The 57,015-nt window shown below is 63.7% G+C and carries 51 protein-coding genes, 1 tRNA gene and 1 pseudogene (1 of these 53 only partly in view); 19 read left to right on the forward strand and 34 right to left on the reverse strand.

The features are described from left to right. Positions 1-91 precede the first annotated feature (91 nt). A pseudogene (locus PWM43_RS03315) lies at positions 92-1,105 on the forward strand (hypothetical protein); the annotation flags it as partial. Positions 1,106-1,129: 24 nt separating this feature from the next. On the opposite strand, the gene PWM43_RS03320 reads toward PWM43_RS03315, so the two are convergent. The 5 genes from PWM43_RS03320 to PWM43_RS03340 all read right to left on the reverse strand — a co-directional run bounded on the left by PWM43_RS03320 (position 1,130) and on the right by PWM43_RS03340 (position 5,458). Then, positions 1,130-1,870, reverse strand: coding sequence for a TlyA family RNA methyltransferase (locus PWM43_RS03320; RefSeq protein ID WP_289841168.1), 741 nt, complete (start codon positions 1,868-1,870; stop codon positions 1,130-1,132). After that, positions 1,870-3,864 (reverse strand): 1-deoxy-D-xylulose-5-phosphate synthase, encoded by a 1,995-nt coding sequence (dxs, locus tag PWM43_RS03325; protein WP_289841169.1) that lies wholly within the window; start codon positions 3,862-3,864, stop codon positions 1,870-1,872. Before dxs ends, PWM43_RS03320 begins: the two co-directional genes overlap by 1 nt. Before the next feature lie 4 nt (positions 3,865-3,868). Next, positions 3,869-4,792 (reverse strand): polyprenyl synthetase family protein, encoded by a 924-nt coding sequence (locus tag PWM43_RS03330; protein ID WP_289841170.1) that lies wholly within the window; start codon positions 4,790-4,792, stop codon positions 3,869-3,871. After that, entirely contained in the window at positions 4,789-5,052 is a 264-nt protein-coding gene (locus PWM43_RS03335) for an exodeoxyribonuclease VII small subunit (RefSeq protein ID WP_289841171.1), read from the reverse strand. The genes PWM43_RS03330 and PWM43_RS03335 overlap by 4 nt, the downstream gene beginning before the upstream one ends. A 166-nt stretch (positions 5,053-5,218) precedes the next feature. Then, positions 5,219-5,458 carry a sulfurtransferase TusA family protein gene (locus PWM43_RS03340; RefSeq protein ID WP_289841172.1) on the reverse strand — a complete coding sequence of 80 codons (240 nt, stop codon included), beginning with the start codon at positions 5,456-5,458 and terminating at the stop codon, positions 5,219-5,221. Between the two features lie 215 nt (positions 5,459-5,673). Here PWM43_RS03340 and PWM43_RS03345 point away from each other — a divergent pair, with 215 nt between their 5' ends. After that, positions 5,674-6,609, forward strand: a complete 936-nt coding sequence (locus tag PWM43_RS03345) for an ROK family protein (protein ID WP_289841173.1) — start codon at positions 5,674-5,676, stop codon at positions 6,607-6,609. Between the two features lie 66 nt (positions 6,610-6,675). Here PWM43_RS03345 and PWM43_RS03350 read toward each other — a convergent pair whose 3' ends face one another. Together PWM43_RS03350 and PWM43_RS03355 are read right to left on the reverse strand one after the other, a co-directional pair. Then, entirely contained in the window at positions 6,676-7,458 is a 783-nt protein-coding gene (locus PWM43_RS03350) for an RlmE family RNA methyltransferase (protein WP_289841174.1), read from the reverse strand. Positions 7,459-7,483: 25 nt separating this feature from the next. Further along, positions 7,484-8,629 carry a Ppx/GppA phosphatase family protein gene (locus PWM43_RS03355; protein ID WP_289841175.1) on the reverse strand — a complete coding sequence of 382 codons (1,146 nt, stop codon included), beginning with the start codon at positions 8,627-8,629 and terminating at the stop codon, positions 7,484-7,486. Positions 8,630-8,828: 199 nt separating this feature from the next. On the opposite strand from PWM43_RS03355, the gene PWM43_RS03360 reads away from it, so the two are divergent. Then, a tRNA-Gln gene (locus tag PWM43_RS03360) sits at positions 8,829-8,902 on the forward strand. A 153-nt stretch (positions 8,903-9,055) separates the two neighbouring features. Here PWM43_RS03360 and PWM43_RS03365 read toward each other — a convergent pair. From PWM43_RS03365 to PWM43_RS03375, 3 genes are read right to left on the reverse strand one after another with little or no spacing between them, the layout of a single operon-like run. Continuing rightward, on the reverse strand, positions 9,056-9,985 hold the full coding sequence (locus PWM43_RS03365; protein WP_289841176.1) for a 2-hydroxyacid dehydrogenase: 930 nt from the start codon (positions 9,983-9,985) through the stop codon (positions 9,056-9,058). A 52-nt stretch (positions 9,986-10,037) separates the two neighbouring features. Beyond that, positions 10,038-12,431: a TIM-barrel domain-containing protein gene (locus PWM43_RS03370; protein ID WP_289841177.1), complete on the reverse strand. Its 2,394-nt coding sequence runs from the start codon at positions 12,429-12,431 to the stop codon at positions 10,038-10,040. Continuing rightward, positions 12,431-13,702: an MFS transporter gene (locus tag PWM43_RS03375; RefSeq protein WP_289841178.1), complete on the reverse strand. Its 1,272-nt coding sequence runs from the start codon at positions 13,700-13,702 to the stop codon at positions 12,431-12,433. The genes PWM43_RS03370 and PWM43_RS03375 overlap by 1 nt, the downstream gene beginning before the upstream one ends. A gap of 391 nt (positions 13,703-14,093) precedes the next feature. On the opposite strand from PWM43_RS03375, the gene PWM43_RS03380 reads away from it, so the two are divergent. The 5 genes from PWM43_RS03380 (at position 14,094) to PWM43_RS03400 (ending at position 20,523) form a co-directional block, all read left to right on the forward strand. Beyond that, positions 14,094-15,575, forward strand: coding sequence for a carbohydrate porin (locus PWM43_RS03380; RefSeq protein WP_289841179.1), 1,482 nt, complete (start codon positions 14,094-14,096; stop codon positions 15,573-15,575). Between the two features lie 66 nt (positions 15,576-15,641). Beyond that, on the forward strand, positions 15,642-16,826 hold the full coding sequence (locus PWM43_RS03385) for an alpha-hydroxy acid oxidase (protein WP_289841180.1): 1,185 nt from the start codon (positions 15,642-15,644) through the stop codon (positions 16,824-16,826). A gap of 65 nt (positions 16,827-16,891) precedes the next feature. Continuing rightward, entirely contained in the window at positions 16,892-18,301 is a 1,410-nt protein-coding gene (gene uxaC, locus PWM43_RS03390) for a glucuronate isomerase (protein WP_289841181.1), read from the forward strand. Further along, positions 18,298-19,749: a mannitol dehydrogenase family protein gene (locus PWM43_RS03395; protein WP_289841182.1), complete on the forward strand. Its 1,452-nt coding sequence runs from the start codon at positions 18,298-18,300 to the stop codon at positions 19,747-19,749. The genes uxaC and PWM43_RS03395 overlap by 4 nt, the downstream gene beginning before the upstream one ends. Before the next feature lie 87 nt (positions 19,750-19,836). Beyond that, complete coding sequence (locus PWM43_RS03400; protein ID WP_289841183.1) at positions 19,837-20,523, forward strand: GntR family transcriptional regulator; 687 nt, start codon at positions 19,837-19,839, stop codon at positions 20,521-20,523. Between the two features lie 82 nt (positions 20,524-20,605). On the opposite strand, the gene PWM43_RS03405 is transcribed toward PWM43_RS03400, so the two are convergent. After that, a complete protein-coding gene (locus PWM43_RS03405) occupies positions 20,606-22,246 on the reverse strand; it encodes a dihydroxyacetone kinase subunit DhaK (RefSeq protein ID WP_289841184.1) in 1,641 nt (546 codons plus the stop codon). A gap of 189 nt (positions 22,247-22,435) precedes the next feature. Continuing rightward, positions 22,436-22,558 (reverse strand): hypothetical protein, encoded by a 123-nt coding sequence (locus PWM43_RS03410; RefSeq protein WP_289841185.1) that lies wholly within the window; start codon positions 22,556-22,558, stop codon positions 22,436-22,438. 240 nt (positions 22,559-22,798) lie between these two features. Between PWM43_RS03410 and PWM43_RS03415 the strand changes: the two genes are divergently transcribed. Both PWM43_RS03415 and PWM43_RS03420 read left to right on the forward strand, forming a co-directional pair. Then, on the forward strand, positions 22,799-23,428 hold the full coding sequence (locus PWM43_RS03415) for a hypothetical protein (protein ID WP_289841186.1): 630 nt from the start codon (positions 22,799-22,801) through the stop codon (positions 23,426-23,428). After that, positions 23,421-23,735 carry a winged helix-turn-helix domain-containing protein gene (locus PWM43_RS03420; protein ID WP_289841187.1) on the forward strand — a complete coding sequence of 105 codons (315 nt, stop codon included), beginning with the start codon at positions 23,421-23,423 and terminating at the stop codon, positions 23,733-23,735. Before PWM43_RS03415 ends, PWM43_RS03420 begins: the two co-directional genes overlap by 8 nt. A gap of 121 nt (positions 23,736-23,856) precedes the next feature. On the opposite strand, the gene PWM43_RS03425 is transcribed toward PWM43_RS03420, so the two are convergent. Further along, positions 23,857-24,579, reverse strand: a complete 723-nt coding sequence (locus PWM43_RS03425; protein WP_289841188.1) for a bactofilin family protein — start codon at positions 24,577-24,579, stop codon at positions 23,857-23,859. Positions 24,580-24,879: 300 nt separating this feature from the next. Between PWM43_RS03425 and PWM43_RS03430 the strand changes: the two genes are divergently transcribed. The 3 genes from PWM43_RS03430 to PWM43_RS03440 all read left to right on the forward strand — a co-directional run bounded on the left by PWM43_RS03430 (position 24,880) and on the right by PWM43_RS03440 (position 28,409). Continuing rightward, a complete protein-coding gene (locus PWM43_RS03430; RefSeq protein ID WP_289841189.1) occupies positions 24,880-25,851 on the forward strand; it encodes an adenosine kinase in 972 nt (323 codons plus the stop codon). Positions 25,852-25,994: 143 nt separating this feature from the next. Further along, positions 25,995-27,815, forward strand: a complete 1,821-nt coding sequence (gene typA, locus PWM43_RS03435; RefSeq protein WP_289841190.1) for a translational GTPase TypA — start codon at positions 25,995-25,997, stop codon at positions 27,813-27,815. Positions 27,816-28,082: 267 nt separating this feature from the next. Beyond that, a complete protein-coding gene (locus PWM43_RS03440; protein ID WP_289841191.1) occupies positions 28,083-28,409 on the forward strand; it encodes a hypothetical protein in 327 nt (108 codons plus the stop codon). Positions 28,410-28,544: 135 nt separating this feature from the next. On the opposite strand, the gene PWM43_RS03445 is transcribed toward PWM43_RS03440, so the two are convergent. From PWM43_RS03445 to PWM43_RS03455, 3 genes are all read right to left on the reverse strand, one after another. Beyond that, positions 28,545-29,804 (reverse strand): D-amino acid dehydrogenase, encoded by a 1,260-nt coding sequence (locus tag PWM43_RS03445; protein ID WP_289841192.1) that lies wholly within the window; start codon positions 29,802-29,804, stop codon positions 28,545-28,547. Beyond that, positions 29,801-30,916, reverse strand: coding sequence for an alanine racemase (alr, locus tag PWM43_RS03450; RefSeq protein WP_289841193.1), 1,116 nt, complete (start codon positions 30,914-30,916; stop codon positions 29,801-29,803). The genes PWM43_RS03445 and alr overlap by 4 nt, the downstream gene beginning before the upstream one ends. Before the next feature lie 78 nt (positions 30,917-30,994). Beyond that, positions 30,995-32,053 carry an NAD(P)/FAD-dependent oxidoreductase gene (locus tag PWM43_RS03455; RefSeq protein WP_289841194.1) on the reverse strand — a complete coding sequence of 353 codons (1,059 nt, stop codon included), beginning with the start codon at positions 32,051-32,053 and terminating at the stop codon, positions 30,995-30,997. A 269-nt stretch (positions 32,054-32,322) separates the two neighbouring features. On the opposite strand from PWM43_RS03455, the gene PWM43_RS03460 reads away from it, so the two are divergent. Continuing rightward, complete coding sequence (locus tag PWM43_RS03460; RefSeq protein WP_394356039.1) at positions 32,323-34,662, forward strand: TonB-dependent receptor; 2,340 nt, start codon at positions 32,323-32,325, stop codon at positions 34,660-34,662. On the opposite strand, the gene PWM43_RS03465 is transcribed toward PWM43_RS03460, so the two are convergent. From PWM43_RS03465 to PWM43_RS03480, 4 genes are all read right to left on the reverse strand, one after another. Continuing rightward, entirely contained in the window at positions 34,656-36,014 is a 1,359-nt protein-coding gene (locus PWM43_RS03465; RefSeq protein WP_289841195.1) for a sodium:solute symporter family protein, read from the reverse strand. The two genes, PWM43_RS03460 and PWM43_RS03465, sit on opposite strands and share 7 nt — an antisense overlap. Further along, positions 36,011-36,211 carry a DUF3311 domain-containing protein gene (locus PWM43_RS03470; protein WP_289841196.1) on the reverse strand — a complete coding sequence of 67 codons (201 nt, stop codon included), beginning with the start codon at positions 36,209-36,211 and terminating at the stop codon, positions 36,011-36,013. The genes PWM43_RS03465 and PWM43_RS03470 overlap by 4 nt, the downstream gene beginning before the upstream one ends. Positions 36,212-36,338: 127 nt before the next feature. Beyond that, positions 36,339-37,454 carry a P1 family peptidase gene (locus tag PWM43_RS03475; RefSeq protein WP_289841197.1) on the reverse strand — a complete coding sequence of 372 codons (1,116 nt, stop codon included), beginning with the start codon at positions 37,452-37,454 and terminating at the stop codon, positions 36,339-36,341. 1 nt (position 37,455) lies between these two features. Continuing rightward, the gene (locus tag PWM43_RS03480) at positions 37,456-38,589 is read right to left on the reverse strand and encodes a type III PLP-dependent enzyme (RefSeq protein ID WP_289841198.1); all 1,134 of its coding nucleotides are present in this window, start codon (positions 38,587-38,589) and stop codon (positions 37,456-37,458) included. 384 nt (positions 38,590-38,973) lie between these two features. Between PWM43_RS03480 and PWM43_RS03485 the strand changes: the two genes are divergently transcribed. Further along, complete coding sequence (locus PWM43_RS03485; RefSeq protein ID WP_289841199.1) at positions 38,974-40,107, forward strand: YihY/virulence factor BrkB family protein; 1,134 nt, start codon at positions 38,974-38,976, stop codon at positions 40,105-40,107. A 40-nt stretch (positions 40,108-40,147) separates the two neighbouring features. Here the strand turns inward: PWM43_RS03485 and PWM43_RS03490 are convergent, their stop codons facing one another. From PWM43_RS03490 to fzlA, 7 genes are all read right to left on the reverse strand, one after another. Then, positions 40,148-40,318 carry a hypothetical protein gene (locus PWM43_RS03490; RefSeq protein ID WP_289841200.1) on the reverse strand — a complete coding sequence of 57 codons (171 nt, stop codon included), beginning with the start codon at positions 40,316-40,318 and terminating at the stop codon, positions 40,148-40,150. Positions 40,319-40,320: 2 nt separating this feature from the next. Next, the gene (gene feoB, locus PWM43_RS03495; protein ID WP_289841201.1) at positions 40,321-42,168 is read right to left on the reverse strand and encodes a ferrous iron transporter B; all 1,848 of its coding nucleotides are present in this window, start codon (positions 42,166-42,168) and stop codon (positions 40,321-40,323) included. A 20-nt stretch (positions 42,169-42,188) separates the two neighbouring features. Beyond that, a complete protein-coding gene (locus PWM43_RS03500) occupies positions 42,189-42,428 on the reverse strand; it encodes a FeoA family protein (RefSeq protein ID WP_289841202.1) in 240 nt (79 codons plus the stop codon). Between the two features lie 123 nt (positions 42,429-42,551). Then, positions 42,552-44,081 carry a GMC family oxidoreductase gene (locus PWM43_RS03505; protein ID WP_289841203.1) on the reverse strand — a complete coding sequence of 510 codons (1,530 nt, stop codon included), beginning with the start codon at positions 44,079-44,081 and terminating at the stop codon, positions 42,552-42,554. After that, a complete protein-coding gene (locus tag PWM43_RS03510; RefSeq protein WP_289841204.1) occupies positions 44,078-44,725 on the reverse strand; it encodes a gluconate 2-dehydrogenase subunit 3 family protein in 648 nt (215 codons plus the stop codon). The genes PWM43_RS03505 and PWM43_RS03510 overlap by 4 nt, the downstream gene beginning before the upstream one ends. 81 nt (positions 44,726-44,806) lie before the next feature. Continuing rightward, on the reverse strand, positions 44,807-45,982 hold the full coding sequence (locus PWM43_RS03515) for a BaiN/RdsA family NAD(P)/FAD-dependent oxidoreductase (RefSeq protein ID WP_289841205.1): 1,176 nt from the start codon (positions 45,980-45,982) through the stop codon (positions 44,807-44,809). 2 nt (positions 45,983-45,984) lie between these two features. Then, entirely contained in the window at positions 45,985-46,653 is a 669-nt protein-coding gene (fzlA, locus tag PWM43_RS03520; protein WP_289841206.1) for an FtsZ-binding protein FzlA, read from the reverse strand. Between the two features lie 109 nt (positions 46,654-46,762). On the opposite strand from fzlA, the gene minC reads away from it, so the two are divergent. The 4 genes from minC to PWM43_RS03540 all read left to right on the forward strand — a co-directional run bounded on the left by minC (position 46,763) and on the right by PWM43_RS03540 (position 49,105). Continuing rightward, positions 46,763-47,506, forward strand: a complete 744-nt coding sequence (gene minC / locus PWM43_RS03525) for a septum site-determining protein MinC (protein ID WP_289841207.1) — start codon at positions 46,763-46,765, stop codon at positions 47,504-47,506. Positions 47,507-47,617: 111 nt separating this feature from the next. Continuing rightward, positions 47,618-48,433, forward strand: coding sequence for a septum site-determining protein MinD (minD, locus tag PWM43_RS03530; protein WP_289841208.1), 816 nt, complete (start codon positions 47,618-47,620; stop codon positions 48,431-48,433). Beyond that, the gene (gene minE / locus PWM43_RS03535) at positions 48,430-48,714 is read left to right on the forward strand and encodes a cell division topological specificity factor MinE (protein ID WP_289841209.1); all 285 of its coding nucleotides are present in this window, start codon (positions 48,430-48,432) and stop codon (positions 48,712-48,714) included. The genes minD and minE overlap by 4 nt, the downstream gene beginning before the upstream one ends. Then, on the forward strand, positions 48,626-49,105 hold the full coding sequence (locus PWM43_RS03540) for a YidB family protein (protein WP_394356024.1): 480 nt from the start codon (positions 48,626-48,628) through the stop codon (positions 49,103-49,105). The genes minE and PWM43_RS03540 overlap by 89 nt, the downstream gene beginning before the upstream one ends. Before the next feature lie 54 nt (positions 49,106-49,159). On the opposite strand, the gene murA is transcribed toward PWM43_RS03540, so the two are convergent. From murA to PWM43_RS03575, 7 genes are all read right to left on the reverse strand, one after another. Further along, entirely contained in the window at positions 49,160-50,422 is a 1,263-nt protein-coding gene (murA, locus tag PWM43_RS03545; protein ID WP_289841211.1) for a UDP-N-acetylglucosamine 1-carboxyvinyltransferase, read from the reverse strand. Between the two features lie 144 nt (positions 50,423-50,566). Beyond that, positions 50,567-51,118 (reverse strand): dCTP deaminase, encoded by a 552-nt coding sequence (dcd, locus tag PWM43_RS03550; protein ID WP_289841212.1) that lies wholly within the window; start codon positions 51,116-51,118, stop codon positions 50,567-50,569. Between the two features lie 146 nt (positions 51,119-51,264). Next, positions 51,265-51,462 carry a hypothetical protein gene (locus PWM43_RS03555; RefSeq protein WP_289841213.1) on the reverse strand — a complete coding sequence of 66 codons (198 nt, stop codon included), beginning with the start codon at positions 51,460-51,462 and terminating at the stop codon, positions 51,265-51,267. Further along, positions 51,459-52,658 carry a glycosyltransferase family 4 protein gene (locus PWM43_RS03560; protein WP_289841214.1) on the reverse strand — a complete coding sequence of 400 codons (1,200 nt, stop codon included), beginning with the start codon at positions 52,656-52,658 and terminating at the stop codon, positions 51,459-51,461. Before PWM43_RS03560 ends, PWM43_RS03555 begins: the two co-directional genes overlap by 4 nt. Positions 52,659-52,699: 41 nt before the next feature. Next, positions 52,700-54,292: a Na+/H+ antiporter gene (locus PWM43_RS03565; protein ID WP_289841215.1), complete on the reverse strand. Its 1,593-nt coding sequence runs from the start codon at positions 54,290-54,292 to the stop codon at positions 52,700-52,702. A gap of 177 nt (positions 54,293-54,469) precedes the next feature. Further along, positions 54,470-56,665, reverse strand: coding sequence for a pyrroloquinoline quinone-dependent dehydrogenase (locus PWM43_RS03570; protein ID WP_289841216.1), 2,196 nt, complete (start codon positions 56,663-56,665; stop codon positions 54,470-54,472). Continuing rightward, positions 56,665-57,015, reverse strand: the 3' portion of a protein-coding gene (locus PWM43_RS03575) for a glycerol dehydrogenase (RefSeq protein WP_289841217.1). 33 nt of this gene lie beyond the right edge of the window; 351 of the gene's 384 nt are visible here — the last part of the coding sequence; the start codon falls outside the window, past its right edge — the gene reads right to left on this strand; it ends in the stop codon at positions 56,665-56,667. The genes PWM43_RS03570 and PWM43_RS03575 overlap by 1 nt, the downstream gene beginning before the upstream one ends.

Raw genomic sequence — 57,015 nt, forward strand, 5'->3', positions numbered from 1 at the left:
CGTGGAACCAGCTCACCGACCAGCCATGGCGCATTATGTCTCTCGGATTGCGCGACTGGGCTCATGGGTCATAGCAAAAACAAATTGGTATTACGCCGCGTTCGATGACAACCGCGATCACTGGCATTTTCTGGCCGGGCAGGCGTGGAGCATGCTGACGCCGGGTCGCACGGGCATCGTGCCCCGCCAGGAAAGCCTGCCGGAGACGATCGAAGCCTCGATGCTGGCCGGACAGACCTGGGCCAGACAATGGCAGGTGCGGGCGGTCAAGGACTTCCTGAACCACCGCCTCTGGGCGGGTCTGTCTGTGGAAAATCCCCAGACGCTTTACGATACCACGGGCTTCATGAGCAGCGGCGGCAGAGTGACCCTGCCGAATGGCGGTATTGCGACGGTGGGAGAGAACGGCACGGGGCTTACGAATAATGCGCTTTTTTCCAACGAGATCGCGCCGGACGTCATCGCCAAGCTCGCCTACGATCCGCGTTGGGGTCATTACGAAGTCGAGGGGATCGTGCATTTCCCCCATGATCGCGTGACGGTCGATCATGTCGGTCACAACAACACCGCCATTGGCGGCGGCGGCGGCGGCTCCTTGATCCTGCCCGTTCTGCCACATTATCTGGAGGTCCGGCTGGCGGGTCTGGCGGGCTGGGGCGTCAATCGCTACGGCTCCGTCCTGCTGCCGGACGCCACGCTCAATGCCAAGGGCGCTCCCGCGCCGCTGTTTGGTGTCCAGGCCACGGCCGGTATTATCGCCCACCCCACGCCGCGGATCGATGTGTACGGTTATTTCGGCACCCAGCGCGTGGGAAAATCGTCGTTCAACATGAATGGCGGCTCGTACGGTTATGGAAATCCTCTCTATTCCAACGCCGGTTGCATGCAGGAACTTTCAAGCCTGACCTGCACGGCCAATACACGCGGTGTTTCCGAGGTCAGCGTCGGTGCGTGGTGGCGTTTCTTCAAAGGAAAATTCGGCACCGTCGAAGGCGGCGCCCAGTTGGCCTATTCGCATCGCGATACGTGGAGCGGGCAGGGCGAAGACCCGCACACGGATATGAGCCAGATCTTCTTCGACTTCCGCTACCTGCCGTTCCAGTAGCGGCGGGGAAACCAGAAGCGGGTTTCAGTCTCCGAGCCGGGCCGCGATCAGGAACTCGCGGTTGCCCTCGGGGCCGGTGATCGGGCTGGGCTCGATCCCCAGGACCTCCCAGCCGGGCAGGGCGCTCCACCAGTCCCGGATGTCGTCGCATACGCGCTGATGGACAGCGGGGTCGCGCACAACGCCCTTGGAGCCGATTTCCGAGCGTCCGGCCTGAAATTGCGGCTTGATCAGGGCTACCGCCCAGGCGCCGGGTTTACACATGGAGAGAGCCGCGGGCAGTACGGTTTTCAGGCCGATGAAGCTGGCATCGCAAACAACCGCATCGACGCTCTCCGGAACATGCGTGGTATCGAGCGCGCGCGCATTCGTTTTTTCGAGCACGACCACCCGCTCGTTCGAGCGCAGTTTCCACGCGAGCTGACCATGACCGACATCGATGGCGTAGACTTTCGCCGCTCCGTTCGTCAGCAGAACGTCGGTGAAGCCGCCGGTGGATGCGCCGACGTCGATACAGACGCGCCCCGCCGCATCCAGAGCGAAATGCTTGATGGCATGATCGAGTTTCAGGCCGCCCCGCGATACCCAGGGATGGTCCTGGCCCTTGAGGACAAGCGGAGCATCTTCGGCAAGAGTGTCACCGGCCTTGGCGACGCGTTTGTCGCCACTATAGGCGAGGCCGGCCAGAATCAGCGCCTGCGCGCGGGCGCGCGTCTCGACGAGACCGCGCTCGACGAGAAGCTGGTCAGCCCGCTTTTTGGCCATCAGGCCGTCTGCTGCGCCGACATCTCGACACCCAGAGCCGACGCCGCCTTTTCAACGATATGAGCGGCGTTGAGACCGGCCTGATCGTACTGCACGTTCGGCAGGTTGTGATCGATATAGGAGTCCGGCAGGGTCATCGGGCGGAACTTCACCTGATCGATCAGGCCGCTATCCGCAAGATGCTGCATGACTTGCGCGGCGAAACCGCCAACGGCGCCTTCTTCGATCGTGATGAAGACCTCGTGCTGTCGTGCAAGCTGATCGACCAGTTCCCGGTCGATCGGTTTGGCGAAACGCGCATCCGCGACGGTGACGGCGTAGCCCTGCGCGGCCAGCAGATCAGCGGCTTTCAGCGATTCGCCCAGGCGGGTGCCGAGCGAAAGGATCGCTATGCCGCTCTTGAGCGTCGGATTGGTGTTGCTCTGGCGCACGATGCGTCCCTTGCCGATCGGCAGGATCTCGCCCTTCTCGGGAAGATCCAGACCGACGCCCGACCCACGCGGGTAACGGAAAGCGATCGGGCCATCGTCATAGGCGCAGGCCGTCGCCGTCATATGCGTCAGTTCGACTTCGTCCGACGGCGCCATGATGACCATGTTCGGCAGGCAGCCGAGATAGCTCAGATCGAACGACCCGGCATGCGTCGCACCATCGGCGCCGACCAGACCGGCACGGTCGATGGCGAAGCGCACCGGCAGGTTCTGCAGCGCCACGTCATGCATGACCTGATCGTAAGCGCGTTGCAGAAACGTCGAATAGATGGCGCAGAAAGGCCGCATGCCCTCGGTGGCCATGCCCGCCGCGAAGGTTACGGCGTGCTGCTCGGCAATGCCGACATCGAAGAAGCGGTCCGGATGGGCCTTGGCGAACTTCTCCAGCCCTGTGCCGGACGGCATGGCGGCCGTGACGGCCACGATGCGATCATCGGCGTCCGCATTGCGCAGCAGTTCGCGCGCAAACACCGACGTGAAGCTCGGCGGTCCCGCGGGCGCCTTGTTCTGTTCGCCCGTGACGACGTTGAAACGCGAAACGGCATGGTATTTGTCGCCCGCGCTTTCGGCGGGCTTGTAGCCTCGGCCTTTCTCCGTGATGACGTGCAGCAGGATCGGGCCCTGATCGTCGGCATCGCGAAGGTTGCGCAGGATCGGCACGAGCTGGCTCATGTCGTGGCCGTCGACCGGGCCGACGTAATAGAAGCCGAGTTCCTCGAACAGCGTGCCGCCCGTGATCATGCCGCGCGTCAGTTCCTCGGCGCGCTTGGCGGTGCGCTCGATGCGCGGCGGCAGACGCTTGACCACCTTGCCCGCGAGGTCGCGCAGGCTGAGGAATTTCTGCGACGACATCAGACGCGTGAGGTAGTTCGACATCGCGCCGACCGGCGGCGCGATCGACATTTCGTTGTCGTTGAGAATGACGATGAGGCGCTCGGCGCTCTCGCCCAGCGCGCCCGCGTTGTTCATGGCCTCATAGGCCATGCCCGCCGAGATCGATCCGTCGCCGATCACGGCGATGACGTTGCGCTCCCTGTAGCCCGGATCTTTTTCGGCGCGCAGGTGATGGGCCACGGCCATGCCGAGGCCCGCGGAAATCGACGTCGAGGAATGGGCCGCGCCGAACGGATCGTATTCGCTTTCCGAACGACGCGTGAAGCCAGACAGGCCGCCCGGCTGACGCAGGGTGCGGATACGGTCCCGTCGACCCGTCAGGATCTTGTGGGGATAGGCCTGATGGCCGACATCCCAGATAATCCGGTCATCCGGCGTATTGAACACCGCGTGCATGGCGACCGTCAGCTCGACGACGCCCAGCGACGCGCCGAGATGGCCGCCCGTTGTGGAAACCGCGTCGACCGTTTCGGCCCGAAGTTCCTCGGCGAGCTGCTTGAGCTGGTCTGTCGAAAGATTGCGCAGATCGTCCGGCGAGCGTACGCGATCGAGGATCGGAAAGCGGCCCAGCGTCGGAATGGGAGTGTCGTTCGGGGTGTTTTTGCTCATCGTCTCAGTTCCTGCGCTCGACAACATACTGCGCCAGCGCCCTTAAGGATGCGGCGCGGGCCCCGAAGGGCGCCAGAGCGTCGATCGCACGTTCGGACAGTTTGCGCGCCTCTTCGCGGGCGCTGTCAATCCCAAGCAGGGATACGTAGGTTGATTTGCCGGAGGCCTCGTCTTTGCCGGCCGTCTTGCCGAGTTCCTCGGCGCTGGCGGTCGCATCCAGCACGTCATCGGCGACCTGGAAGGCCGTGCCGAGATCACGGCCGTAGTCGACGATCGCGTCGCGTTCCGCGCTGTTCGCATGGCCGAGAATCGCACCCGCCTCGGCGGAATAGCGGATCAGGGCGCCCGTCTTGAGCGCATGGAGGCGACGCACCTGGTTCAGCGGGAGGGCCCTGCCTTCGCCACGGATGTCGATGACCTGACCGCCGACCATGCCAGCCGCGCCCGAAGCTTGGGCCAGAGCCGCGACGAGCCGGATCCGGATGGAGGGATCGGCGTCGGTCGCCTCGTCGGCGAGGATTTCAAAGGCGCTGGTCTGGAGAGCGTCGCCTGCAAGAATGGCCATCGCTTCGTCGAACTGGCGGTGCGTGGAGGGGCGTCCGCGACGCAGATCATCGTCATCCATGGCCGGGAGATCGTCATGAACGAGACTGTAGGCGTGCAGCATCTCCACCGACGCCGCCACGCGCAGCGCGCTTTCGCGCCGGGCGCCGAACAGAGCGCCGATTTCGGTGACGAGATAGCCGCGCATCCGCTTGCCGCCGCCCAGCGTCGCGTAGCGCATGGCTTCGATCAGCACGGATTCGTCGCCCGGAACGGGCGGGAGCAGCGCGTCGATCGTCGTTTCGATGGCCTGCGCGGCCGCACCAAGAGAGCCGGCCAGTTCGGCGGGGGTGGCGATTTCGTGATCCGTCGGCGTATCGCTCATTCGGGAGCTCCCGTAGTGGTCTCTTTCAATTCAGGCAGTTCGACCGAGCCGATGCTGCCGTCATCGCGGGCGACAATGGCGCGCACGCGCATCTCGGCCTGGCCGAGCTTGTCTTCGCAGTAGCGCCGCAGGGCCGCGCCACGCTCGTAGGAGGCGATCGCGTCCTCAAGCTTCAACTGCCCGCTCTCCAGTCCACGCACGATCTTTTCGAGTTCGGCCAGGGCGTCCTCGAAGGAAAGGTTCGAGAGATCGTCGCTCATATCAGCGCGCTGTCATCATCATGTCGTTACGGTCCCCGTCATGCGGTCCAGTACTGCCATCGGCAAAGTTGTGCGGAGGGATAGCCCCAGTCGGCGCTTTCTCCAAGCCCGGCTGGCAGCAGAGAGGCATAATTCGGCATAATCATGGCCACGTGCGGACTTCGGGTCACGCCTTGCGTCGGATGACGAAGGCGAGAGTCTGGCCTTCCTCGCTGAACGCGACAAGCGCATGACCGGTCTCGCGGCAATAGGATTGAAAATCCGAGACGCTCGCACGGTCCGTCGCCAGCACCCGCAGTTTCTGTCCCGGAGCAAGATCGCGCAGGATACGATTGGCTTTCAGAACCGGAAGAGGGCAAGACAACCCGCGTACATCCAGAAGCATTTCGGTTGGATTCATGTTCATGATCCGAGTATGCGTCGCAACGTTGTGACGGCCAAGAGGCGCGCAGGCGCGTCATCTGCCTGTTCCGTGCCCTGTCTCTGGTTACGTCGCGCGCGTTAAGGTGAAGGAAAGAACTGTTTTCCGTCGGGCGCGTCTGTCGCATCATGCCGTGGTCGAAAGGCTGGTGCTGACGGACTGACGTGCAACAGCGCTCTAAATCTTGAATAGGGTAACGTATGGCTGACTACCGTTTGGGCATCGATTTCGGTGGAACGAAAATCGAAATTGCCGTTCTCGACCGTGACGGACAGCTCGTGATTCGCGAGCGGGTGCCGAATCCTCGCATCTACGAGCAGTCCATCGGCACCGTGAGGGATCTGGTGGCCAGCGTGGAAGCCCGTCTGGGTGCCGTTCCGCATCATCATGCCCAGGCCGGGCAGAAAACCACCACGCTCGGGATCGGCATTCCCGGGTCGATTTCTCCGGATACCGGCCTGATCAAGAACGCCAACTCCACATGGCTTAACAGCAAGCCGTTCGGCGTGGATCTTGATGCGGCCTTGCAGCGTGTGGTCCGCGTGGAAAACGATGCCAATTGTTTCGCGCTTTCCGAGGCGGCGGACGGTGCTGGCGCGGGTGCGCGCACGGTCTTCGGCGTTATCATCGGCACGGGAATGGGGGCGGGCATCGTTTGCGACGGCGCGCTGGTCCCGGGACGGCACCATATCGCGGGCGAGTGGGGTCATGTGCCCCTGCCGTGGGTGAAGGTCGAAGAATTTCCGATGCCGAAATGCTTCTGCGGCAATGAGGGGTGTCTGGAACGCTTTCTGTGCGGCCCCGCTCTGGGCGAAGACTGGCGCGGCAAGGGTTCGCACAGCACCGCGGGTATCGAGGAAGCAGCGCGTGGCGGAGATGTCGCGGCCCAGGCCGCGCTCGACCGTTACGTCGAACGCTTCGCACGGGCCTGTGCGCTCGCCATCAATATGCTCGATCCGGACGTGATCGTCCTGGGCGGCGGTGTTTCCAATATCGACACGATTTACGAACGCGTGCCGCCTCTTCTGGATCGCCACGTCGTGACGCCGCATTGCACGACGCCGATTGTGCGCAATCGTCACGGGGACAGTTCGGGCGTGCGTGGCGCCGCGTGGCTCTGGGACGTCGATGCCTGAGGGGACGTCGATGCCTGAGCCGACGGGCCTACGGAAGACATATTTGGAGAGGCTGGGGAGGGCCCCTCAGCCTCCCGGTTTTGCCAGTCGAAAGCCGGTGGCGACCACGTAAAGCTCGCTCGATTCCTTGCGTGAGGCCGGAGGCTTGACGTGTCGAACGCTCGTGAATGCTTTTTTCATGGAATCGAGCATCTGCTGTTCCGAGCCGCCCTGGAACACTTTCGCCACGAACCCGCCCCCCTCGGCGAGAACCTGCAACGCGAAATCCAGCGCGCCCTCGGCCAGCCCCATGATCCGCAGGTGATCCGTCGGAGCATGCCCTGTCGTGTTCGGCGCCATATCCGACAGGACGAGATCGGCCGGGCCGCCCAGAAGCAGCTTCAGCCGATCGGGCATTTCGGGATCCGTGAAATCGCCCTCGACCAGCTCGGCGCCCGCGACGGGTTCGACCGGCAGAAGATCGACGCCAGCCACATGCGTCGCACCGCGCTTCACCGCGACCTGCGACCATCCACCCGGTGCGGCGCCAAGGTCGATGATGCGCATGCCGGGCTTGATCAGATGGAACCGGTCGTCGATCTCGATCAGCTTGAAGGCCGCGCGGGAACGCCACCCAGCCTTGCGCGCCGCTGCGACATAGGGATCGTTGAGCTGGCGGTTCAGCCAGCGTTGCTGCGCGGTGGTCCGTCCCCGGGCCGTGCGCAACATGACGGTTTTCTGCCGGGTGTTGGCGACGGCAGCCGCATCCTCGACGGTATTTTCGGCGCCGGGTTTGGCGGCGCTTTTCAGGGCGCGACCGGGGATCCGGCGTTCGCCGTCGCCACTGCCGGGTTTTTTGCTCTTGCTCATGGGCGTTCGATTACAGGAGCGCGCATCAATGCGCTACGATTCGTGCCGAAGGATAGCCATCGCGTGATGGGCGGGGGCGCGACCGGCGCATGGCATCGCCGTCCCGGGCCATGCGGGCCAGAAGTCCGTCCCGCAGACCACGGTCCGCGACGATGATGTTATCGACGGGCCATAGACGATGGATGGCTTCGAAAATCGCACAGCCGGGAAGAACATAAGTGCTTCGATCGATCCCGATGCAGGGATGGGGAGGCTCTTCGGCGGCTTCCAGATCCCGAAGGATATCGATCGCTTCAAGCGCCGCCGTGTCGGTCAGCGTCACGCCGTCAACGGCCTGACGGTTGTAGCGCGGCAGCCCGAGGGCCACGCCCGCCAGCGTCGTGATCGTGCCGCTCGTGCCGAGCATCGCAACATTGCGTCGCTGAATTTCGCGCCGGATCTGATGGACGTCCTCGAAGCCGGAAAGCTGGGCGATCACATGGCGCACCATGCTCTCATAATAATGCTCATGCTCGGCGGCATCCGCTCCGGGCGCGGGCGGGCGAAAACTTTCCGCTATGGTAATGACACCGCATGGAATGCTGACCGTGCCGGACAGATCCTGCGCCCGTCGGGTCGGGTCCAGGCGCAGCCAGGCGATTTCCGTGGAGCCGCCCCCAATATCGAAAAGGAGTCCGCGGCTGCGGCGGTGGTTGTTGGCGTGGAGCAACACTCCGCAGCTTTCCATCGCCAGTTCGGCTTCCTCGCGCGGCGATATCAGATCGAGGATAATGCCGGTTTCGCGATGCACGCGGCTGAGAAATTCTTTTCCGTTGACGGCCCTTCTGCACGCTTCGGTCGCCACACCCCGGATGGCCTGGACGGGCCAGTGACGAATGCGTGCGGCACAGACATGCAGGGCGTTGATCGCCCGGACCATCGCTTCCTCGCTGAGGGCGCCGGAACTCTGAAGGCCTTCTCCCAGGCGCACGGAGCGGTTGAAGCTGTCAACGACGCGAACACCCACGGAGCCACGTTCGCCAATCATCAGACGACAGTTGTTCGTGCCCAGATCCAGTGCGGCAAAATATGCGGAGCCGTCGCCCAAGCCGCGGTTTTTTCGCGGCTGGGCGGCGTTGTGCGCGGGCGATTCCCGCGTCTTGTCCGGCATATTGTCGTAACTGTTCTTCATCTCTGTTGGCGGGGCTCCCGAATGTCCGCCAGGGACACCCTGATCCAATGTGGCGAGAGCGCAGGTCAATCGCAAGAGATTTATGACAAAACGGAAAATCCGGGGTGGCGGCTTTTTTGGGGGATGCCTCTTGCATGCCCACGGGGGCGATGATAACACGCTGCCACCGCGACGGAGCATGTCTCCGCCCAATCCCGGTTGGGGGATAGTTTAGCGGTAGAACTACCGGCTCTGACCCGGTCAGCCCTGGTTCGAATCCAGGTCCCCCAGCCAATAGCGCGCAACGCTTTAATTTCCTGCTTTCTGGCACGCCTCCTTATGGCCGCATCAGGGATCGGATGGGCACCGGAATCAGTCATCTCTTCATGTGCCGGGCAGTCTGTTGGTGGCGGCCCGACCTCCGAAAAATGTCGCCGTTTCGGGGTGTTACGTCCCCGCGAGACCGTCCAGCGCGGTGAGGACATGCGCCGCCATCGCCGCGCGGACCTCTTTCGTCGCCGAGCCGCGATGGGCCTGTAGAACGACGTTCTCCAACCCGAGCAGCGCCTCGGGCACCTGGGGTTCATGGGCGAAAACATCCAGCCCCGCGCCGGCCAGACGCCCGTTCTCCAGTGCGTCCACCAGTTCCGGCTCGTCCACCACGCTCCCACGCGCGACATTGACCAGATAGCCCTGCGGCCCGATCGCGTCGATCACCGTCCGGTTCACCAGCCCGTTCGTGGCCGCCCCGCCGGGCAGGGCGAGCACCAGCACGTCGCACCAGCGCGCGAGGGTCACGATATCGCTGTGATAGGTGTACGAACTATCCGGCTTCTCGCGACGGGTATGATAGGCGATCTGCATTCCGAAGGCCGCGCCGCGTCGCGCGATGGCCTCGCCGATCGCCCCCAGCCCCACGATGCCGAGCTTCCTGCCCGTGATGGTGTCGCCCAGCGGCGGGGCGCCCTTCAGCCATTTCCCGGCGCGCACGAAGCGGTCATTGGCCGAAATCCCGCGCATCACATCCAACATCAATCCCATGGCGAGATCGGCCACATCAGCATCCAGCAGCCCGCGCGTGGTGCTGACGGCGATGCCGCGCCGCTCGGCCTCCCTGAGATCGATCCGGTCCGTTCCCACGCCGTTGACGGCGATCAGCCGCAGGCCGGGAAGGGCCGCCATGATGGCGGGGTCGAGCCCCGTGCCGCCGCCCGTGACGACCGCGCGGATTCCTTCGGCGACGGGGTGCAGCGCCTCGATCGAGGTGAAGCGGTGCGTGACGTGGCGTCCCTCCAGTTCCGCCTGCGCCGCGGCGGGAAGCGATTCAATGACCAGAACTTCAGGACCGAGAATGTCAGGCGCGCCGTCGTGAGGCATGGGATGTGTCTTTCGTCAGATCGTGAAAAGCAGGGATGCGAGGCCGGAACCGTCAGGTGGCTGATTCGAGACGTAGGGTCAGCCAGCCATCGGCCGAAACGGTCGCCGTGGGTACGTCGTTGACGGTGACGGATCGGGTTTCGCCCGGCGGGATCGCCACCTGCGGCAGTTCCGCCCCGCCATCAATCATTTCGATCCCGATCCGCAGGGTGTTCCCATCCGCCGTGACCGTGCCCTGGCAGGCAGGCCCGTCCTCGACGGGGCGCGCACGTTCGTCATAATGCACCCAGGGGACGGTACCGTTCCCGACGGGCGGGCAGATCATGAGGCGCGTGGTTTCGGGTGTGACGCCGAAGCCCGTCTTCCCCGCCGCCAGCGCCACCACGGCACCGCTGCGCACCAGCATCACGGGCGGGTCCGCAAGGGTGCATTTCACGCGCGCGCGACCGGCAGCATAGGCCTGCCCGGTGAAAAGATGCGTCCAGGTCCCATCTCCGGGGAGATTGACCTCAACTTCCTCCTGCCCCGGTTCGGCAATGATGGCCACCAGAACATCCGGTCCGAGCATGTAGGTATCCTGCTCCTGCCATGCTTCGGGCTGGCGGGGGAACATCGTCCAGACCGGACGCAGCATCGGTTCGTAATGTTGATGCGAGGCGACGGCGAGGTCGAACAGGAACGGTTCGAGACGCTGGCGCAGGGCCATCAGGCGGGTGATCTCGGGCAGGACCTCGGGATGCATCCAGGGTTCGCTGACGGCGCCCGCCGCGTTCCAGCTATGGATGCTGAAGCGCGGCAACGTGATTCCCGCCTGCACCCAGCGCACGAGAAGCTCCGGCCCCGGCGACGGTCCATAAAAGCCGCCGATGTCGTGACCCGTGTTGGAGACGCCCGAAAGCGCCAGGCTCAGGCCCATCCTGGCGTTGTAGCGGATGGTTTTCCAGGCGGTGTAATTGTCCCCGCTCCAGGTCTGTGCGTAGCGCTGCATCCCGGCCATGCCGGAGCGTGTGACGACATAGGGTCGCTTGTCCGGCCAGCGGGCCATCTGGGCGGCGCGCGAGGCCCGCATCATCAGCAGCGGCTGGAGGGAAAGAGCATAGGCCGCAGGCCCCGGCTGGCCGAAATAATCGAACCGCGCGCGCGGATCCCACAGGCCGTATTCGTTGTTGTCGTTCCACGTCGAAAGAATGCCGTAATCGAGCAGGTTCGCCGTCAGCCCCTCCCGCCACCAGACCGCGGCCTTCGGGTTCGTGAAATCGATGAAGCTGCCCACCTCGTCCCAGAACTGGGCCTCGACGGGGTTGCCCTGCGCGTCATTGACGAAGCACCCCCCCGCGGCGACTTCGTCGTAGCGCGGATGCGAGCGCAGGAGGGCCGGCTTGATGTTGGGCACCAGTTCGATGCCCGCATCGCGGTAGGCGGTGATGAACGCGGCGGGATCGGGGAACTTGTCACGGTTCCAGTTGAACACGTAGCGCTTGTCGCCGATCGAGGTGTAGCCCGAGGAGAGATGAAACGAGCTGCATCCGATGTCGTAACGTCGCAGCTTCTCGACGAAGGTCATCATCTGGTCGTAGGCGTCCGGCGCATCGGTATAGGTCATCGTCGAGCCGGAATAGCCAAGCGACCAGGCGGGCATCAGCGCGGGCCGTCCCGTGAGCCAGGTGAAACGCTTGACGACCGCGAGCGCATCCGGCCCCGCGATCACGTACAGGTCGATGTCGCGCGCATCCTCGCTGACGAAATAGCGGTAATTGCCGTGATAATTGTCGATCTCGCAGCCGAGATCGACGCTCGCATCCGCCATCGTGTCGTAGAACATGCCAAAGCAGTGCCGCGCCTGATCGGCCGCGAGAATGAAGGGGATCGACTTGTAGAGCGCATCCGTGTGCTCGGCGTCGTACCCCATCGGGTCCATCATGCGCAGGCGGTGGCGCCGCCCCGCGAGATCCAGCGCGCCGGCGCGTTCGCCCAGGCCGTAATAGCTCTCGCCATCGGCCCGCGCGATATAATGATAGGCCCGGGCGTCCCACCAGCCGAAATTATAGGCCTGCGAGGCGCGGTCGGAGAACATTTCCACCCAGTCCTCGCCGATCTTCTGCGCCCAGCAGCATCGCAGCCCGCGCAGAGTCACCGTCAGGCGCAGCCGCGCCGTCTGGATGATGATCGTGTCCTCCGTGCGATCGAGCGCGAAAGCGGGGAGGGAAAATCCGTTGGTTGCGTGCCGGTCGCGGCCCGGCTCGGCCACGTCCTCGACGCCGGGTGCGATCGCCCAGCTCGGCGGCAGCGCGGTCGCGCCGCTCGGCATCACGAGCAGGCGCACGACATCGTCCTCAAGCACGAAGACCTTCGCAAGCGCGCCCGTATCGGAGGTCAGCGCGACCCATCCCGTGCCCTGACCGGACAGCGAGAAGACGGGCGGGGCGGAAAGGGTGGCGTTACGCATCAGCTATCCTTTGCGGAGGAGGCAATTCCGTAGTGTCGGACCATGAGAAACAGGTACACGGCACCGATGAGGTCAAAAAGCGACAGGCAGACAAAGAGCGGGCCATACCCGACCGTTTCGGCCAGTTGTCCGATGGCTAGCGAGAAGATGAGACCGCCCAGCCACCCGGCCTGTCCGACCAGGCCATTGGCCAGGCCGACCTGCTCGTCGGGGAAGAGATCGGCGGTCAGGGTGTTGATGAGCACCGAGATGATCTGATGGGCGAAGCCGCCGATCGAGAACAGGGCGATCACGGCGACGTGGCCATGGGCGAACATCACTGAACCCGGAGCGATCATGCAGATGGCCCCGAGGAAAATGCCCAGCACGCGCGACGAAACGAGACTGAGCCCGAACGCACGCATGAAGAACGGCGAGAGATAGCCGCCGAGAATCCCCCCGAGATCGGCGGCGAGGAACGGCAGCCACGCGAACAGCGCGATGGATTTGATATCGAAGCCGCGCTCGGTAGACAGATAGAGCGGGATCCAGAAACTGAACGTCTGCCAGGCCGGTTCCGCCAGAAAGCGCGGCACCGCGAGCGTCCAGAAGCGAGGCGAGCGCAGGATGACGCCAGGCCGCATCCGCGACGCCGGAGCCTCGGTCTGGCGCAGGTTGCGGTCGGCCGCGATCATGTCGCGCTCGGCCGTCGTGATCGCGGGGTGCTGCGAGGGGCTGCGATAGAGCCAGACCCAGGCCGCCGCCCAGATCAGACCGAGCCCGCCGGTGACGATGAAGGCCGCCCGCCATGAAAGATAGAGCGAGACAAACCCGACGAGCGGCGGGGCGAGCAGGGCGCCGAAGGAGGTTCCGGCGTTGAAATACCCCGTCGCGATCGAGCGTTCCCGGCGTGGGAACCACGACGCGATCGCCTTCATGCCAGCAGGGATGGCGGCCGCCTCCGTCGCGCCCAGCATGGCGCGGAACACCGCCAGCGCCATCCAGCTTGCCGCCACGGCATGCAGCATGTTGGAGACCGACCAGCCGACGGCGAACAATGCGAATCCTAACCGCAGCCCGATGTAGTCCACCAGCCCGCCGCAGACCGGCTGCATCAACGTATAGGCGCCCTGGAACGCACCGACGATGTAGCTGTATTGCTGCGTCGTGATGTGAAGCGTCGTCTTCAGCGTGGGTGCGAGCACGCCGAGGGAGTTCCGGGCGAGATAGTTGAGAATCGTCCCACAACTGATCAACGCGACGATGTACCATCGCAAACCACGCACCGTCATGCTTACCCATATCCTTCTGGCCGAAACCCGGGAGAGGGTCCTGTGCTTCCCAGGCCCGGAGTGGTGCGCCTTGCGATGGCTTCGCGAGGATGGAAGTCAATTTGGTATATTAATGTCAGGCAGCGATCCAGAGGAGGGCTTGGCGCGCTATGACAATAAATATCCCAGATAATAGTGACTTTATAAGAATCCTCACGCTCGCTCAGCGCCTGTTGGGCAGGAGATAGCATTCTTATGTGATATATCCATTCACATATATGTTATTTATCACCCAAAAGTCATCTTCTGTCTCGCAAACGATTTTTCTCTCGCTATGAATGCCTCTTCGGGCGAACGAAGCCGATATTCCGGCGAATCCAGCAGAGAAATTTCGCCCACTGGGATAACCGATATGACTTTCTCACTGAGCCTCAGAGTAAAACTGAAATACGATAAGGCGGAGTTTTCGGCTTTCAGGTATATTAAAATACCCTATTTCGCGAAGCGTTGGTCGGCCGCTGGTATCGCGCTGTCCCTGACGACCGCCTTCCCCGGCACGGTGCATGCGCAATCGACGCTGACCAGCAATATGCCGCCCACGATTACGAGGCCGGTTCTTTCCGCGACCTCCAGCCTCGTGAATCCGATGCAGATCGGCAGCGATGACGGCGCGACCACGGGCTGCCATTATTTCGACCGCTACCGCACGCGGGGCTCGGAAGTGCCAGCCATCACCACCTGTGACGACATCGCGCCGGAGTGGGGCGGCCTGCGCCAGATTCTGGTCGATCATGGCGTGCTGATCACGGGCGTGCTGGCTGGAAGCCTGACCTACGACATGCTGGGCCATGACGCGCATACGCCGCACTATGTCGGCCAGAACCTCACCTACAATTCCGCGCCGGGCTTCACGCTGACCTTTGACCTCAACCGCACGCACCTGCCTTTCTGGAAGGACGCGCAGTTCACGATGACCGGCTATCTGTGGCGCAACAACTATCCTGGCCGCGGCCCGAACGCCTTCGGCATGTCCCAGTTCTCGATCGTTCAGCCGTTTTTCACGCCGCGTATCGCCATCCAGTATGGCTATACGGAGTTCTCCAACCAGTTCTACGGCACGAATTACGGTACCAGCACGGCCGCCTCCGCACTTGGCCCGAGCAGCGTCATCCCCGTCGAGGTCGGCATGTCGAACTTCTTTGCCACGCCGAGCTTCGATGTGCGCTTCTTCTCCAAATCCATGCGCTTCTACGATCACTTCGGCGTGGCCCGGAGCGTAAGTCCGCTCGGCGCGCGTGGGGACGTGCAGGCTGGCATGGGACTGGAATGGCACGTGCCCAACACGGGTGCGCTGTTCATCGACGAGGTGGGCTATCGCATCCGCCCCTCCGTCGATCACCATATGATGTGGCTGCGTGGCGGCGCGATCTACAACAACACCAGCTACTTCAACTACAGCCAGAATAAATATACGCGCGGCAATCAGGCCTTTTACGCGGCGGCCGACTACCAGATCATGCAGTTCGACCGCAAAATTCCCTCACGCGGCATGTTCATGAACTTCAAGGCCGATGCGGCTCCCCCGGATCGCAACGTGTTCGCGCGCGATATCAGCGGCACGATCTACTTCGTCGGCCCGTTTGCGCGCCGCGCCAAGGATTCGGCTTCCCTCGGCTTCACGTTCAACAAGCTCAGCAACTTCGCCTATGCCTACCGCATCGCCCGTGGTGCCACGGCCGCGCACAGTTCCAATACGACGACCGCTTCCTACGCGTTGCATGTCATGCGCGGGCTCTATTTCACCAACTCGCTGAGCTACGTGCATAATCCCGCGCCAACTCCCAAGCTGCATGACGCGTTTCTCATCACATCCGGTCTGACCCTGTCGCTCTGAAGGCGCCGCAAGCACCTTCCTCGGGCCCGATTTCGTCCATTCACGCGAACACATTCAAGGACCACCATGACCAAGAGACGCCTGCGAAGCGCCGGGAGCATCCTCAACCTCGAAGACTTCGCCGCCCTGGCAAGGCGGCGTCTTCCCAGAGCGTTCGCGGCCTATGTATCCGGAGGGGCGGGCGACGGTCTCTCCCTTGCCGCCGCCCGCGAGGCGTTTGCGCGCTGGTGCTTCGTGCCGCGTGTCCTGCGCGGCACGCACGACCGTTCGTCCCGTGCGCGCATCCTGGGACGCGATTATGCCATGCCCATCGGGATTTCCGCCCTCGGCGCCAGCGCGGTGCTGGCCTATGACGGCGATATCGCCATGGCGCGCGCCGCCTTCGAGGCTGGCGTGCCCTATCAGTTGAGCGCCAATTCCATCACCCCGCTGGAAGAGGTGATCGCCGTCAACCCGCATGCCTGGTTCGCGGCCTATTTCCCGGCCGACCGCTCGACGATCGACGGCGTGCTCGCCCGCTTGGCGCGGGCCGGATTCGGAACCCTCGTGATCACAGCGGATGTGCCGGTGGCCGCCTTCCGCGAGCCCGAGACCCGCGCGGGCTACGCGATGCCCTTCCGCTTCGCCCCCCGCATCCTGATGGATATCGTCCTTTCGCCCCGCTGGTTCGTCGGCACCGCCCTGCGGACCTTTTTCAGGAGAGGGGTGCCGCATATCGCCAATATCGCCGCCACACGCGGCCCCCATGTCTTCACGCGCGACATCGGCCAGATCGGCGGCGCGGACCGGTTCACCTGGGAAGATATCCGCCATATCCGCGCGCAGTGGAAAGGCAGGCTCGTGCTCAAGGGCATCCTCTCGCCCGAAGATGCCCGACAGGCCGCCCAGGACGGGGTCGATGCCGTGATCGTCTCCAGCCATGGCGGCCGACTGTCGGACTGCATGATCGCGCCGCTTGACGCCCTGCCCGAAATTCGCGCCGCCTGCCCGGATCTGACGATCCTGCTCGATGGCGGCGTGCGGCGTGCGGGCGACGCGCTCAAGGCGATCGCCCTGGGGGCGGACGGTGTGTTCATCGGCCGCCCGTTCTTCTTCGCCGCGGCAGCAGGCGGGGAGGCGGGAATCGGACATGCCCTGCGTCTGCTCGCCCGGGAGATGGACCGGGAGCTCGCCTTCCTCGGCCTGCTGACACCGCTGGAAGCGCGCGACAATCGTCTCCGACGACGCGAAACCCCGGGGACGGCGCCCTAGCCGCCGAAAACTCCGAACCCGCCTCCCAACTCCCGATGAATCCCGATGAATATGGAATTCGCGCCATGCCCACCCTGACACTGCACCCCGACCGGCTCTTTCCGCCCGATGAAGCGACACGCAGCATCGCAAGGCGGCTCCATGACAGGATCGCCAGTCTGCCGATCATCAGTCCCCACGGGCATACGGACCCGGCCTGGTTCGCCGGGAACGAGGCTTTCGAAAACCCCGCCGAACTTCTGATCATCCCCGATCACTATGTGTTCCGCATGCTGATGAGCGCGGGCGTGCCGCTGGAATCGCTGGGCATCCCGCCCGCAGGCGGACGCTCCACCGCCGATCCGCGCGCGGTCTGGCAAATTTTCGCCGCGCATTATCATCTCTTCCGCGGTACTCCGAGCCGGTTGTGGCTCGACTGGGTCTTTTATCACGTCTTCGGCCTGCGCAGCCGCCTGGATGCCGCAACGGCCGACCACTATTACGACGTGATCGACAGCCGGCTGAAAACGCCGGAGTTCCGCCCGCGCGCCCTTTTCGAGCAATTCAACATCGAGGTGCTGACGACGACGGAAGGACCTCTCGATACGCTCGAACACCACGCCAGCATCCGCCGGAGCGGCTGGGGCGGTCGCATCCTTACCGCCTACCGCCCCGACAACGTCACCAACCCGGAAAGCCCCGGTTTCCAGGAGGCCATCCGCGCCTTCGGCGCCGTGACCGGCCAGGACGTCACCACGTTCGCGGGTTACATGCGCGCCCACCGCGCCCGCCGCGCCTTCTTCCGCACGATGGGCGCGACCTCGACCGACCATGGTCACCCCGATCCGTTCACGACCTCGCTGCCCGCCGAGGCGGTCGAAGCGCTCTACAGGCGCGTCACCACCGGCACCGTCACGCCGGAGGATGCCCGCCTCTTCCGTGGCCACATGCTGACGGAAATGGCCGGGCTTTCGGCCGAAGACGGCATGGTCATGCAGCTTCACACGGGTGTCTTCCGCAATCATAACCCCTCGCTCTTCGCCCGTTTCGGGGCGGACAAGGGGGCGGATATCCCGGTCGCGGTCGATTTCGTCCATGCGCTCAAGCCGCTGCTCGACCAGTGGGGCAACGACCCGCGCCTGACACTGATCCTCTTCACGCTCGACGAGACCACCTTCAGCCGCGAACTGGCCCCTCTCGCGGGTCATTATCCCGCTCTGCGCCTCGGTCCGCCCTGGTGGTTCCTCGACAGTCCCGACGGCATGTCGCGCTTTCGCGCCGCCGCCACGGAAACAGCGGGTTTCTACAACACCGTCGGCTTCAATGACGACACGCGGGCCTTCCTCTCCATTCCCGCCCGCCATGACGTCGCCCGCCGGGCGGATGCCGCCTATCTCGCCCGCCTCGTCGCCGAACATCGGATCGACGAGGATGAGGCTGAAGAGATCGCTCACGACCTGACCTACGGGCTGGTCAAGAAGGCCTACCAGCTATGACACGTCTCTCCGCCGCCACGCTCGGCACGCTGCCCGCCACCTTCGAAACCCCGCGATACGACCGCGCCCAGGTGAAGACCGGCGTCGTGCATCTCGGGCTGGGGGCGTTTCACCGCGCCCATCAGGCCACCTTCTTCGACGACGCGCTGGCGGCGGGCGATCCGCGCTGGGGCATCCTTGGCGTCTCCAACCGTTCGGCGGAGCCGGGCCGGAACCTCGCCGCGCAGGACGGGCTCTATACCGTCGTCGCGCGCGACGGGGATGCCATCGCCCCGCGCGTCATCGGCGCCAGTCGCGGCGTCATGGTGCTCGCCGATGGGGCCGCGCCGGTTATCGCTGCGATCGCCGCCCCCGAGACGCATATCGTCACCCTCACCATCACCGAGAAGGGCTATCGTCTGCGCCCCGGTGGCGGCAGCCTCGATCCCGACGATCCCGGCATCCGCCACGACATCGCCAGTCCCCAGACCCCCGAGACCATCCCCGGTCTGCTCGTAGCCGCGCTGGCCCGTCGCAAGGCGACGGTCGCAACCGGCCTCAACGTCATCTCCTGCGACAACCTGCCCGCCAACGGCGCCCGCCTGCGCGAAGCCGTCCTGACGATGGCACGGGAAGTCGATTCCGCCCTTCATGACTGGATCGCCGCACAGATCGCCTTTCCCTCGACGATGGTGGACCGCATCGTCCCCGCCACGACGCAGGATGACATCGCGACGTTCGCCGATCAGACGGGGGTGACGGATACCGCGATGGTCAAGACCGAATCCTTCCGTCAGTGGGTGATCGAATCCGTTCTGACCGCCGACGTGCCGGATTTCGCGCGCTTTGGCGTCACCCTCACGCGGGACGTGACGGCCTGGGAACTGACCAAGCTGCGGATGCTGAATGCCGCCCATTCCACCATGGCCTTCTGCGGGCTGCTCGCGGGCTTCACCTTCGTGCATGAGGTGATCGCAACCGGGCCGGGCCGCCGGATCGTCGAGGACTTGTGGGACGAAAATCAAACCACCCTCCGCGCCACCGAAGGGCTGGATGTGGCGGCCTACCGCGCGGCCACGCTCGCCCGTTTCGCCAACACGGCGCTGCATCACAAGCTGATCCAGATCGCTGCCGACGGCTCGCAGAAAGTGCCGCCGCGCATCATCGCCCCGCTGGGCGAGCGGCTCGCGGGCGGCATGGCCTCGCCCGTTCTGCTGCGCGCGCTGGCGGCCTGGCTCGTCTGCCTGACCGACGGTCCCGGGGCCGCCCGGCCGATCATCCTGCAGGACCCGCGCGCCGAGGCGCTGCGCGGCCTGATGCATGGCGAGACCCGCCAGCAGGTCGGCGCGCTGGTCAGCCGGAGCGGCCTGTTCGAGGCTCCCGTTTTCGGCGGAGATGCGTTTCAGTCCGCCCTTGCGTCAGAGATCGACCGCCTGCGCCGCGACCCTGCCGCCGCCCTGAGCCTGTGACGGAGCCTCTCCGCGCGTCTTCCTGACGTCTTCGCTCTTGCCCGCCAGCCTAAAACGAAGACAATGGGCGGGTGGAGGAGGGCTGGCATGGACGTCGTCGCGGAAGAACCGGTTTCGGAGATCAGCCGCAGGGAAGGAAGCGCCGAGCTTCTGTCCGAGCGCGTCTATGCGCGTCTCAAGCGCGAGATCGTATTCGGCCGCCTGCCGCCCAACGCCAAGATCGTCGAGCGCGAGATCTGCGAGCAGTTCGCCGTCAGCCGCACGCCTCTGCGCGAGGCCCTGCTGCGGCTGGCCGCTGATGGCCTGGTCATCGTCAAGCCGCAATCGGGAACGCTCGTGGCACCGATCACGCTGAGCCGCGTCATGGCCGCGCAGTTCATTCGCGAAAGGCTGGAATGCGGCCTCGTCCGCCGCGTGACCGACTGCTGGAATCGCGCGGGCCATGCCACGCTGCTCGAAAACATCGCCGCCCAGAAGGTGGCCGCCGAGTGCAATGATTTCGAGGGTTTCCATGACCTTGACGAGGCTTTTCACGGTCACATGTCGATCATCGCCGGTCTGCCCGATGTCTGGACGACGATCGCCGCCTCCAAGCCCCATCTCGACCGTATCCGCATCGAGAGCCTGGACCGGCGCAAACACATCCACGACCTGATCCTCGATCACTCCGACATCGTCGCCGCCCTGGCCGACCGCGACGTCTCCAGGGCCAAGCGCCGCCTGCGCGCCCATCTGAGGCAGGTCCTGCGTTCGCTCGAATACCTTAATCAGTAGGGCGGACGCGCCGACGGCGCCAGGCGGTGAATGCGCCACCTCCGGTGGGGTGACGTCACATCCGGCCAACCGTCAAGACGTCTTACGCTTCGGGTTTCATGGCTTCGAACAGGCGGGCGATCGCTTCCGCGCCGGGATCGGGGACATTCTCCAGATGATCGGCTGACACATAGGACGCACGTCCCGCGCCAGCCTTCCGCATGCCGGCCGTCCTGTCAGCACCGTCACGGGCCGCGCGCACGACCGTGTCCCATGCCTCGTCGTCATCGAGCGCTCTGACGGCTGGAATCAGGGCATCGAGCATGGTCCGGTCGCCTTCGCGCGCGCCAGCGTATGCCTGCATCGCCTCTACCCCTTCGAGCAGCGCCGCCTGCCAGCGATCCTGCTCGCTTCGGCTGGCCGCCGCGAAGAAAATGGACAACAAAACACCGCTCGATCCGCCCGCGTGACGGGAGAGAAGGCGTCCCACGGTCTGCATCAGGGCTTTCGGGTCGGAAAGGGGCAGGCGATCGATCGAATCCCGGATCACCCTGGCGGTTTCCGCGAATGTCGAGCCGGCATCGCCATCGCCGATCCTTGCATCCAGGGCGTTCAGCGCTTCCTCGTTTTCGAGCAGCGTCGCGGCCCCCCGTTCCACAACCTTTCTGAGACGTGCATTCGCCGACGGCGTCTCCGAGAAGATTTCGGGCATGGAGGGCGTCGCGATGAGCGCTGGCGCCCGCCATGCCGCGATCCCGGTCCAGGCTTTCGGATCGACAGGCGCGCGCAGCGCTTCCTCGACATGCGAATCGAGAGGAATGAGCGACAGCGAAAAACCGTACATGTCGAGCGCGGTCAGAAAGTGCGATGGACCGGCGATGAACTCGATGCGTGAGGACAGGGTGGTTTTCGAAAAGGCTTCCACCAGCACGGCCATCTCAAGGATCGAGGTCGAACCGAGATTGTTGAACAGCAGGGCATAACGGGCGTCGTCTTTCGGTAACGTGGCCTCCAGCGCGGAAGCCGCGAGTTCGACCAGTCCATCCGCCGGAGCCATCGCGATACGTTTCGCGCCAGGTTCGCCATGGATGCCCAGGCCAAGTTCGGCCTCATGATCGTCGAGGCGGGTCTCGAAACGGTCATCGTAGGTATAGCAATCGCTCAGCGAGAGACCGATCGACCGGATTTTGGCGGCGGTCTGTCTGGCGAAGGCGGCCACTTTTTCCAGAGATTGCCCTTCTTCCGCGAAGTGGCCCGCGATCTTGTGCACCAGAACCGTGCCCGCGACGCCGCGAGCCTCGCGGTGGTCGGGGAGGGAGATATCGTCGGCGACGACGACCATCTCGACCTTCAGCCCCATATCCCGCGCCTGTTCGGCTGCGAGGCCGAAGTTCAGGCGGTCGCCCGTGTAGTTCTTGACGATGAGGAGACAGCCGGCGTCGCCGGTCACGGCGATGATGCCCGCAAGGATGGCATCGATCCCCGGAGACGCGAAAAGCGATCCGCAGATCGCTCCCGTCAGCATACCCTTGCCGATAAATCCCGCATGCGCCGGCTCATGGCCGGAGCCGCCGCCCGAAAGAATGGCGACGCGACCTGAGTTCCTGTCCCAGTCGCGTCGGAGGAGGACGCGGATGTCCGGGTAGCCGTCAAGGCGGCACAGTCCAGCGCCAGCCGGAGAACGCAGGAATCCGTCGAGCGCTTCGGTGACGAGCGTTTCGCGGCTGTTGAGAAACCGTTTCATACTATGCCGTTCTCCTCCCGACTGCATCAGGGATGCGATAGCGCTCCTTCAGCGGGGAAAATGCAAGAGCGGGGCGGTCCATCGGGACGCCCGACAGACGGAACCCGTAGGGGCGCCGCGTCCTGCCTGCCGGAGTCAGGGTTTGAGGTCCGAAATAAAGCGATGTGGAAGTCCCCTTGGGGATACGAACTATCTATCCTCGCGCTTGTCCTGTTTATCCGGCGCTTCATCCTGCTGGGGGCTCTTGTCGGGATAGGGATCGAAAGGCTTGTCCTCATCCGGTGAGGCGGGATTGCGGGGCTTGTCACTCATGAGAGACTCCATGGAAGGGTTTGTATGATTCAACGCCACAGCGCCGGATGGTTCGCCGGAAGATCCAAAAACTGAGGAGACGGGACACGGACTTTCGATGAAGGGCCCTGACGGCCAGTGCCGTTCGCCTTTTTTTCGAGCCCACACACCGAGCCCGTGCGAAACCTAATTTCATTCAAACAAAATACTTTTCTTTTAAGAGTACTTTTCATATGCTGATTTTGTGTTTGGGAGATCACGATGGCTTACGATTCGATTCAGGACGATCTGGCGTTCATGCGTTCTATGGCCGAGGCTGGCCAGCGCGTACCATTATCCGCGGGGCCATATCTCGTGTTTGGCGGTATCGTTTTCGGCGGGACGAGCCTGCTGTGCTACGCGCTGTTTGCGGCCGGTATGGGTGGAAACACGCTCCTGTGGATGTGGATCGCGTCCCTGATTGTGTTTGGAGCGGGTTTCCCGCTGGTTCATCGCGCGGCGAAAACGCAGCCGCAGTCGCGCGCCAACGACACGCTCGGCATGGTCTGGACGGCCATCGGCTGGGTGATTTTCGCCTGTTTTCTGGCCGCGCTCGCATCGCAATATTTTTATGGAGCGGCTGACGCCTGGGCGCTTTTCCCGTCGCTCGTTCTCGCGCTCTATGGGGCCGGATGGGTTGTGACGGCGCGTGTGTCGCGCATCATGTGGCTGAATTCGGTCGCCGTCGGAGGTTTTGCCATGGCGGTCCTGATCGTTCCATTTGAACGTCACGCTTTTCTCTTCGTGATCTACGGACTGGCGATCCTGTTGCTTTCCGCGCTTCCAGGTTGGCAGTTGATGCGCGAAGCGCGGCGCGACGGCTCGCGAGGTCACGGAGCGCATTGTGGCTGATTTCGTGCTGGACGACATCGACGACGTCATTCATGGCAAGGTCCGCCTGGGCATCATGGCGTTTCTCTCCACGAGCGGCATCACGGACTTCACCACGTTGCGCGGTCATCTGGGGGTGACGGACGGGAATCTCTCGACCCATCTCCGGAAACTCGAAGGTGCCGGTTACGTCGAACCTTCAAAGTCGTTCCAGGAGCGGCGACCGGTCACGCATATTGCGTTGACGGAAACAGGTCGCGCGGCGTTTCTCGGATATCTGGAGACGATGGGGAAGCTGATTGGTTTTCAGCAGACGGACCAGCGGTAGGGTCTGCAACAGGGCCTGCAACAGGGATCGTCGTCAGAACAAGGGCGTGCGGCTCCGATGACAGAAACACTGTCTCCGGCCGCACACCCCCAGGCTGCGGCGCCCTCAGGCTACTGCGTCCTCAGGCCGTTGCGGCTTCGGCCGGGCTCGGGGTCGCTTCGGACTCGCTTGTCGCGGTCGAGGCGGGAATGGGCGCGCCATCAGTGATCATTTCGAGATGGCCCGTGATCTGGCCGCCATCTTCGACCTGGAGGCGGCGGCATTTCGCCTTGCCGATCAGACGGCCGCTCGCGCGGATCGTTAGATTGCCCCGCACGGTCAATGTGCCGTCGATCGTGCCGGCCAGCTCCGCGTCTTCGACTTCAATGCCACCGCGAAAGACACCGCCCGCGCTGACCGAAAGCTCGGTGGCGTGGATCATGCTCGCTTCAACCGTACCCTCGACCACCAGACGCTCGGCGTCCTGAACGGTACCCTGGACGCTGATGCCCCGACCCACGACAAGCGTGCGGCGTTCGCTGGTTTCGCGACGTGTCGTGGCGTTGGGTGTCGCGGCGGTCGGGGCCGCGGCGGCCGGGCGAAGGGGATTGTTCGACGGCGGCGGCGGAAAGGGAGAGCGGCCCATGGGGGAGTCCTTCGGTATGGAGTTGGATGGTGCGGGAGGTGTGTCGGCCAGAGGTTTGGTGGCCAGAGGTTTGTTGGCAAGAGGTGAGTCGGTTGCCGGACGTTCGGGGAAAATGGACGCGGAACCCTTGGGCAGGCTGGCTGGCGTCCCCCCGCTCGGCTCCTGAGCGCTGGAAACCGGCTTGGCCGGGATCGGTTCTGGTTTGCGTCGTTTGAACAAGATAACCCCGCTGCGCGTTCGATGGTGGCGGATCGGGTGCCTGATTCGAACAGTCCTGCGGCTGCGAAAGCGAAACGATCAGGTTAGTCCCTGACACCCGGCTTACACGCTACGACGCGAGAGCGGCAAGCCGCTCTCGGCGGCTCGCGCAAGGTTTCCCGGGAGGCATATCAAGGCCATGCACCCTCGGACGTTGGCGCTTGCCTTTGGGTTGCCTATGATCATGTTGATTTCGTGGCGGAGCACCCGGTTCCGCCAATTTTTATGTACCGCGCCCCGCGGTTTTTTTGGGATGACCCGATGACTTCTCTCGACCTCGTCTGCATTGGCAACGCTATCGTGGACGTTCTCGCCGAAGCTTCTCACGATGCACTGGCGGCGATCGGCACGTCCCCCGGCAGCATGGTTCTGATCGACGTCGGCCAGATGCAGCGGATCGAGGGCGGGATCACGCCCGCCAGAATCATGGGCGGCGGCTCGGCCGCCAACACGGCCGTCGTGGCCCGCCTGATGGGCGCGAATGTCGGCTACATGGGCAAGGTCGCCGATGACGAGGCCGGCCGTCAGTACGCGGCGGACCTGCGCGCCGAGGGGCTGGTCTATCCGTCCCGGCCCGTCGCGGGGGCGCCTGTCCCCACCGCGCGATGCATCATTCTCGTAACCCCTGACGGTCAGCGCACGATGCACACCTATCTCGGGATCTGCACGGAGTTCGGACCGGAAGATGTCGACGCCGAAACCGTTCGCGCGGCGGCCGTCACCTATCTGGAGGGCTATCTGTTCGACAAGCCTCAGGCCAAGGCGGCGTTCGTCCATGCCGCCGAGCTGGCGCACGCCGCAGGCCGCAAGGTGGCCCTGACGCTGTCCGATGCGTTCTGCGTCGACCGTCACCGCGCATCGTTCCGACAACTGGTCGCCGGTCACATCGACCTTCTCTTTGCAAACGAAGCGGAGATCTGCGCTCTGTACGAGACGGCGGAGATCGACGAGGCCCTGGCGGCGGCGGCGCGCGATGTCGGCATCGCGGCGGTGACCCGCAGCGAGAAGGGGGCTGTCGTAATGATCGATGGCGTGCGTCATGACGTACCGACCGGACCGGTTCAGGTGGTCGACACGACCGGCGCCGGCGATGCGTTCGCGGCGGGATTTCTGGCGGCCATGACTAGGGGGCTCGGATTGACCGAATGCGCCGCCCTGGGCAATCGGGCCGCCGGGCGCGTGATCGGCCAGATCGGCGCGCGGCCGGGCAAGGATTTCGACCTCAGGGCCTGATCAGCGGGACTTCTGGCCATCCTTTGATTGCAACAGCCCGGGAAACCGGGCAGAAGACGCCCAACCCGACATAACCCGGCCCCGTGTCGCCTGCGTGCGATCTCCGGGGCACGACCCGGCTCAGCCCGATCAGGACCGTTTGCATGGATATCCGTAACATCGCCATTATCGCGCACGTCGATCATGGCAAGACCACCCTCGTTGACGCGCTGCTCAAGCAGTCCGGTTCGTTCCGCGAGAACCAGCATGTCGCGGATCGCGCGATGGACAGCAACGATCTCGAGCGCGAGCGCGGTATCACCATTCTGGCCAAGTGCACCTCGGTCGTCTGGAAAGACACGCGCATCAACATCATCGACACGCCGGGCCACGCCGATTTCGGCGGTGAGGTCGAGCGTATCCTGAGCATGGTGGACGGCGCGGTCATCCTCGTCGACTCCGCCGAGGGCGCACTGCCGCAGACGAAATTCGTGCTTGGCAAGGCGCTCGCACGTGGCATCCGCCCGATCGTCGTCGTCAACAAGATCGACCGTCAGGACGCCCGTCCGGACGAAGTGCACGAGGAAATCTTCGATCTTTTCGCCGCCCTTGGTGCGGACGAGGAGCAGCTCGACTTTCCGATGCTCTATGCTTCGGGCCGTCAGGGCTGGGCCGATGAGACGCTGGACGGCCCGAAGAAGGATCTGGCGCCGCTGTTCGACCTCGTCCTGCGTCATGTTCCGGCGCCGGGCCTCGATCCCGAACTGCCGTTCGGCATGGTCGCCACAATCCTCGAGAGCGACAACTTCCTGGGCCGTATCCTCACAGGTCGCATCGAGCAGGGACGCGCGCGCGTCAATATGCCGGTGCGCGTCCTGCGTCCCGATGGCAGCGTCGTGGAAACGGGGCGTCTGACCAAGCTGCTGTCGTTCCGTGGTCTGGATCGCGTGCCTGTCGAAGAGGCTGAAGCCGGCGATATCGTCGCCGTCGCCGGTCTCTCCGACGCTACCATTCCGGACACCATCGCGTCTCCGGAAGTTGCCGATCCGCTGCCCTCGACGCCGGTTGATCCGCCGACCCTCTCGATGACCTTCCGTATCAATGATGGCCCGCTCGGTGGCCGTGAAGGCAAGAAGGTCACGTCGCGTCAGATCCGTGACCGTCTCTTCAAGGAGACCGAAGGCAACGTGGCCATCAAGGTCACCGAAAGCTACGAGAGCGAAGCTTTCGAGGTCGCAGGGCGTGGTGAGCTTCAGCTCGGCGTTCTGATCGAGCAGATGCGTCGTGAAGGTTTCGAACTGACGATCGGTCGCCCGCGCGTCCTGTTCCGCGACAATCCCGAGACCGGAGAAAGCGAAGAGCCGTACGAAGAGGTTCTGGTGGACGTGGACGAGCCCTATTCGGGCGTCGTGGTCGAGAAGATGTCCATGCGCAAGGGTGTCATGCAGGACATGCGCCCGTCTGGCGGCGGCAAGGTGCGTCTGACGTTCGCAATCCCATCGCGTGGTCTGATCGGCTATCATGGCGAGTTCCTGACCGACACGCGCGGCACCGGCATCATGAACCGCATCTTCTCGGGCTACGGTCCGAACGCGGGTAAGATCGAAGGTCGCCGCAACGGCTCGCTTATCTCGGCCGAAGACGGCAACACGACCCAGTATTCGCTGTTCTCGCTTCAGGATCGCGGCACGCTGTTCGTTGATGCGGGCGAGAAGATCTACACCGGCATGATCATCGGCGAGCACTCGCGCGAGAACGATCTCGAAGTGAACGCGATCCGCGAGAAGAAGCTGACCAACATCCGCGCCGCCGGCAAGGACGAAGCGCTCCTGCTGATCCCGCCGCGCAAGATGAGCCTTGAGCAGGCGATCGCCTATATCGAGGACGATGAACTGGTCGAGGTCACGCCCTCAGCCGTTCGTATTCGCAAGCGTTATCTCGATCCGAACGAGCGCAAGAAGATGGATAAGAAGAAGGCTCACTGAGTTCTTCTTCGGTTCGTTCGAAAAGCCCCGCCTCCACGGTGGGGCTTTTTTTATGGTGGCTATATTGAGGCCACACTGCGGCAAAGCTGCGTGGAGACCTTAAATGATTTCTGCTTCGCGAAACTTTAATGCGCGACGTTAAGGTCGTTTCGTGGTATTTCTGAAAAAGACGAAATGCCGACATTATATTGTCAGTGAATGTGTGATCATGACGATGTATTTTCGTTCGTCGACCTCATAATTCCAGAAGTTTTCGGAGTGTTCCCGATGCTGTTCCCCAATCGCCGTCTGCTCGCCGCTGCTGCGACACTGACCCTTTTCGCTGCGGCTCCCGCGTTCGCACAGACGGAGCCCGGCGTTCCGACGACGGCGAATCCCGCCGCCGCTCCGGCTCAGGCCACAACCCCGGCCCAGACGGAAGCTTCCCCGACGGCTCCGGCTCCTGGTGCTGCTCCGGAACATGCGACGTCGAGCATGTCGTCGGATGAGACAGGTCACAAGAAAAAGCACCATAAGAAGCATAAGTCGCACAAGAAGCATGAGAAAAAGGCTGACGACGCGGAAAAGACCGACCCGTCGGGCGACAGCAAGTAAAATTGCGGGCTTCTCGCATTTTGCGAGATCCGAACAGAAAACGGGGCCTCTAAGGCCCCGTTTTTTTTGTCTGGTTCCCTGACGGAATGGATTAAAGTGAAGGCTGAACTGTTCCGTCAGCCCTCCCCCCGAGAATCAGTCGTTGTAGCGGTCGAGCGAAAGATCAAGCGCGGGAATGTCGGTGCGACGGCCACTGATGCGATCGGCAAGAAGTTTTCCCGAGCCGCAGGCCATCGTCCAGCCCAGCGTGCCATGACCGGTATTGAGCCACAGATTGCCATACCGCCCTGATGGTCCGACGATGGGCGTGCCATCAGGCGTGCAGGGCCGCAGACCGGTCCAGTAGCGTGCCTTCGTGAGGTCGGCTCCGCCGAACATCTCGGAAAATGACAGTTCCAGCGTTTCTCTGCGGTCCGGGCTGAGGCGCAGACGCCAGCCGGTCAGCTCCGCCGTACCGCCAATGCGGATGCGGTCTCCGAGGCGCGTGATGGCCACCTTGTAGGTTTCATCATTGACCGTCGAAACCGGCGCGCGCTTTTCGTCGGTCAGCGGAGCCGTCAATGAATAGCCCTTCACGGGATAGATCGGCAGTTCCAGCTCGATCGGCTTGAGCATGCGCGGGGAATAGCTCCCCAGAGCCAGCACGTAGGCGTCAGCCGTCAGGCGACCTTCGCTCGTGCGCACGCCATAGATGTTTTCGGCGGCTGCCTCAACGGCCTCGATCTGTGTGCGGAAGCGGAATTTCACGCCTTTTGCCGCCGCCATCTCGGCGAGACGACAGGTGAAGAGGAAGCAGTCGCCCGCCTCATCGCCTGGAAGGCGAAGGCCGCCCGCCAGCCGTCCTCGTGCCGCTGTCAGGCCCGGCTCGTATTTCAGAATACCATCGACGTCGAGCAGTTCGTAGGGAACATCACTTTCAGCCAGGAGACGCATGTCCTCATGCGCGGCGGCAACCTGCTTTTCCGTCCGGAAAAGCTGGATCAAGCCTTTCTGACTGCCGTCATACTCGATGCCCGTCTGCGCACGCAGGGCTGTCAGGCAATCGCGGCTATACTCCGCGATGCGCAGCATGCGGCCCTTGTTGACGTCATAGGCATGCGACGAGCAGTTTTCCAGCAGCCGCGTCATGAAGCGGATCATCGGCACGCTGACATAAGCCGGGCGCACGACGAGCGGGCTGTGTTTGCTCATCAGCCACTTCATGGCCTTCAGCGGCAATCCCGGCATCGCCCAGGGGGTCGAATAGCCCGGGGAAACCTGTCCTGCGTTCGCGTAGGAAGTTTCGAGTGCCACGCCGGGCTGGCGGTCGATGACTTCGACCTCGTGGCCCTGCTCGGCCAGGTACCAAGCCGTGGTGACGCCGATGACTCCGGCGCCCAGAACAATGACTTTCATTTCACTTTCTCGATGTAATCGCGGTGATAGCGGTGACTCAGTCCGGTCAGCAGTTCGTAGCCGATCATATCCAGATCTCTGGCTACCGCATCGAGCGGACGAAGAGGGCCGATGAACTCGAAGGCGGTTCCAGGTGCAAGCGGCAGATCGCCCAGCGCGGTGATATCCAGCGCGAGGCAGTCCATCGATACGCGACCGATGACCGGAAGCAGGATGTCCGGCTTTTCGGGTAATATGGCAAAAGTCCTGCCACCGGCGGCGCGGGGCACGCCGTCCGCGTAGCCGGCCGCGAGGGTCGCGATTCGCGATGGGCGGCTGGCCACGAACCGGGCGCTGTATCCGACCGCCGCACCGGTTTCGATACTTCGTTCCTGAATCATGCGCAGCTGTAAGGTGACGACCGGCAGCATGGGAGAGGGGGCGCCGGGCGTCGGGTTCCCGCCATAAAGGGCGTAACCCGGTCGTACGAGGTCGAAATGGTAATCGGGACCCAGAAAAATTCCGCTGGAGGCGGCGAGGCTTGAAAGGGGCGCCGGAACGGCTTTTCGGCGGGCAAGGAATGTTTCCCGCTGGCTGCGGTTCTGACCGTGCTGAGGCTCATCAGCGCAGGCCAGGTGGCTCATGACCAGCTGAATATCGAGTGCTTCGAGGTCATCCCCGGCGTCCGTGAGGGCCCGATCATCCAGTCCGAAGCGATACATTCCGGAATCGATCTGAATGACGCATGGTGAGCGCGAGCCGGTTCTGCGAGACAATGCGGCCCAATGAGCGATCTGTTCCGGACTGTTGAGAACCGGCGTGATGCCAGCCGCCTTCAAGTCCGCCTCGCATCCCTGAAAAGGACCATTCAGCTGAAAGACCTGCGCATCGGCTGCGACCAGCGGCCTGAGCGCGATCGCTTCATCGACGGTGGCCACGAAGAAATGACGGCATCCCGCTTCGTAGAGAACAGGGGCGACGCGTGCGACCCCGAGACCATAGGCATCGGCCTTGACGGCCGCGCCTACGCGGGTTCGGTCGCCGACCTTTCCGCGGAGCCGTCGGTAGTTCCCATCGATCGCGCCCAGATCGATGGTCAGCCATCCTCCGGCACCGGAGTGGGTGAGATTCATGGGCGGTGTGGCGTTCGTATCATTGTCGGGGACAATAGGCTGAAGCGCGTGGCGTCTCAACCCGTTCTGCGGCTGTATTCAAGGTTGCCCCGGCGTGCCCTTGCTCGTCGAATATTCGAAATGGAGCGCGGTGTCCGGATGAACAATTGGATAGATGGCGTGCGCCGCCATCGCGCCCTCTGCGAAACCCTGAAGAATGAGCTTCAGCTTGCCGGGATACGAGGCGACATCGCCGATGGCGAATACGCCCGGAAGAGACGTCTCCAGCGATGAAGGCGTAACGGGGATCTGGCTGCGCGTCGTGTCGAGATTCCAGGCCGCGATCGGGCCGAGATCGGTCGACAGACCATAAAACGGAAGCAGCGTGTCGGCCTCGAGAACGCGGACCTGCCCGTCGAGTGTTGCGACTTCCACGCCGCGCAGGACGCCGGCTTCGCCCTGAAGGCCATGCAACTGGTAGGGCACGACCTTCTCGATGCGACCTTCGGTGACGAAGGCTTCGATGCGCGAGAGCGTCTCCGGAGCGCCTCGAAAACGATCCCGACGATGCAGGAGGAAGACCTTCTCCGCAATTTCGGCGAGAGACAGAGCCCAGTCCAGCGCCGAATCGCCGCCACCTGCGACGACGATGCGACGTCCCGCGAAATCACTTCGACGACGCACGTAATATTGTATCGCGCCGCTTTGTTCAAAAGCTTCCAGACCGTCCAGCGGGGGACGGTTCGGGCCGAAGGCACCCGCTCCGGCGGCCACGATTACGGCCTTGGCGTGGATGACGGTCCCGGTGCTGGTCGTCAGGGTGAAGTCTCCACGCCGTCCAGAAAGCTTTTCGACGCGCTGACTGAGCACACGAGGGACGTTGAACGGCGCGATCTGCGCTTCGAGGGAGTCTATGAGCGCCCCGGCTGGAATCGCGGGGTGCGCCGGGATGTCATAGATCGGCTTCTCCGGATACAGCGCGGCGCACTGTCCTCCGACAGCGTCAAGCGCATCGATCAGGACCGATGAAAGCTTGAGCATCCCGCATTCGAACGCCGCGAAAAGCCCCGTCGGACCCGCTCCGATGATAGCGACGTCCACGATTTTCGGGGAGTTGGCGGGAGCGGCGGAAGGATCGGCGAGAGAGAGCGCGGACATGGGGTTTCCTCGACACGGGGCGATGCGGCTAACGCGGACAGGTCCGGGTGCTAGCAGAAAGCGCGTGCCGAGCGAAGCTGCCAGATAATGACGCAGGTCATACCGGGCCGCTTCCTCTGTGGCGCGAAAGACACGAGATGACATCAAATCATCCATGCATGTGATAATAAGTCGCATATAAAAGGTCATCTGCATTGCGACTTCCTCGCATTTGAAGGAGAAAGAGCGCCGAAATTGTTTCAGGAGTGCCGAACGTGAAATCCCGTCTGATGACGTGTGTGAGTCCGATGTCGCTGGCTGCGGGGATGACCCTGGTATGCACGGCGGCCCATGCCCAGTCGTCGGTGCAGCCGATCGACCAGACGGGTGCGAATGCGCCGCCCTCGACGAAAAAGACGCAGGCGGGTTCCCACGCCCAAGGCACCAGCGACAGCACGTTCGATGACGAAGGCGGCGAACACGTCAAGGTCGTCGGCCATACAATGAATATTCTCAACGAGCCGATCGGTATCGGTCGCATGCCGCAGGATGTCATGCACACGCCGCAGACGGTCAACGTCGTGCCGAAACTGTTGCTCGAACAGCAGAACGTGAAGTCTCTGGACGAAGCCCTGCGCAACGTCCCGGGAATCACGGCATCCGTCGGCGAGGGGGAAGGCGGCATGGCCGGAGACCAGTTCCTGATCCGCGGTTTCCAGGCCCAGAATGATATTTACGAGGACGGATTGCGCGATTTCGGCGTCTATGCGCGCGACAGTTTCGACTATGACCGTGTTTCGGTGATCAAGGGGCCGTCATCGGAGATCTTCGGAAACGGCACGACGGGCGGTGCGATCAACATCACGACGAAGGTCGCCCATCTCGGAGACAGCTACAACGCCAATTTCTCCGGTGGCTCGGGTCAGTATTATCGGGGCACGCTCGATTTCAACAAGCAGATCGGCGACGGCATCGCCATCCGTATCGCGGGGATGGGCAACGAGAACAACGTCGTCGGTCGCAACAACATCTTCTCGCATCACTGGGGCATCGCGCCGTCCATCAGTTTCGGGCTTGGCAAAAAGACCACCTTCACGCTCGAATATTTTCACCAGACCGATAATCGCATCCCGGATTATGGCGTGCCGGTCATCACCAGGCCCGGAACGAAAATAGGGCGTCCGGCGACCGAATACGGCCTGAACCGGAACAACTGGTATGGCACGACCTACGATCAGGACGATTCCGACGTCGATATGCTGACCGGACGTCTCAAATCCGAGATCAATCAATACATCACCTTATATGACGACCTGCGGGGCGGCATGTACAGCCGGTATTTCTCGGCATCGCAGCCGGGATGCGATGCCACCTGCACGGCGAATTTCTTCAACAATCCTTCGGCGGCCATGATCAACCGTCGCGGTCATCTCGGCGGCCCCGAGCCTTATCAGCAGGATGACTGGTCCGTGCAGAACGTGTTTTCAGGTGTCGGCCGTTTCAGGACGGGCGGCATTCGACACGAGATGATCGCAGGCGTGGACGTCGAGCACGTTTATGACCGCCGGACGAACTATGCCTATAATTTCAACGGGCAGAACGGGACGAAGGCGGACATGACCAGCATGATCAACCCGTCCGCCGTCCAGCCGGGCCTGCTTCTTGGCGGATATGGTCAGTATCCCAACAATCTTGTTCGTGTGGCCGGTGTGGGAAATCCACTCCACAAAACGGGAGACGCGACCGATGTGGGGGCATTCTTTTCCGAGCAGATGTGGCTCATTCCCGAATTTTCCGTCAAGGCCGGTTTCCGCTGGGATCACTGGAACAGCCATTACAGCGCCACCGAAGGCGCGGTGGCGGCGCCGACGCGTCTGTCCGCCCAGCAGGATACGTTCAATCCGACCGTCAGCCTGATGTATACGCCCATGCGTGACACGATGGTTTATTTCAACTGGGCCGAGGCGACGACGCCCATGGGGCTGTATGTCACCAACAGCACCGAACCCCTGAGATCCTCGACGGCGGGCTTCAAGCCCGAGCGCAGCCGCCTTTACGAATTCGGCGTGAAGCAGCAGTTCTTCAACCAGCGCGTCGGCGTGACGGCGGCAGCCTTCCGGCTTGAGAAGGGTAACGCCATGATCACCGATCCGGGCACCAGCACGGTGACCTCGTCCAGCGACCAGCAGCGCAATCAGGGCGTCGAACTCAGCGCGTCCGGCGAAATCCTCAAGAACTGGACAGTGATCGCGACCTACGCGTACTACAATTCCGAGACGACCTATTCGGCCACCGTCGCCAACCGGGGCAAGCAGCTTCAATACGTGCCGAAGAACTCGGCCACCATCTGGTCCACCTACACGATCGCCCCCAAAAAGCCGTGGAACCTCATGTTCGGCGGCGGTCTGACATGGCGCGAGGGCGTCTGGCTGGATCAGGCCAACACGGCCCGCGTTCCCGCCAATGTCGATTTCAGCGCCGTGATTTCCCACAACATCACGCAGCACTGGCGCCTCGCGCTGAACGGCTACAACCTCGCGAACCGTCTGAACTACAGCAATCTGTTCTCCGATCGCGCCACGCCTGCCGTGGGGCGCACGTTCATGGGCAGCATCGCCCTCAGCTATTGATGTGCCTGACCGCGGCGTTTCACGAGAACCGCCGCGGATAACAGCAGCGCTGGCAGGGCTGGATTGATCCCGCCGATAGGCGCGTCCGTCATACGAAGCGCCAGTCCCAATGCCAGCCCGGCCACGATGCTGATGCCAGCGCGGCGGGCGCTCGTCCGATGGCCGGTGGCGATCGCGATGAGGCCCGGCAGAAGCGGCGCCATCCCCAGATAAAACAGTGTGTTGAGTTGGGTGAGCAGCGCGTCAAGCGGACGGGCGGCGAGGGACGCGGCGGCGAGATAGGCGGCCATGACCACGCGGCCCCAGCGCTTCTGCCGCGCGTCATCCAGATGTGGCGCGAGATTGCGTGCCACCAGGGCCGCGATGGCCAGGGCGATGCCGGACAGCACCACGAGCGCCGAGAGGCCCACCCCCGCGATCACCAGTCCGAACCCCCATGATGGCAACAGGTGTCCGGCTGTCGCCAGAAAAGCCGCATCCGGTCGCGCGGCCAGTGGCGGATGGGCGATGGCGAAGCCCGCGATCATCATCAGCAGGGGAAACAGCACCATGTAGAGCGGCATCAGCCATTGGGCGCGCATAAGCGCCTCGGGGCTTCGCGCGGCGAACACGCCCGCGACCGTCGGGGGCGAGAGGCAGAAGCCGACCGCCTGGACGATGACGGTGCTCAGCAGAAACGCGTCGCCACGGATCGTCGGATGCGGTGCGAGCGTCTGCGCCATCGACATTGTCGCATGAACGGGCCACGCTTTGAGCGCGGTTATGGCCAGCGACGCGATGGCGCCGAGAACGAGAATGTCTTTCAGGGCGCTGACGCGGGCCGGAGCCCGCAAGCCCGCAAATCCGGATGCGGCCAGAACGAATACGGCCGCCGCCACGCAGGCGATGTCCGCCCCTGCTGGCGTTGAGGGAAAAAGAAAGGCCGCCGCGTGCCGCAGCCCGATGAACTGCGAGGCTCCGAGCGGAATCAGGATCCATACAAGCAGGATGGCGACGCCGCGTTCAAGTTTTGCGCTCCCGAAATGATCCAGAAACAGGTCCGGGATCGTCGCGGCTCCACTGCGGGCACCCGCCTGCCAGAGGCGGGGATAGAGAACGAAACCGATCGGGAAGGCCAGGAGGATATAACCGACGAACCAGAAGGCGAGCGTCGAACCCTTGGCGACGATCCCGCCGGGAAAGCCGAGAAGCGAGCCGATGCTGTACGTTTCGCCAACGGCGAGAAGAAAATAGAGCGGCGTTGCCAGACGCCCTCCGGCTGCGAAAAAATCGCGACTGCTGTGCGTGCGTGTCCCGGCGGAGAAAGCGAGAACGAGCGCAAGCGCCGCGACCATGACGACGGTCGCGATCATGGGGACGGGCGTTCCGCATCCGCCGTGCATCCGGATCGGCGCCATGCGAATAGCAGGCAGAGGCTCGTCAGGGGGATGCATCCGAGCATCCACCATACGGCCAATGGCAGGCCCCACCACGTTATTGCCGAGCGCTCCAGAAACAGCAGCGGGATGAAATAAAGCCCGAAAGGCAGGATGATCAGGATGTTCGTCATGCGGGGAGCGGGAGCCTCCATGTATGGCAGGCGGGATTTGGCGTGGGAGTCCCGCGCGAAAGAGCGCACCCTACTTCAGGGCGCGTCCAAGTCCGACATCCCGATCCGGTGAGCGATCGGGATGATCTCAGTCCTTCAGCATGGACCAGCTTTGACCTGCCATTCCCGCAGGCATCCGCGCCTCGTACACCCCGCGCGCGATCGAGCGCGCCAGCACGTCCGCCGCGATCGCTCCGATGCGCGCGACGAGCAGCGCGCGCGGTCCCGCGGGCAGGGGGCGGCGGCCCGTCGAGAGTGCGAAAACGGTATCGCCGTCAAAAGGGGAATGGACCGGACGAATCGCGCGGGCGAGCCCATCCTGGGCCATCATCGCTACGCGGCGACACTCGTCGGGGTCGAGAGCGGCGTCCGTCGCCACACAGGCTAGCGTCGTGTTGGCGCGCGGCGAGGGATTGATCTTGGCATCGCCCCAGTCTTCCGTATCGACCGTGACGCGGGCCGCGCCGAGGCCACCAAATTCGCGATCGATCTCGAACGGCGCCGCCCAGAACCGGTTGGTGCCGGGCACTGTGACGCTCCCAAGACTGTTGCATGCGACGATCGCGCCGACAGTGATCCCGTCATGGGAGACGAAGGACGCGCTGCCGATGCCTCCCTTGAGCGTGCCGGCCGTGGCGCCATAACCCGCGCCGGCCGTTCCGAGCGCAAAGCGCGCGCGGACATCGTGCAGCGCCGCGACGCCGAGCGCGCGATAGGGCGGCATCGTGCCCCAGCGTTTGTCGCCGCCATTGGCGAGATCATAGAGAATGGCCGAGGGAACGATGGGAGAGACGGGCACCCCAGCCGCCGTGCCGAGCGCAAAACCGCGTCCCTGCGCGCCGAGAACGGCGGCAACGCCGTCCGACGCGGCCAGCCCGTAAACGGAGCCTCCCGACAGCACGATGGCGTCGACGCTGCGGACGAGATTCCAGGGTGTAAGCGCGTCGGTTTCCCGGGTGCCGGGACCGCCGCCGCGCACGTCGACGGCGCATGTGACGCGTCTGTCAGGCAGGAGGACGGTCACGCCCGTACGGACGCGTTCGTCCTGGGCCTGCCCGATCTGAAGCCCGTCCACATCGGTGATGAGATTGAGCGGGCCGGACGTCCCGTGTTTCGTCGTCGCGGCGAAAGCCGGGCCAACGCTCAGGAAGGCGGGCGCCGATAGAAAAAGTCGGCGGCGCGAGAGACCGCGCGCCGCCTTCATCTCAGATGTAATGCTCGGAGAGCGGCGCAAAGCCGTTGAATCCCGTCGAGCAATAGGTCGAGACGTAAGCGCCGGTCGTCAGCAACTCGATGCGTTCGCCGGATTTCAGCGCAAGCGGGAGTTCGACGCGACGCTTTTCGTACATGATGTCCACACCGTCGCAGCTCGGCCCGGCGACGATGGTTTCGCCCGTGGGCTCGCCATCGTGGTCGGTGCGGAACGTGTAGCGGATGGCCTCGCCTTCCGTCTCGGCCAGACCGCTGAAGCGACCGATGTCGAGATAGACCCAGCGCGGATCGGTTTCCTTGCCGCCGCGACGGCTGACGAGCACGACTTCCGTCGAAACGACACCCGCTTCCGCGACGAGGTAGCGGCCCGGCTCGACCAGCATCTGCGGCAGGTCGTTGCCGAAGTGGCGGGTCATGGCCTGACCGATAGCAAGGCCGAAATCGTCGATATCCGGCACGTCGCTGTTGTAACGGACGGGGAAGCCGCCACCGAGATTGACCATGCGCACGTCGATCCCGTCATTCTTGAGATCGGTGTGGAGCATGGCGACGCGGGCGATGGCCGCCTCATAGGCATCCGTCTGCGTCTGCTGGCTGCCGACGTGGAAGGAGAGGCCGTACGGATCGAGGCCGAGGTCGCGCGCCATGAGCATCAGTTCGTGGGCGTGCTTGAGCGTCGTGCCGAACTTGCGCGACAGCGGCCAGTCCGCGCCCGCGTTCTCGACGGCGAGGCGGCAGAAGACGCGTGCGCCCGGCGCGTGGTCGGCGAGCTTGTAAAGCTCTTCGACGCTGTCGAAGACGAACAGGTCGATGCCGAGCGCGAAGGCTTCGCGAATGGACGACACTTTCTTGACGGTGTTGCCGAACGAAATGCGGTCCGGCGTGGCGCCCGCGGCGACGCACTGGCGGATCTCGCCGATCGAGGCCGCGTCGAACGAGGAACCGAGCGAGACGAGGCGCTCAAGGATCTGCGGCGCGGGATTCGCCTTGACGGCGTAATAGATGTGCGCGAGCGGGAGCGCGTCGCTGAGCGCCGCATAGCGGGCCGCAACGTGATCCACGTCGACGACGAGGCACGGGGTCGCCGGCTGCTGCTCGGCGAGATAACGGGCGATTTTCGGAGTCATGTGTGCTCCTCCCGATAGCCGGTCCCAGCGGGAGCGGCATGTTGCGAAACGGTCGAACGGACCGGCGATCAAAACGTGGATGCATCGCTGCGCTCAAAGACAGACATGTCCCGGAACGCACTGGGGCAACCCGATTGCCAGAACGCTTGACGTCGTTGCGTAACCTACAGAGGGCCAGTGGCACGTGCGTTGCTGCGTGGGCGGCGATATGAGGCTAAAATTCCCTCGTTGCAACAGCATTTTTGGCATCTGGGGAAGATTTCATATTTCTTTTCCGTTATTGCGGAAAAGAGAGTTCCTTTCATGGAACGTATGAGCGGCTCGCATGTAAAGAGGAGGGCGCTCATCCGCCACCGTTCTCGAATATCCATGAGGAGTTCCCGTTTGATCGATGCTTCGCGCCAGACAAGCCACGCCGGCGAATCCCTTCCCGACGGACGGGACGAGACCGTGCAACTGTCCGGCGGGCGCGTCGATGCCCACGACACGCGGAGCGAAGGGTGGGATGAACCGGGTACCGGAGCTCTCTCGCCCCTCAGGATGCCATGGTCAGGCTGGAAACTGATCGTTCGGCAGACGATTTTCGAACTGGGCTCGAGCCAGTGCTCGCTGGCCGCCGGGGGATGTGCGTTTTTCTCGACGCTTTCGCTTTTCCCCGCGCTCAGCACGCTCATTTCGCTTTACGGCCTGGTGTTCGATGTCCAGTCCGTCGAACCGCAGCTTGAAGTCATGCGGCGGTTGCTGCCCTACGGCGCGTATACCCTTATCGGCACCCAGATCCACAGCCTGGTGACGCAGCCGCATTCATCGCTGACGATCGGGCTGATCTTTTCTTTCGCCGTCGCCCTCTGGTCAGCTTCGGCCGCGACGAAATCCGTCCTGATGGCGCTGAATATCGCTTATGACGTCACGGAAAAACGCGGCTTTTTCGCCTTCCAGTTCATGGCGCTCGCGACGACGTTCAGCGGCGCGCTCGGAGCCGGGCTGACCCTGGCGGTGATGGTGGCGCTGCCCGCGCTCGTTCACATCCTGCCCATGTATTTCGGGTTCAGTCATCTGCCATATCCGCTGGACTTCTTCATGGATTACGGCACGAGCGCCCTGATCAAATGGGGCTCAACCGTGCTGGTGCTGTTCTTCGTCTTCATGGCCCTGACCATGCTGTACCGCTTCGGTCCATGCCGACCCGCCGTGGCCTGGCGCTGGGTGATGCCCGGCTCCATTCTCTCCACGCTGCTCTGGGTGCTCAGTTCAAAAATCTTCTCGTTCTACGTGGCGCATTACGGTGGCTACAACGCGACCTACGGACCTCTGGGCACGGTGGCGGCCATGATGATGTGGATGTTCGTCAGCGCCTATGTCGTCCTGCTGGGCGCGGAGCTGAACGCGGGAATCGAGGATCGGGTGGTGGGACGCAAGCCGAAACTCTCGGCGGAGGCTGTCGAGGTCATGGGCGAGCAGCGGCGCGTCGCGGAAGAAGTGCTGCGCAATGCGGCAGCGCCTTCGGCGACGCCCTGATCGAAAAGACGTCGCGGGTCAGTGGCCTCCTGCTCGGACGTCAGTGGCATCCGCCGCCCTTGCATCCACCGCATGTGCCGCAGCCTCCCTTGCCGCCGCCTTGCGCTTTCGGACCGATCGCGGGGCGCAGACGCGATGTGGGGAGGAGTTTGCGTCCCCAGTAGAGGGCGCAGACGGCCACGATCGCAATGACGAGCAATGTTTCGGCCATAATCATCCTCCTCCGAGAAGACGCGCGACGTGGTAAGTCACGAAAGCTGCCCCGTAAGCCAGGGCAAACAGATATGTGGCGGTGCCAGCGACGAATTTCCAGGAGTTGGTCTCCCGCCGGATGACCGCCAGGGTGGACAGGCACTGCGGCGCATAGACGTACCACGCCAGAAGCGAGAGCGCCGTTGCAAGACTCCACTGCGCCGAGAGGAGCGGCGTCAACTGCCCCGCGGCGTCGTCGCCTGTCGCGCCGAGCGCGTAAACCGTGGCCAGGGCGCTGACCGCGACCTCGCGCGCGGCGAGGCCGGGGATCAGGGAGACGCAGATCTGCCAGTTGAATCCGATCGGCGCGAAGACAGGCTGCATCCAGTGTCCGATCCGCCCTGCCAGACTCCAGTCGATGGCGGCCCCGGTTGTCCCGGCGGGGGGGGCGGGGAAACTCGACAGCGCCCAGAGCAGCACGTTGAGTGTCACGATGATCGTTCCGACGCGCGACAGGAAGATGGTCGCGCGCTGCCATAGACCCATGGCGAGGTTGCGAAGGGACGGTACGCGATAGGCAGGCAGTTCAAGCAGCAGCGGGTGTTCCGCAGAGGCGGTGCCCCGGGTCATGACGCGGGCAACGATCAGCCCGCTCAGAATGGCCACGGCATAGAGACCGAAAAGGACGAGCCCCTGAAGCCCCAGGACGCCCAACACGGTGCGCTGGGGGATGAACGCGCCAATGAGCAGGGTGTAGACTGGCAGGCGCGCGGAGCAGGTCATCAGCGGCGCGACGAGGATGGTCACCAGACGGTCGCGCGGGTTCTGGATCGTGCGGGCTGCCATGATGCCGGGAATGGCGCAGGCGAAGCTCGACAGCAGCGGAATGAACGACCGGCCGCTCAGCCCGGCGGCGGCCATGATGCGATCGAGCAGGAAGGCGGCGCGGGGCAGGTAGCCGGATTCCTCGAGCGCCAGAATCCACAGGAAAAGAATCAGGATCTGCGGGAGATAGACGATGACGGTGCCAGCCCCGGCGATTACGCCGTCAACGAGCAGGCTTCGCAGCATGCTGTCCGGCAGAAGCGAGCCGACCAGAACGCCCAGATGCGCGACACCGGACTCGAGACTGTCCATGATGGGCTGCGCCCATGAGAATACGGTCTGGAACATCACGAACAGCACGATGAGCAGGATCAGCGGGCCGATGACGGGGTGCAGGAACCAGTGATCGAGGCGGTCGGCCAGGGTCGCCTCCCGCAGATCCTCGCTCGATACGAAAGCCGCCAGGATACGGCGCACCTCGACATGCGCGTCCGCGCCTTCCGGCAGCGGCGGCGGCGGGGCGGGAAGGGGAGCGTCCAGTGCCTCGAGAACTCGCGCCGCCCCGCCGGTTCGAACGCTGATGGCCGGGATGACCGGAACGCCCAGCTCGTGCGCCAGTCCTTTGATGTCGATCGTCATGCCGCGCCGTTCCGCCTCGTCCATCATGTTCAGGACGAGGATCATCGGAACGCCGAGCTGCCGGATTTCGAGAACGAAGCGCAGATGCAGACGCAGATTCGTGGCGTCCGCGACGCAGATCAGCAGTTGCGGACGCGGTTCGCTGGAGTGTTCACCGAGACAGACGGCGCGCGTCACGTCTTCGTCCGGGCTCGTGGCCTGCAGACTGTAGGCGCCCGGAAGGTCGAGCAGGCGAACGGGATGCCCCCCCGGAGTCACGAGCCTTCCTTCCTTACGCTCCACCGTGACGCCCGCGTAGTTCGCCACCTTCTGGCGGCTGCCGGTCAACTGGTTGAAGAGCGCTGTCTTGCCGCAATTGGGATTTCCCACCAGCGCGGCGTAGAGCGTCGTGACACTTGCATCCATAAAACGAGTTGGCCCCAAACCTAGCTGGCCCCCCGCAGATGAACGCGCGCGGCTTCTTCGCGCCGCAGCGCGAAGCGGGTGCTGCCGATCCGGACGGCGATGGGATTTCCCCCCATCGGTCCGATGGCGATCACCTGCACCGGCTCGCCGGACACGAAGCCAAGCTCGACCAGCCGCTTCATGATCGGGTCGGAAACCCCCTGGGGTTCAACGCGGTCGATAATCGCTGTCTCGCCTCTGGGAAGGGTATTCAGATACATCGGCGCGACGTTCCTGTATTTAAAGTTAAGAACGCGTCTTAATATCTCCCCGTCGTGCTGTCCATGTTTTACAGGATGCGCGCGGATTAACGTTTCGCGAGAACGGCTCCTTATCGGGGAAGATCACGCCGTCGCCATGGCCAGCATATGCTCCGCCATGCGCAGACCGAGCGCCATGATGGCCAGGGCCGGATTGGCGGAAGTTGCGCTGGGAAAGATCGAGTGATCGCAGATCCACAGGTTTCCGACATCGAAGCTTCGACCGAACGGATCGACGACCGCATGATCCGGGTCGTCGCCCATGCGGCATGTGCCGATCATGTGCGCGTCGCGTGACACGGACCAGATGTCGGTGGCCCCGGCCGCTTCCAGGATGGCCGTCATGGTGGCGATCGCATGAGCGCAGAGCGCGTCCTCGTTCGGCCCGTGGCTGAAGGTGATCAAAGGTTTCGGCACGCCCGCCATGCCGGGTTCGTCGGACAGTACGACGCGGTTGTCGGAGTGGGGCAGGCATTCGCCATGGGCGCCGAGGCCCACGACATGATTATAGTGTCCCAGATACTCCGTGAGGGCCTGTCCCCACAGGCCGCGACCGCGCGCGACGAGCGTGCCCCATGTGACCGGCATCATGCCCAGAGACTGGATCAGATAGCCGCCCGCGAAACGGGCATCGGCGGGACGGATCATATCCTCGGTGATGGCGAGCGAGGGATAGCCCTTGTTCGGGCGCGTCTCGCCGGGAAGCGTGCCCCAGACCTGAGGCGAGGGATGCGCCATGTAGTTGCGCCCGACCTGTTCCGAGCTGTTGGCCAATCCGGTATGGAGCAGGAGGCGGGCCGTTTCGACCGCCCCGGCCGCGAGGACCAGAAGGCGGCATTTCTGGCGGTAATCGACGCCATCGTGCCGATAGACGACGGCGCAGACATGTCCGTGCGCATCGGTTTCGATGCCATGGACGAAGCAGCCGGGACGGATGTCCGCTCCGTCAGCCTCGGCACGGCGCAGGAACGTGTTGTCCACGCCGGATTTCGCGCCATTGCGACAGCCCTGATGACAGGCGCCACAACTGACGCAGGCTTCGCGTTCGGCCGTCGCACGCGTCAGCAACCCGGCAGGACCGTCCGAGGCCCGGATGCCCAGGGCCTCGCATCCTCTCAGCATGGCTTCGCAGGCCGCGTTGCGCGGCGGCGGTGGGGAGGAAAAACGGCGTTCGGGCTCCCAGATATAAGAATCAGGGCCGGATGTGCCGATCTCTCTCTCCACCTGCATCATGTAAGGGAGCAGCGTCTCGCGGCTGATCGGCCAGTCGATCCCCCGGCCCGTCTCCGAAAAAAGCTGGAAGTCGCGAGCATCGATACGCGGCAGAAAGGCGCCGTAATGGAGCATCGAGCCGCCCACGCCGGTTCCGCTGTTATTGCCGCCGAAAGCCTGGGGCGTATGACCGCCGGACAGGCGCTCTTCCTGCCAGTAGAATTCGCTGGCGATGATTTCGTCGGGTGTGAACTGGCGTGAATCGAAGCGGGGTCCGGCTTCCAGCGCGACCACCTTCAAGCCGGCGCGCGCAAGCTGGGCCAGAACCGGAGCGCCCCCCGCGCCGGTCCCGACGACCACCGCATCGACGATGTCGTCGTCTTCGTATCGTGCGCCCTTCACGCTTGCGGCTCCCATGCGTCGCGCTGATCCGTTCCGATGCGCGAGAAACCCTGAATGATGTCATCGCCGCCGGTCGCGATGGCGGAGATTCCGAAAGCGGCCTGAGTGGCCGGATAGGACATGAAGATCTGGACGGCATCGGCACGCAGGTCGCTGAACCATGCCCGCATCTGATCGGCGTTCAGCGGCCCGTCGGATGGCAGGCCCGGCACGATCTGCGCCAGCAGGGCATCGAGGGCATCGTTCGGCAGCGTCTCAAGCGCGTTGCCATGCTGCCGTCGTGCGGCGCCATCGAGCGTTTCGAGCGCCAGTTCGTAGGCTCGCTTATCGGGCGGCAGAATCGCAAACCGCCAGCCATCCCCACCGCTGCCGAGCCGCAGCGCGATGCGGGCCGCGAGATCGATGGCCGCCGTTCCGAAAACCCGTTCCTGCGGAAGAACGCGCGACACGACGCACCGCAACTGCTCCAGAAGGACAGGCGACAGGACATGCCCGACCGCTACCACGTCTGGTGTCGCCATCCGCTGGCGCATGATGGTCCGTGTGCGCGCCGAGACATGGTCGGAATCGAGAAGGGCGAGAAACGCCTCGGAAACTTCGGGTTCCTCGGGCGGTTTTGCGGGACTGCCAGAGCGACACGTCATGCTGTGCGTCCTTCATGTTCGTTGTATCGGCACCGATGCCACGGCGTATGACGCGGGGTGCGAGGCGTTCGTCCGAGGGTGTCAGAAGCTGGCTGCGGCGAGACCCGCGGCGCGGCCGCTGGCCCATGCCCATTGAAAATTATAGCCACCCAGCCATCCGGTGACGTCGACGGCCTCGCCGATCGCGTAAAGACCCGGCACATCGCGCGCCTCCATGGTCTGGGACGAAAGCGCCGCCGTATCGATTCCGCCTCTCATGACTTCCGCCTTGAGGTAACCTTCGGTTCCCGAGATCTCGGGGGTCCAAGCGCGCAGACGGTCCGCGAGTTCCGTAATCTGACGGTCCGGGACGTTGGCGAGGGTCGTGGCGGTCTCACCGAACGTCTCGTTCGCCCAGTGACGCGCCAGTCGTTGGGGAAAGACGGACAGCAGGGAGGCGGGCTCGGCGCGCGGACGGGCTTTTTTCTGCGCGAGCAGACTCTGACGGGCGTCCGCTCCGGGCATGAGGTCGAGCGTCAGCGGGGCGCCGTCATGCCGTCGATACGATGAAATCTGAAGAATGGCCGGGCCGGAGAGGCCGCGATGAGTGAAGATCATGCCATCGCTGAAGGCGGTTTTGCCGATGCGCGCCGTGACGAGCAATGAAACGCCTGCCAGCTCCGACAGCGGCGCGCTCAATGTGAGGGGGACCAGAGCCGGGGCTGTTTCGATCACGCCCAGACCGAATTGCCGCGCCAGACGCAGGGAGAGATCGGTCGCCCCCAGCTTGGGGATCGACAGGCCGCCCGTGGCCAGAATCAGACGTCGCGAAGCGATATCGCCATGGTTGGTGGACGTGATGAAATGATCTCCGCGTTCGACATGACGGATCTCGTGGGACAGCGCGATCGTAACGCCACTCGTCCGGCATTCGGAAAGCAGCATGTCCACGATCAGGCGCGCCGATTCGTCACAGAAGAGCTGTCCGGGCGATTTTTCGTGCCAGGCGATCCGGTGCCGCTCGACGAGCGCGAGGAAATCGCGCGGCGTATAACGTGCCAGCGCGGAGCGGGCGAAGTGACGGTTCGCGGAGAGAAAATTCTCGGGTTTCGTATCGAGATTGGTGAAGTTGCATCGCCCGCCACCGGAAATCAGGATTTTCTTCCCGGCTTCGGGCGCATGATCGATCAGAATGGTGGCGCCGCCGCGAGAGGCCGCGGCGGCGGCGGCCATCATTCCAGCGGCCCCGGCCCCCAGAACGGCGATATCGTAGATCATCTTCAGAAATCGAGATCGGCGTAATGGTCCGGCGGCGCGAAGCCGGTGATGCGATCGCCGAGCAGGCTGCGAAAGCTGGGGCGCGACTTCACGCGCGCATACCAGTCCTTGGCCGCCGGAGATTTCTTCCAGTCGATATCCCCGATGAAGTCGAGGCAGGACAGGTGGGCGGCCGCTGCGAAATCGGCGACGGACAGGCTGGGACCGGCCAGCCAGGCCCGCGTTTCGGCAAGCCAGCCGATGTAATCGAGGTGGAAGCGCATATTCGCGTAACCGGCCCGCAGCGCCTGTCCGTCCGGAAGACCACGACCCGACAGGCGCTTGTCTACCTTTTCACCCAGCAGGTTGCGCGTGACTTCGGCTGCGAATTTTTCGTTGAACCATGCCACGAGTCGCCGAACCTCGACGCGATCGCGCAATGTCCGGCCCATCAGGGGAGTGTCGGGATAGGCCTCTTCGAGATACTCGCAGATGACGCCCGCATTGGGGATCACCATGCCGTTCTCCTCGGTGAGGACGGGGACATCACCGGCCGGGTTCATGGCCAGAAAGTCGTCGCGCCTTTCCCATACGCGCTCGGTCTTGAGTTCGCAGGGCAGACGTTTCTCACCCAGGACAAGACGCACCTGACGGCTTTGCGGGGAGAGTGGCAGATGGTACAGCATACGCATGCGCCTATTCTATGGTACGTCCCGGATCGCCAACAAGGTGCCATCGTGCACGGAGCGGCGGCATTCGGGTCCGCGCCGCCTTTCTTTCCGTGTGAGGCTCTGATCGTCCATGCCGTCCTCGACATCATCCAGCCCGGCGATGCCGGACGATGGCGCGTCCGCGCCGCTACGCATCAGGGCCCGTGGCCGGTCCTTTCTGGCTCTCGTCCTTTCTCCCGAGCGGCCCCTCGCGCGCTGGGTCGAGGCGCTCGATGAACAGATCGCCCGGTCCGCCGGCTTTTTCGCGGGCAAGCCCGTCATTCTCGATCTCGCGCTTCTCGATCGTAGCGATGAAGGGCTCGAAGGCCTTCAGGAGAAGCTCGTCGAGCGCGGCGTGCAGATCGTCGGCATCGAAGGGGCGGCGCGCGACTGGCCCGCACTGTCGGGATGGACGTGGCCCGGAAGCCTCGAGGGCGGCCGCGCGAGTGGTGCTGTCGATATTCCCGAAGAAGCGGTCGGACGAAGCGGCGAGGCCGTATCGACGGGGCGGAGCCTGATCGTGACCGAGGCAGTGCGATCGGGGCAGAGCGTGCGCAATCTCGAGGGAGATCTTGTGGTCATAGGGTCTGTCGCATCGGGCGCCGAAATCGTCGCGGCGGGATCGATCCATGTGTATGGGGCGTTGCGGGGCCGTGCGGTCGCCGGTGTCGGAGGGCGCGCGGATGCGCGGATCTTCGCAAGACGCATGGACGCGGAGCTTCTGGCCATTGACGGCTACTACATGACGGCTGAGGAAATGGGGGGCGAACTGACCGGACAGTCGGCCCAGGCCATGCTCGCCGAGGAGCGGATTATCGTGCGCTCGGTTGGGTGAAACGCGGCTTCCGGGTGATTGCCCATTGCGGAGCGTTGAGAATAATCCGTAAGATGAGGGACATAGTTCCGTAATTTCGGAACGCGATCTTTTGGGAAGTCTGGAGCGCACATGGCGAAGGTGCTGGTTGTCACGTCCGGTAAGGGCGGCGTCGGCAAAACCACATCAACGGCGGCACTTGGTGCGGCCCTGGCAAAAACCGGTCAGAACGTTGTCGTTGTTGATTTTGACGTGGGTCTGCGGAACCTCGATCTTGTTATGGGGGCCGAGCGCCGGGTGGTGTTCGACCTCATCAACGTCATCCAGGGCGACGCCAAGCTGGCGCAGGCCCTCATCCGCGACAAGCGCTGCGAGACGCTGTCGATCCTTCCGGCGTCCCAGACGCGTGACAAAGATGCGCTCACCGCCGAAGGTGTGGCGCAGGTCATGGAGGAGCTGCGCGAGAAGTTCGACTGGATCCTGTGTGACAGTCCGGCGGGCATCGAGCGTGGCGCCCAGCTCGCGATGCATCACGCGGACATGGCCGTCGTCGTCACGAACCCGGAGGTCAGCTCCGTTCGTGACAGCGACCGGATCATCGGCATGCTGGACAGCACGACCGTCAAAGCCAAGAACGGCGAGAAGATGGAGAAATTCCTTCTTCTGACGCGGTATGATCCGGCGCGCGCCGCGCGGGGCGAGATGCTCAGCACGGAGGACGTGCTTGAGATTCTCTCCATTCCGCTGATCGGCATTATCCCCGAGAGTGAGGAAGTGCTTCGCGCGTCCAATGTGGGCGCGCCCGTTACTCTTTCCAATCCCGAGTCGGCCCCCTCGCGCGCCTATCTCGACGCGGCGCGTCGTCTCATGGGCGAGAAGCTCGAAATCCAGGTGCCCGTCGAGCGCAAGGGCCTGTTCGACTGGCTGTTCAAGAAGAGGGTCGCATGAGCTTCCTCGGCAACCTTTTCGGCAAGCGCGCCACCAGTGGTGTCGCGCGTGACCGCCTCCAGATCCTGCTTGCGCATGAGCGCGCGATTGGCGGGGGCGATTCCGATCTGATCGCCAAGTTGCATCGGGAGATTCTCGAGGTGATCAAACGTCATATGTCGATCGATAACGACAAGGTCACGGTCAAGCTGGATGGCTCTGGCAAAGGCTGCTCGGTGCTCGAAATCGATATCGAAGTTCCGACCCCGGAGCAGACCGCCGAAATGCGGCGTCTGGCCTGACCAACCTGTTTCTTGGAGAAGGACAACGGTTTTGAGCGGCTTTTTTGGTAATCTGATTGGCCAGGCGCTTGGCGCACTGGGCAGCGAAGGACAGCAGAAGCTCGGGGCGAGCTTTCAGGAGTTTCTCTCCGGTGGCGGGCTGCAGACGCTGCTGGCGCAGGCGAAGAGCGCCGGGCTCGACGACAAGATCCGCTCGTGGATCGGGACGGGTGAAAATCTGCCGATCTCGGCGGATCAGGTCCGCAGTCTACTCTCCGACGCACAGGTTCAGGCTCTCGTCGCCCGGACCGGACTGCCCGCGGCTGTCGTGCTGCCGGCCATCGCCGAACTTCTGCCGCATGCCGTGGATCAGCATACACCCGACGGCCAGGTTCCGACGACAACCGCCTGACGACCGTTCCGACCCGGCGGTCCATGTTCGGGCCGCCGGGTCATAGGGAGACGTTCAGTCTCCCACGCGCTCGATACGGGCGCCCACCGCCGCGAGTTTGCTGTCCACGCCTTCGTAGCCACGATCGAGATGGTAGATACGGCTCAGCACCGTCTCGCCTTCCGCGACGAGGGCCGCCAGAATCAGCGAGAACGAGGCACGCAGGTCGGTCGCCATGACCGGCGCGCCGGATAGCTTCCGCACGCCGCGAATGATCGCCGAGGAACCGTGGACATTGATCCGCGCGCCCATGCGGCTGAGTTCCGGGACATGCATGAAGCGGTTCTCGAAGATCGTCTCCGTGATCATCGATGCCCCTTCGGCGACGGATAGTAGCGCCATGAACTGCGCCTGCATGTCCGTCGGGAAGCCAGGATAGGGCTCGGTCATGATGTCGATGCCCCGCAACGGCCCGGTTCGACGGACACGAATCGCATCTTCTTCACCAATCACCTCGACACCCGCTTCCTCAAGGGCGCGGACAACCGCGCCGAGATCGCTGATGCGTCCGCCGACCAGACGCAGGTCTCCGCCGGTGATGCCCGCGGCGCAGGCATAGGTGCCGCACTCGATCCGATCGGCCATGATCCTGTGATGGGCGCCATGAAGGGCGTCGACGCCGTCGATGACCAGGGTGCCGGTGCCGGCGCCCGTGATGCGTGCGCCCATCGCGTTGAGGCAGACCACCAGATCGCCGATCTCGGGTTCGCGGGCGGCGTTGATGATTTCAGTGCGCCCCCTGGCCAGCGTCGCGGCCATGACGAGATTTTCGGTCGCGCCGACAGAGGCGAACGGCAGCACGATTCGGTCGCCCTTCAGGCCGCCCGGCGCTGACGCATTGATATAACCGCCCTCCAGACGGATATCCGCGCCAAGCGCTTCGAGACCCTTGAGATGCATGTCGACGGGGCGCGTTCCGATGGCGCAGCCGCCCGGAAGGGATACGCGCGCCTCATGCGCGCGGGCGAGGAGCGGACCGAGCACGAGGATCGATGCCCGCATCTTCGAGACGATATCGTAGGGCGCTTCGACCGACGCAATATCGCCGCCGATGGAGAGCGTCCGGGTGCTGCCGTCGACCGGATCGACCGCGATTCCATGCTGGACGAGCAGATCCTTCATCGTCGCGATGTCGGCGATCTGCGGCACGTTGGACAGCACGAGGCGTTCTGAAGTCAGAAGCCCTGCGACCATAAGCTTCAGCCCGGCGTTCTTGGCGCCCCCGATGGCGATTTCGCCCTCGAGACGCTGACCGCCATGAATGATGAAACGATCCAAGGGCTCAACTCCTGAGGCAAGGCGGGGAAATGTGCTGGCGTCATTTCGCGACGGGCACTGTTCGTCAAGAGCTATGGGGGAAAGATTGCGGAATTATGACGTTTTCCGCTCTCGCGCGATGTTTCGTCGAAATTTTCGGGGCGATCAGAGGCGCGGTGTGGTGACGCCGCGCTGGCCCATATATTTCCCGGCCCGATCCGCGTAGCTCACCTCGCAGGGCGACGTCCCCTGGAAGAAGAGAAACTGGCAGATGCCTTCATTGGCGTAGATGCGGGCTGGCAGTTTCGTCGTGTTGCTGATCTCGATGGTCACCTGGCCTTCCCATTCCGGCTCCAGCGGGGTCACGTTCACGATAATGCCGCAGCGCGCATAGGTGGATTTTCCGAGGCATACCACCAGCGTATCGCGCGGAATGCGGAAATATTCGACGGTATGCGCCAAAGCGAAGGAGTTTGGCGGAATGGTGATGTCGCCATGTCGGGTGACGAAGCTGTTTTCCGCGAAATTCTTGGGATCGACGACCGCGTTATCGACGTCCGTGAAGATTTTGAAATCCGCTCCGACACGGGCGTCATAACCGTAGGACGACAGTCCGTACGAGATGACCCCTTCGCGCTTCTGGGACTCCACGAAGGGCTCGATCATGCCATGTTCGAGCGCCATGCGGCGAATCCAGCTATCGGGCATGACGGACATTGGGCAGTCTCCTGAAAAACGCATCGGGTCGCCGGTCTGCTGATAGCGGCTGAGGCGGAGACGCGCAATTTCAGAAGCGCGTTTCCGGCCCGTGTTGAGGAGATGCCCGTGTTGAAGAGATGCCGGTGTTCAGGGGATGCCTGTCTTCAGGGGATGGCGCCGTCTTCCTGATCTTCAGGCGCTTTGACCGTGCGGTCACGTACCTGCTGTTTGCGCTTGCGCAGATTGGCGCGCAGGGCTGCGGCTTCACGGCCCCGTCGCGCCTCGAGTTCGGCCTGCGCCTTGGCCTTGATGGCAGGCTGGGGCTTGCCCGGCTTCACCGGGCGTTCTGGCTGTTCAGTCATGCAGGGAGAGCCTCCGTCATGGCTTGGAATGTCGGGGAGAGTTGCGTTCCGAGAAGTTCATCATAGACGCGGAGTGTCGCGGTCTGCATGTCCGACGTTCTGTAGCGGGCGAGAACGTGATCACGCGCGGTTTCAGCGAGCAGGGCCAGCGCATCGGGGGGCGTGGACAGCACGCCAAGTACGGCTTCAGCCAGGGCGGGAGCATCGTTGGCCGGGATCAGAAGCCCCGTCCGGTCGGGCAGGATGGTTTCCACGCTGCCGCCAATCGCCGTCGCGATGACGGGGCGCCCCATGGCCTGGGCTTCGACCGCGATGCGTCCGAAGGGCTCGGGGCGCAGGGAGGGGGCTACGACGACATCGGCCAGCGCGTAGGCGGCGGCCATGTCCTGGCAGTGGCCTGCGAAGCGCAGGTTGGCCGCGATTCCGCGTCTGGCGGCCAGAGCGCAGAGTTCGCGGACATAACGATCTTCAGGGTCGGCCGGTCCCACGAAAATGCATGCCCATGGCTGGGGCAGGGTCGAGGCCAGAAGGCTGAGAGCTTCGATCGTCACCATGTGGCCCTTCCAGCGCGTCAGGCGTCCGGGAAGCATGATCGTGCGGGCGCCTTCCGGAATGGCCCACGCGTCCACAAGGGTCTGAATCCGTTGGCCGGTGACGCGGGTCGGATCGAAACGCGCGACGTCCGCGCCGCGCGGAATCAGACGCAGACGTTCGGGGGGGACGTGATAGTCCTGCGACAGGCGTTCGGCGATGAAGGCGCTTGTCGCGATGACGCGGTCACCACGCGCCAGAATGGCGTTGTAATGGCGTTTCCCGGCCCAGTTCGCGTTGTGCAGTCCGTGCCATGTCGTCACGAAGGGCAGGCTCGCAGCCCGACACGCGCGTGAGGCCGCCCATGCCGGGGCGCGCGACCGGGCATGAACGAGATCGATGTTTTCGCGCGCGATCAGGCCGGACAGTCGGCGGCCGTTCCGCCAGATGGCGAGCGGTGATTTGCCTGCGAGATCGATCGTGACGTGTTCGGCGCCGATCCGCTCGAGACTGTCCACGAGAGGGCCGCCTGCACTGGCGACGATGGCCCGGCCACCGGCGGCGATGACGGCTTCCGCCATCTCCAGTGTCCCACGTTCCACGCCGCCGGCCTTCAGGGCCGGGAGGACCTGAAGAATGGCGGGGTGGCGGGAAGAGGAGACCATGAGGTGGCGTATAGCTCAAAAAAATTCGGATGGACCTTCCGTTAAAAGCGTTCCGTGTCCGCCGCAAGCTCCTGAAGGTCCAGCTGGTGTTCAAGCGTGTAGAGAAGATGTTCCGGGATCTGGCCGCTTCGATGCAGACGCAGCACTTCCTGACGACCGGCTCCTATGGCGGCGAGAACGGCTTCATGTTCGGCCTCGCGATCCGCGAAGTCATGTTCGTCGGGCGTTTCGCTATAGGCTTGCAGGACGTGCAGTCGTTGAATGAACTGGGCGACACGATGGCGGTCGGGCGTTTGCAGAGCGTTTTTTTCGCCTGGGGTCTCGATGGCGTCGATCTGCGCGCGCGCGACCAGCGTCGCGGCTTCGGCGCGGCTGAGATGGGATCGAGACGATTCGGCGTGCTCGTCATGAGGTTTGAGGCGGCGGATCAACCACCCGATGGTGGTGCCCTGAACGATGACCGTGGCGCAGATGGAGGCGAAAGCCGAAATCACGATCAGGGCCCGTCCCGGCATTTCCTCGGGAAGGGCGAGCGCGACGGCGATGGTGACGACGCCTCTCATCCCGGCCCAGCTCATGACAGTGGCGTTGGCGAAGGAGAACCGGCCACCTTTCCAGCCAAAGACCCGATAGAGTCCGGCCCGTATGAGGTCCGCGGTGAAGATCCAGATGAAACGCGAGGCGATCATGGCGACGAGCACCACGGAGACCGGCAGCAGATAGGTGCTTACGGCGTTTTCGACGCTGCCGAGATGCTCCGCTATGGCGCGCATCGTCAGTCCGATGAGGATGAAAACGAAGGATTCCAGGATGAAGACCATGACGCGCCAGCATGCGACGGCACGAACTCTGAGGGCGGCAGAGAACATCTCGTGCTGGTACCAGCCCAGCACGAGCCCGGCGGTCACGGTCGATAGAACACCGGACACATGCACGGCTTCGCCCGCGATATAGGACACCCATGAGAGGGCGAATGTCGCGGCGATCGCCGTGGAGACGTCGCCGAGCAGCGGGACGAGGCGCACCCAGAGCAATCCGAGAACGCCACCGACCGCCATGCCTCCGAGCGCCAGGAACATGAACGTGCCGCCGGCATGGGTGGCGTTGAAACCGCCCGTGAGTCCGGCCGTGACCGCAAAGCGCAGAAGCGTCAGGCCCGTTGCGTCATCCAGAAGGCTTTCGCCCTGAAGCTCGACCATGAGACGCCGTGGCAGGGGAAGACGTTCGAGAATGGCGCGTGCGGCGACGGCGTCCGGCGGCGAGACGACCGCGCCGAGCGCGAAACAGGCCGCCCAGGGAAGCGCCGGAACGGCCCAGTGGACCGCAAGGCCGACAGCGAGCGTCGTGAAGAAAACCGCCCCGACAGCGAGCGCGAGGATGCCGGGAAGCTGCCTGCGAAATTCAGTCCATGCGGTGAAGAAGGCGCCTTCCATGAGGAGGGGAGGCAGGAACAGGACCAGGACCAGGTCAGGGTCGAGTTCGAAATCCGGCACACCCGGCATAACGGCCAGGGCGATTCCACCAGCAATGAGAGCGACGGCGGGAGGAAGGTTGACGCGTTTGGCCAGCACTTCCAGCCCGAGAATGATGACGAGAAGGAAGAGAATGAATTCGAAGAGATGCGTGGATTCCATGGTCACTCCGTGGCCGGGATCGGCTGACCCGTAGCGGAAAGCGGCTGGACGCGTTCGGGTTCCCCTGTGGCATCACCCTGCCGGCGTTTTTTGTTTGACCTGTGTCCCGGAAACAAAAAAACCGGGCACAGATGTGCCCGGTTTCCGTGAAGTCGCCCTGAACGGGTCGGACGTTCGTCAGTGAACGTCGTCAGGAAGCGCGTAGACGACCAGCGCATCACTGACCGGTGTCATCATGAAGTGATGTCCACCCGCCATAATGGCCACGTACTGCTTGCCGTTGACTTCATATGTCATGGGGTTCGCCTGTCCGCCACCTGGCAGGACGTCGCTCCACACGACTTCGCCCGTCTTCATGTCGATGGCGCGGATCTGGTTGTCGGTCGCTGCCGCCACGAAGATCAGGCCACCGGCGGTGACGACCGAGCCACCGTTATTCGGCGTGCCGATATTCAGCGGCAGGCCGGTCGGCAGACCCCACGGGCCGTTGGCGCGCGCCGTGCCCAGCGGCTTCTGCCACAGGACTTTCTTGGTCTTGATGTCGATCGCCTCGATCATGCCGTAAGGCGGCTTGTTGCACATCATGCCGGTGTACTGGTTCCAGAACGGTGTCACGACAATGCCATAAGGCGTTTCGGACATCGCGCCGTTCCCTTCCGCACCGCCGCTGCTTGGCGTGAAGTTCGGATCGTCGACCGACATCAGTCCGAGCTTGTTGGCCTTGGCGCGGTTGACCAGCTGGTCATACATCGGCGTGTTGTTCCAGTTGGCGATTACGATGCCCGACTTCGGGTCGTAAGCCATGCTGCCCCAGTCCGAACCACCATTATAGCCGGGATATTCGATCCAGGGCTTCTTGAGATGGGGTGGCGTGAACTCGCCGACATAGGCGGCCTTGCGGTATTTGATGCGGCAGAAGAGCTGGTCGATGGGCGACATACCCCACATGTCGCTTTCTTTCAGATCGGGGAAACCGAGACGTGGGAAGGCGACCGACCAAGGCTGCGTGGGCGAACGCGAATCATCGGGGATCACGCCGGGCGAAGGTGCCGGACGCTCTTCCACGGGGAATTCCGGCAGCGGCTTGCCTGTGGCGCGGTCGAGAATGAAGGTCTGCCCGCGTTTCGTCGGCAGGATCAGCGCCGGCGTCTTCGTGCCGTCCGCGTTCGGGTAATCGAACTTCGTGACCTGCGAGCCGATATCGTAATCCCAGACGTCTTTGTGAACCGTCTGGAAGACCCAGCGCGGCGCACCCGTACGGACATCGAGAGCCACGAGGGAGGACGAGACCGCGTTTTCCTTGTCGGACCGCATGGCGCTGTAATAGTCGGCTGCCGAATTCCCGGTCGGGACGTAGACGAGCCCCAGCTCGTTGTCGCCCGTCATGGCGGCCCAGGAGTTCGGTGTGCCGCGGCTGTAATGCTTGCCGGGCGCGGGCTGGTGATGGTCGTCGGGGTTGTTGACGTCCCAGGCCCAGACGAACTTGCCGGTTTCGGCGTCATAGCCACGGATGACACCGCTGGGAGCCCAGCGGCGCTGGCCATCGAGAACTTCATGATTGACGACGACGATGCCGTTGATCACCGGAGGCGGGGTCGTCATCGACACGAAGCCGGGGACGGATTCGCCAATGCCCTGCATCAGGTTGATCTGGCCACCGAAGCCGAAGCCTTCGCACATCTTGCCGGTTTCGGCATCGAGCGCCATCAGACGCATGTCGAGTGTCGAGGCGATGATCCGGTTGTGACAGGGCTGACCTTCCGGCACGACGGAAGACGTGAAATACGTGACGCCCTTGCAGGCGGCGGTGTACGGAATGGAGTCGAATTTTACGCCGCTGTTGTGCCGCCAGATCTCCTTGCCGGTCGCGGCGTCGATCCGCATGATGTCGTTGAGCGCGGAGCAGGTATAGAGGGAATCACCCACCTTGATGGGGGTGGTTTCCGCCGCCCATTTGTTGGCCTGGCCAGGGGCGGGCTTGCTGCCCGTATGATAGACGAAAGCCCGCTTCAGCTTGCCGACGTTGGCCGGGGTGATCTGCGACAGGGGCGAATAGCGGTTCTGATCGTCCGTACGGCCGTAAGCGGGCCAGTCAGCCGGAGCGGGGTTGGTGCTGACCTGCGGCACCATCTGCGGGACTTCGGAGATATCGATTTCCGGATCGTCCGGCAGGTTGGCGGCGTTCACGCCCGGAGCCTGGGGGCTGGACGGGGACGGAGGTTCGAATTTCGGGTTCAGCGGATCGGCGTGATAGGCCTCGCTGGAGACCGGACCGGGGAGACGGTCCTCGTGACCGGCCATCTGTGCGTGAGCGACCGCAACGGCCAGCGAGCTCCCGAGAATGGTTGCTGCGAGAAGGGAAATCCTGCGCATCAGACAGCGCTCCTGATCGTTGGACGAATGGTATCGCGACGCCGCAGTGCCGGAAGGCTGACGAGCACGAGGACGAGAATGATCGTCGGGCCGAACAGACGCGGCAGCCAGCCCCAGCCGTCAAAGCCAACCTCATAGATGGTCCAGAGGAGGGTTCCGGCCCATGCGAGCAGGAAGAGCCAGGCGCCGAGAAGACGTCCCTTGATGGTGAGGACGCCGGATGCGGTCAGGACAATACCGCACAGGATATAGTACCAGGAGCCCCCGAGAGCGGCGAGTTCCGCCCCGCCGCCAAGAAAAATAACGCCGAATAGTAAAATGAGGGCGCCGAGAATGATCGTTGCGATCCT

It is taken from the genome of Brytella acorum, from assembly GCF_029309905.1.
GTDB classification, from domain to species: Bacteria; Pseudomonadota; Alphaproteobacteria; order Acetobacterales; family Acetobacteraceae; genus Brytella; species Brytella acorum.

Bases quoted from the DNA above. Each gene is read 5' to 3' on its own strand.
- PWM43_RS03540 (WP_394356024.1), top strand. From the start codon at position 48,626: ATGGCTCTGGCAAAGGCTGCTCGGTGCTCGAAATCGATATCGAAGTTC.
- PWM43_RS03370 (WP_289841177.1), bottom strand. From the start codon at position 12,431: ATGCGTAACGCCACCCTTTCCGCCCCGCCCGTCTTCTCGCTGTCCGGT.
- PWM43_RS03470 (WP_289841196.1), bottom strand. From the start codon at position 36,211: ATGACGAACATCCTGATCATCCTGCCTTTCGGGCTTTATTTCATCCCG.
- PWM43_RS03350 (WP_289841174.1), bottom strand. From the start codon at position 7,458: ATGAGCAAGAGCAAAAAACCCGGCAGTGGCGACGGCGAACGCCGGATC.
- PWM43_RS03475 (WP_289841197.1), bottom strand. From the start codon at position 37,454: ATGAAGGCGGCGCGCGGTCTCTCGCGCCGCCGACTTTTTCTATCGGCG.
- minD (WP_289841208.1), top strand. From the start codon at position 47,618: ATGGCGAAGGTGCTGGTTGTCACGTCCGGTAAGGGCGGCGTCGGCAAA.
- PWM43_RS03340 (WP_289841172.1), bottom strand. From the start codon at position 5,458: ATGAACATGAATCCAACCGAAATGCTTCTGGATGTACGCGGGTTGTCT.
- PWM43_RS03445 (WP_289841192.1), bottom strand. From the start codon at position 29,804: ATGAAAGTCATTGTTCTGGGCGCCGGAGTCATCGGCGTCACCACGGCT.
- PWM43_RS03465 (WP_289841195.1), bottom strand. From the start codon at position 36,014: ATGATCGCGACCGTCGTCATGGTCGCGGCGCTTGCGCTCGTTCTCGCT.
- PWM43_RS03510 (WP_289841204.1), bottom strand. From the start codon at position 44,725: ATGACGTGTCGCTCTGGCAGTCCCGCAAAACCGCCCGAGGAACCCGAA.
- PWM43_RS03320 (WP_289841168.1), bottom strand. From the start codon at position 1,870: ATGGCCAAAAAGCGGGCTGACCAGCTTCTCGTCGAGCGCGGTCTCGTC.
- PWM43_RS03570 (WP_289841216.1), bottom strand. From the start codon at position 56,665: ATGCGCAGGATTTCCCTTCTCGCAGCAACCATTCTCGGGAGCTCGCTG.
- PWM43_RS03345 (WP_289841173.1), top strand. From the start codon at position 5,674: ATGGCTGACTACCGTTTGGGCATCGATTTCGGTGGAACGAAAATCGAA.
- PWM43_RS03365 (WP_289841176.1), bottom strand. From the start codon at position 9,985: ATGCCTCACGACGGCGCGCCTGACATTCTCGGTCCTGAAGTTCTGGTC.
- feoB (WP_289841201.1), bottom strand. From the start codon at position 42,168: ATGGATGCAAGTGTCACGACGCTCTACGCCGCGCTGGTGGGAAATCCC.
- PWM43_RS03355 (WP_289841175.1), bottom strand. From the start codon at position 8,629: ATGAAGAACAGTTACGACAATATGCCGGACAAGACGCGGGAATCGCCC.
- PWM43_RS03565 (WP_289841215.1), bottom strand. From the start codon at position 54,292: ATGGAATCCACGCATCTCTTCGAATTCATTCTCTTCCTTCTCGTCATC.
- minE (WP_289841209.1), top strand. From the start codon at position 48,430: ATGAGCTTCCTCGGCAACCTTTTCGGCAAGCGCGCCACCAGTGGTGTC.
- PWM43_RS03480 (WP_289841198.1), bottom strand. From the start codon at position 38,589: ATGACTCCGAAAATCGCCCGTTATCTCGCCGAGCAGCAGCCGGCGACC.
- PWM43_RS03395 (WP_289841182.1), top strand. From the start codon at position 18,298: ATGACACGTCTCTCCGCCGCCACGCTCGGCACGCTGCCCGCCACCTTC.
- PWM43_RS03430 (WP_289841189.1), top strand. From the start codon at position 24,880: ATGACTTCTCTCGACCTCGTCTGCATTGGCAACGCTATCGTGGACGTT.
- uxaC (WP_289841181.1), top strand. From the start codon at position 16,892: ATGCCCACCCTGACACTGCACCCCGACCGGCTCTTTCCGCCCGATGAA.
- minC (WP_289841207.1), top strand. From the start codon at position 46,763: ATGCCGTCCTCGACATCATCCAGCCCGGCGATGCCGGACGATGGCGCG.
- PWM43_RS03335 (WP_289841171.1), bottom strand. From the start codon at position 5,052: ATGAGCGACGATCTCTCGAACCTTTCCTTCGAGGACGCCCTGGCCGAA.
- PWM43_RS03380 (WP_289841179.1), top strand. From the start codon at position 14,094: ATGACTTTCTCACTGAGCCTCAGAGTAAAACTGAAATACGATAAGGCG.
- dcd (WP_289841212.1), bottom strand. From the start codon at position 51,118: ATGTCCGTCATGCCCGATAGCTGGATTCGCCGCATGGCGCTCGAACAT.
- PWM43_RS03385 (WP_289841180.1), top strand. From the start codon at position 15,642: ATGACCAAGAGACGCCTGCGAAGCGCCGGGAGCATCCTCAACCTCGAA.
- PWM43_RS03400 (WP_289841183.1), top strand. From the start codon at position 19,837: ATGGACGTCGTCGCGGAAGAACCGGTTTCGGAGATCAGCCGCAGGGAA.
- typA (WP_289841190.1), top strand. From the start codon at position 25,995: ATGGATATCCGTAACATCGCCATTATCGCGCACGTCGATCATGGCAAG.
- PWM43_RS03560 (WP_289841214.1), bottom strand. From the start codon at position 52,658: ATGGTCTCCTCTTCCCGCCACCCCGCCATTCTTCAGGTCCTCCCGGCC.
- PWM43_RS03490 (WP_289841200.1), bottom strand. From the start codon at position 40,318: ATGGCCGAAACATTGCTCGTCATTGCGATCGTGGCCGTCTGCGCCCTC.
- fzlA (WP_289841206.1), bottom strand. From the start codon at position 46,653: ATGCGTATGCTGTACCATCTGCCACTCTCCCCGCAAAGCCGTCAGGTG.
- PWM43_RS03555 (WP_289841213.1), bottom strand. From the start codon at position 51,462: ATGACTGAACAGCCAGAACGCCCGGTGAAGCCGGGCAAGCCCCAGCCT.
- PWM43_RS03330 (WP_289841170.1), bottom strand. From the start codon at position 4,792: ATGAGCGATACGCCGACGGATCACGAAATCGCCACCCCCGCCGAACTG.
- PWM43_RS03440 (WP_289841191.1), top strand. From the start codon at position 28,083: ATGCTGTTCCCCAATCGCCGTCTGCTCGCCGCTGCTGCGACACTGACC.
- alr (WP_289841193.1), bottom strand. From the start codon at position 30,916: ATGAATCTCACCCACTCCGGTGCCGGAGGATGGCTGACCATCGATCTG.
- PWM43_RS03460 (WP_394356039.1), top strand. From the start codon at position 32,323: ATGACGTGTGTGAGTCCGATGTCGCTGGCTGCGGGGATGACCCTGGTA.
- PWM43_RS03500 (WP_289841202.1), bottom strand. From the start codon at position 42,428: ATGTATCTGAATACCCTTCCCAGAGGCGAGACAGCGATTATCGACCGC.
- PWM43_RS03415 (WP_289841186.1), top strand. From the start codon at position 22,799: ATGGCTTACGATTCGATTCAGGACGATCTGGCGTTCATGCGTTCTATG.
- PWM43_RS03405 (WP_289841184.1), bottom strand. From the start codon at position 22,246: ATGAAACGGTTTCTCAACAGCCGCGAAACGCTCGTCACCGAAGCGCTC.
- dxs (WP_289841169.1), bottom strand. From the start codon at position 3,864: ATGAGCAAAAACACCCCGAACGACACTCCCATTCCGACGCTGGGCCGC.
- PWM43_RS03410 (WP_289841185.1), bottom strand. From the start codon at position 22,558: ATGAGTGACAAGCCCCGCAATCCCGCCTCACCGGATGAGGACAAGCCT.
- PWM43_RS03515 (WP_289841205.1), bottom strand. From the start codon at position 45,982: ATGATCTACGATATCGCCGTTCTGGGGGCCGGGGCCGCTGGAATGATG.
- PWM43_RS03375 (WP_289841178.1), bottom strand. From the start codon at position 13,702: ATGACGGTGCGTGGTTTGCGATGGTACATCGTCGCGTTGATCAGTTGT.
- PWM43_RS03455 (WP_289841194.1), bottom strand. From the start codon at position 32,053: ATGTCCGCGCTCTCTCTCGCCGATCCTTCCGCCGCTCCCGCCAACTCC.